The sequence below is a fragment of the Tahibacter soli genome (genome assembly GCF_025717065.2).
Taxonomy (GTDB): domain Bacteria; phylum Pseudomonadota; class Gammaproteobacteria; order Xanthomonadales; family Rhodanobacteraceae; genus Tahibacter; species Tahibacter soli.
Genome location: NZ_JAOVZO020000011.1, coordinates 1 through 56260, shown reverse-complemented (window position 1 = coordinate 56260; position 56260 = coordinate 1). Strand labels below are relative to the sequence as shown.

The following is a 56260-nucleotide window of genomic DNA, read 5'->3' as shown; positions in this document are numbered from 1 at the left end:
AAGAAAGTCGCACGGCGCCGCCGAGTCGATATGGCCATCGACCGTGTCTCTTTGCGTACGAAGATCGACGCGATGCGCCATCTGCACGTCGCACCGCTTCGCCGGTTCTTTCGACGCGCGCGAACCGGCCTCGACCGTTTCACGACGCGCACCTGACGCCGGCACGGCTCCTGCGTCACACCCGCGCCGAGCCTTTGCCCCCTCCCACTGCGAGTAGCACAGCGCTGTGGATATCGCCGCACTCTGTGCGTTATGGAAAACGGTAACATTTTGTCTTAGCCGCACTCCGCCTCGCGCCGGAACCCGGCCGCATCCACGGCACGCACGCGTTTCCACCCAGGAGAGAAAGATGACGAAGTACGTCGGAAAGTGGGTTCTGCTCGTTGCCGCCAGCCTCGCCGCGCCGCTCGCGGCCGCCTGCAGCATCGATATCGAGGAAGGCCCCGGTTCGTGCAACTACCAGCCGCCCGGCGGCGGAGGCGGCACGCCGCCGACCTACACGCTGCAAGGCGTGATACAGCACGAAGGCAACGAGAGCGACAGCGGCGGCGGCGTGCATGCGCGCATCCGCGGCTACTCGCGCCTCGCCAACCAGAACAACGACCGCGTCGACGCCGACTACATCGAAGTGCGCTGCTACGCCTACGGCCCCACCGCCACGACGATGGACTACGACTCGGAAACCAACGGCGCGCTCGTCGATGTGCACTTCTATTCAAGTGCGCATCCGCCGATCGGCGGATCGGGCATCGTCAACGTACAGTGCACGCATCACGCCGAAAAGAACGGCGTCACCTACGACGCCACCAGCGCCACGCAGATCGCCATTTCGAACTATCCGTAAGACCTCGCCTTCCGAGCCACGGACGGCTCTCCGCGCATCACCGATCGCCGCCCCGCACGCCGACGGCTGGCATCTCGAACCCGTCGCGCATCAACACCAGCACCGCGGTGTCGCTGGCATTCGCCACTACCGCGCCGGCACTCGCGCTCACCGTCGTCACGACATCGCCGCCCGTCGCGTTCGCCCGCACCGGCGCCGTCACCGTCCACGTCAACATGCGACCAGCCGGCAGCACCACCGCACTGTCCTGCAACGCCCCGCTGCCCGATGCCGCGCACACCGCACCGTTGCCGCCGTTGGTACATGTCCACGTTGCGGCGTTCGCGTCGATCTGCGGCGGCAGCGTCAGCGCGATGGCCGCCGGGTTCGCCGCGCCCGTGCCGGTGTTCGACAAGGTCACCGTGTAGGTCAACACCTGGCCGTAGCCGACGTAGTCGCGGTTCGCGTCGATCGTCAGCGACAGGGTCGGCACCAGCGCGACGAAGCTCGCCGTGACCGCGCATGCCGCCGTGATCGCGCCGGTGGTGTACGTCGTGCCGGCGAGGTTGCCGCCGCAGCCGCTCACGTTCGCCTGGTAGCCGTTCGCCGGATTCACCGTGAACGTCGCGGTCTCGCCGTGATTCACGGTGCGCGATGCCGGCGCGATCGTGCCGTTGCCGCCGACCGCCGTCGCGGTGACCTGATACGCGATCGGCGTGAAGGTCGCCGTGATCGCGCAGTTCGCCGTAATCGCGCCGGTGGTGTACGTGTTTCCGGCGAGACTGCCGCCGCAGCCGGTGACGCTGGCCTGATGGCCGGCCGCCGGGTTTACCGCGAACGTCGTCGTCTCGCCGTAGTTCACCGTGCGCGACGGCGGCGTGATCGTGCCGTTGCCGCTCGTCACGGTCACGGTAGCGGTAACGGTGTCGATCGCGAATGTCACATTGCAATTTTTGTCACCGGCCAGGTTCAGCTGCGCCTGCTGCGGATTCGCGCCGTTCGCCGTGCAGTCGCCGCTCCATCCGGTCACGTGCCAGTGTGCCGCCGGTGTCGCGGCCAACGTCACGGCCGTCGCGTCGCCGGCAACGTAGGCGGCCGTGCACGGCGCGTTCGCCGCGGTGCACGCGACGATGCCGTTGCCGGCCGCCGGTGCCGGCGTCGCCGCCACGCTGCCCTGGCCCGCAACGTTCACGATCAGCCGGTCTTCGCGCACGACGCGCACGATGCGCAGCTGCTGCGGCGCGGCAGCCACGCTGCCCGACCCCGCCTGCGATGCCCGCACGCCGCACAGCATGCCGTCGACCGCGCCGACGGCCGGGCTCAACGTGTTGCCGCTGACGACGCACGCGTTCGCGCTCCAGGTGTCGAACGACACCGTGCCGCCGCTCGTGGCGCCCGCGGCGAGCGTCGCGGTGGTGGAGAGGCGCAGCTTCTGCGGCGCGTTGAAGGCGATCGACTGGCCCTGCGCCGGCATGTCGAAGCCTTGCACGGCGAGCGGGCCGACGTTGTAGGAACCGAGGTTCGCCGCGTTGCCGAGCTGGCCGCTGGAGTTCCACCCCCAGCATCGCGCACTGCCCGTCGTGGTCAGCACGCACGTGTGGCGTTCGCCGGCATCCAGGCTGCCGACGGAAACGCCGGCGACGACCGGGTTCCAGACCATGGCCGGCTGCCAGGTCGCGTTGCCGGTGCCCGCGTTCGCGGCGACACCGAGCTGGCCGACGTCGTTCCTGCCCCAGCAATACGGAACGCCCGCGTCGGTGACCGCGCAGGTGTGGTCGAGGCCCGCGGTGATGCGCGTGACGTTGGCAAGCCACACGTCGAGCGGACCGGGGTTGAGCGTGCCGGTCCCCGAGTTGGTCGGTGCGCCGAGCTGGCCGGCGCTGTTCGATCCCCAGCATTTGATCGCACCGCCGTCGAGCAGCGCGCAGGCGTGCGAGGCGCCGGTGGCGATGGCTGCCGCGCCGCCGGTGAGGGTCTGCACGGCCAGCGGACTGTCGTTCGCGTTCTCGGTGCCGATGTTGGCGGTGTTGCCGAGCTGGCCGCTGTCGTTGATGCCCCAGCACTTCACCGCGCCGACGCTCGTCAACGCGCAGGTGAACAACTGGCCGGCGGCGATCGCGACGACGCCGCTACCGAGGGTCTGCACGTCGAGCGGGCTGGCGTTGGCTGCGTCGTTGCCGCTGTTCGTGGCGTTGCCGAGCTGACCGTAGCGGTTCCATCCCCAGCACTTCACCGCGCCGCGATCGGTCAGCGCACACGTGTGGTAGTCGCTCGCCGCAAGGGCGATCACGCCCTGGCCGAGCGTGAGCACGTTCACCGGCACGGCGGACGACGACGACGCCCCGTTGCCGAGCTTGCCGGCGGTGCCGCTACCCCAGCACTTCACGGCGCCCTGTTGCGTGAGCGCGCAGTTGTGGTGGGAACCCGCGGCAACGGCGACCGCGCCGCTGCCGAGGGTCTGCACGTCGACCGGCGCGGTCGAGTTGGTACCTCCGCCGCTGGCGCCGTTGCCGAGCTGGCCGAACGCGTTGTAGCCCCAGCACTTCACCGCACCGGCGGTCGTCACGGCGCAGCCATGTTCGCTGCCGCCGGCCACCTGGCTGACCGTGGGCGTTCCCGACTGCGCGTGCGCGACGCCCGCCAGCCACAGCAAAGCCCACCCGGCACGCAGGCACGGCGCGAAGAGCGCGAGTTTCATGTTGGAACTTCCCCTGTAGAGTCGCGTGCGCGGCGCGCCGCCGGCCGGACCGCGGCAGCGTACGAAGCGGGCGAGTGTCGCGGTATAACCTGAAAAGGTTAGATCGTCCGAAGCGGGTATGCTGACGCGCGCCGTATCGTCGGCCGCGTCGAACGCCGGGCGCGCAGTGCCGCCGAAGAAGAATGAACGCAGCAATGAGCGAAGCGACGACCGACGACATCTATCGACTCTGGGACGAACTCGCCGATTTCCCCGTCGACCGCCCCGACGACGCAATCGATCACCTGCTCGCGCGGCTGTGCCGCATCTTCGACTGCGGCAACGCGCTGTTCGCGGTCGTCGTGCGACTGCCCGTACCGCCCGAGGGCGACCTGCTCGACGGCTGGCGTCCGCGCGTGGCCCGCCCGCTCCATCCGACGCCGGCGGTCGCGGCATCGGTGAAGACGCGCGTCGACAAGCTGATGAAATCGGAAGCCGACGCGGCGTCGATCGTCGCCGTCGCCGGCAACGAACCGTTTCTTGCGCGGCTGTTGTTCGAGGTGATGCCGCCGGAATGGTTCGACGGCCCGTTCTACCGGCGCCACTATCTCGAGGTGGGGCACGCCGACCAGCTGTCGGCCCGCTGCGCGATCAGCGACGACGTGCGCACGCATTTGTTTCTCTACCGCGGACCCGATAGCCCGCGCTTCACGGCCGACATCAAGGCGCCGTTCACGCTCGCGATCCGCGGGCTGCGCTGGCTGCAGTACCGGTTCGTGCTCAGTCACGGCATTCACGCGGCCAGCGCGCCGCTGACGCCGGCCGAGCGCGCCGTGCTGCTGGCGCTGCTCGGCGGCAAGACCGAAAAGCAGATCGCGCAGGCGACGGGCAAGAGCCGGAACACCGTGCACATCCACGTCAAATCCATTTATTACAAATTCGGCGTTCGCAACCGCCCGGCGCTGACCGCGCTGTGGCTGGGCCAGGGCGCCTCCGGCGGCAAATCGAAACCCGCGCAATGACGTTCGGCACCCGCGCGCCGATCACCGCGCCTTCGGCTTGCTGTACCACAACGCATTCACGATCAGCCAACGATCGCCGAAATTTCCCATGTGGAAATAGTCGACGAACCACGGCGTTTCCAGGCGAACCGACGCCGCGTTGCCGGTGATGTCGAGCACCGTGCAGGTGCGGTTCCATTCGCCGGCCGGCGTCTTCAGCACGCCTTGCTTGGTCAGGTCGACCAGTTCTTCCTTGCTCATGCGGCGCAGGCCGTACCGCTCGTACGGCGTGTCGCCGATCACCGCCCGCTTGGCGAGATCCGGATGCAGCGAGCGGGCGACGCGATCCGGGTTGCCTTCCAGCTGGCCGTCGACGTAGTCGAAACACGTAGCCTTGACCGCCTCGACGACCTTGGGGTCGGCCTTGATGTCGGCGCTCTGCGCCGGGCTGCCCGCGGCCAGTGCGACGGCGGTGATCGTGATTGCGGCGATGGATGTCATCTCTGTCCTCGAAAGGGGTGAGAGGAATCGGCGGTTGCAAGCCGTCAATGACCGGCAAACCGGCAGCGGGATTTCACTCGCATCATGCCGCTCGCGACCGTCGGCCACTCCGCGATACCGGCCCGCCTCGCGCAAAGGCCGTAGACGCGTCGCCGTTCTCGCACGCCGGCCGCGACATTGCCGCGCATCGACCGCCCGGCAAATCCGCCATGGATGCGACATCGGTCGACGGCGAGGTGCGCCGCTTCGAGCGCACCGACGGCCCGTCGCCGGGCCCAGCGACGATCGTTCTCGCGGCCGCCTTTTGCGACGCGGCACACCGGCGCGCGCTCGTTTTTTATACGTGTGAACCGCGATACTATCGGATTTGGGGAATTCGCGAGGACTGCGCCCATCATCCATGAGGATCGCATCCATGAAGACCTTGATCTCCGCACTCGCGCTCGCCTGCGTCTCGAACGTCGCGTTCGCGCAGTACCCGTCCGCCGACATCGGCAAGCGCTATGACGCGGAAGACACGCTGACGCAGGTCAGCGACGGTTTGTATGCGCGCGTCGGCGACGACGGAGCATCGTACGTCGCAACGACGCCGGCCGGGCAGCGCGCGCTGCTCGAAAAGCTCGTCGCCATTCGCGACGCGACGCCCGCAAGCCACGGGCCCATGCGCCCCGGCTACGCGCGCGAGGGCTTCTTCGACGACATCATCGCGACGCTGTCGGCGGACCGGCCCAAGAACCAGGACGTGTTCGGCGACTGCACCGGTCCGCACGACACCGGCCCGCTGCGCGTGCAGGCGCTGGCCGGCGGCGGTTTCGCCGGATCGACGTACGGCGCGAGCGCAATGACGACGAACGCGACGAGCCCCATCGTCAATACGACGAACTTCGCGTCGGCGGCCGTGTATGACGTCGACCACGTCGTGCTCTCGCAGCAGACGTCGACGCAGTACGGCGCGACGTCGGCGGTGGCGACGGCCTACAATGCCGCCAGGGGCTGCTTCGCCGACTCGAAGGCGACGATCACCTGCCCCGGCCACACGACGCCGTCGGTCGTCGCGATCGCGACGAACCGGCGCCAGTTCCCGACGCAGTGCGTCGTACCGTAGCCTCCCCGCCCGACGACCGGATACTGACCGCGACGTCACAGCCCCGGCGCACGGCCTGCGCCGGGGCTTCATGCGTCGCCGCGTCGATCGCCGCCGGTGGCCGTGAAACATCGTTTGCGGTCGTGCGCGATCCGCGAACGCGCATCGGGATTTCGGCGCGGCTCACAAGCCGCAGCTGCCGGACAGCGCGACGTCGATCTCGTCGCCGTGCATCTTCAGCCGCAGCTTCGTCGAATAGCTGTACCACTCGCAGTTCTCGTCCGTGGTGGGCACCGCAGACCGTTGCACGTCTGCAGGATTCCCTCGATCTGCGGCCTGGCGACGGCGAACGTCGACTGGTCTCCCGATCGCCGCGGTTCGTAGTTCGGGCGCGTGGTCCGCTCGAGTTTCGGCGTGCCGGGCGGCAGAAGCTTCGGCGACGGTCGGCGCCATAGCGAAATCCGACGACGTGGACCATGGCGTCGCACGCTTCGATCTGTTTCGTGAGTTTCTCGATCCGATTGCCGTGGTCGGGACCGAACCGCTGCCTGTCGACGACGTCGTAACCGATGCGCCGCAGATTCCATCTGTCGCACCGACGCCCGCGTCGCGCAACGGGCCGCTTTCGCCGCTTCGCGCGCGTGTGGGATGCCTGAGAGGTTTGCTTCGCGCGCGATACTTGCGTCGTCACGAGACGCCGTTCGCGGGGCATGGCGCGGTGCGCGGCCGAAAGGTATTGCGTGCCGTTCTTGCGGCGGTTCGCATCACGCCGACGAAGGCGACCGCCCGGAGCGTCGAGCAAGGCCCGCACCGGGAGCCTTGCTCGGGCAGACGGAATCGCCGCGCCGCGTGGCGTCGCGCTATCGGAACGCCATCAGCGCGAGCCCGGTGACGGCGAGCGCGCCGGTCCACGCATGCCGCAACGTCGCGTCGCCCCGCGACGTCGACATCCGCACCGCCGCGCGGCACACGCCGCTCGCCACCGCGCCCGTCGTCGCGAGCATCGCCGCGAGATGCACCGCGACCGCGATCAGCGCCAGCATCATCGATCCCGACGCGGTGATTTCCTTCGCCGGCGAATCGGACATGCAGATCGCCCCCATCGCCGGCACGAGCATCAGTCCCGCGCCGTGCGCGGTCGCCATCAGGCACGACCACGCCGCGATGCCGGCCTGGCTCGCGGGTTCCCCAACGCCGATGCGCGCGGCCGGCACGCGCGGCCATGCGCCACGCAGCAGCCGATACGCCGCCACGCCGATCAGCAACGCGCCGGCCAGCCACTGCGCGAGCGCGCGATCCATCAGCACGCCCTGCGTCACCGCGAACGCGACGATCGCGATCGACACGCCGTGTCCGAGCGCGATCGGCAGCAACGCGCGGCGTGCCGCGGCGCCGTCGCGTGCGCTCACGCCGCACGCGGCGGCGAACATCCACCCGTTCGCCGGGGAGAGGCCATGCAGGGCGCCGAGCCCGGCGACGGCGAGCCAAGGCCACCATGTCGTCATGACGTTCTCCCCGGCCGTCGCCGATCAGACCTGCGAGCCGCAACAGCCCGCTGCTTTCGGCGCGGCGTTCGCGGATGTCTGAGCCTCGTATCGGTCGTTGTGGCGCACCCACGCCATCGGGTATTCGAGCGCGTCTTCGTCGCGGCCGGCAGGCGTCAGATCGAGCAGCGCGTACGTGTGCATCATCACTTCCACGCCGCGGCCGAAGCGCGAGTAAGTGTGGAAAACGCTGCCTTCGTCGTCGCGCACGAACACGCTGATGCCCGGCGCTTCCTCGTGCGGAAACGGCTGCCTGACGTAGTTGTAGTCCACCTTGCCGCTCGTCATTTCGTCCTGCGTGAAGTTCACGCCGAAGTCGTGGTTGAAGTCGCTGCGATGCGACGACACCCAGCGGAACTGCCAGCCCATGCGCCGGCGGAAGCGCTCGAGGTCGGCGAGCGGCGCGCGCGACACGGCGATCAGCGTCACGTCGCGCTGCGCGAGATGGATGTTCGCGCCGTCGTTGTGGTCGGCCATGTACGAGCAGCTCTTGCAGCCCTGCTCCCAGCCCGGCGCGAACATGAAGTGCTGCACGAACAGCTGGCTGCGGCCGTCGAACAGATCGGCGAGGCGGCGCGGGCCTTCGGGCGTGTCGAAGACGTAGTCCTTCTCGACGCGCACCCACGGCAGCGCGCGGCGTTCGCGCGCGATCGCATCGTGCAGCTGCGTCAGTTCCTTCTCGCGCGCCAGCAGCGTCTTGCGCGCGGCAAGCCAGCGCTCGCGGGTGACGACGGGGTGTTGCTCGGTGTTCGATACGGCGATTGCGGCGTTCATGGTGTGCTCCTCGGCCCGATGGGCCTTTGGTGGATGAATGCGCGGGCAAGGCGCGTCCGTCTCCGGCCGACCGGCCGGAGTGAAAGGGTTTACAAAGAAACTTGAGACGAGCGGCGCGCGGCGGCGCGTATCGCTACGCGGTCTTCGGCCGCCGCACGGCGCGGACTTTTCCGGTCGGGCCGCCGCCGCAGTAGAAGAGATCGGCGCCGTCGGATTCGAGACCGCTCACGTTCGTGCCGGGCGGCATTTCGAGCCGTTCGAGCACGGCGCCGGTGTCGGGGTCGATGTGGCGCAGCTCGCTCTCGTCGCCGTCCCACGTGCCGTGCCACAGCTCGCCGTCGACCCACGTCACGCCGGTGACGAAGCGGTTCGATTCGATCGTGCGCTTCACCGCGCCGGTGGCGGGGTCGATCTGATGGATCTTACGGTCGCGGTACTGCCCCACCCACAGGCTGCCTTCGGCCCACGCGAGGCCCGAGTCGCCGCCGTTGCCGGGCGCGGGAATCGACGAGACGATGCCGCCGGTCGCGGGGTCGATCTTGTGGATGCGCGCTTCGGCGATCTGGTAGAGGTAGGTGCCGTCGAACGCGGTGCCGGCGTGCGCGGGGCAGTCGATCGTCCGCGCGACGCCGCCGCTCGCGGGATCGAACGCGACGAGTTTCGCACCCGTCGCCGCCCAGACGTGGCGACCGTCGTGCGTGATGCCGCCGACGTCATGGGCGCCGTCGAACGGGCCGTATTCGCGCACGATGTCGGCGATGCGCGCCGGCACCGGCTCGGCGGCGTCGCGGGGGCTCTTTTGTATACCTGGCATGATCCGTCTCCTGGTGGCGCGCGGTTCGGCGCCGTGGGAACACTCTACTCACGCCGGCAGCGCGGCCGGGAGTAACAAGATCGTCGTGAATCCCGCGAGCGGCGGCGCCAGCCAGCGCTGGGCGCGCGCGCGGCCGATCGAGCGGACGCGGCCGGCCGCTTCGAGGTCGACCAGCGCGCGCTGCACGGTGCGCTGGCTGTCGCCGAGCGCCAGCGCGAGCGCCGAGGTGGACCACGCCGCGCCGTCGGCGAGCAGCGCGAGCAGCGACGCTTCTTCGCCGTCGATCGGCGGCACGAGCACGGCGACGGCACGCGCATCGCGCGGCGACAGGGCAAAGCCGTGCGGCGTGGCTTCGATGTCGGCGAACGGCGCGACGAGCGCGCGCAGGCGGCCGATCTCGACGCGCAGGCGCGCGCGCAGCGTGTCGTCGGGATGGCGCGTGCGAAACACCTGCGCGATGAGCGCGTTGCGGTCGACATCGCCCGGGCAGCCCTGCGCGAGCGCGCGCAGCAGCGCGAACAGCACGGGCCGCCGCGCGAGCGGCAGCCACGCGTCGCCCGCGCGCAGGCCGCGGCGGCACGCGTCGACCACGAGCGCGCCGGACGCGAGCAGCGCTTCCACTTCGTGCAGGCGCAGCGGCGTTTCGTGGCCCGCGTGGATGCGCCGCGCGGCGGCGCGATCGAGCGCGGCGCGGGCGTCGATCACTTCGGCGACGAGCGCCGGTACGCGGGCGCGTTCGGCGGCGGCGGCGGCACGATCGAACGCCGCGCCCGCGACGGCGGTACGCAGCGAGCGCAACGCGACTTCGGCCGTGGCGAGTTCGGCGACGGCTTCGAGCGACGGCGAAAGGCCCGATGCGTCGAGTCCGGCGAGCGACGCCGCCGCTACGTCGAGCCGCCCGAGCAGCAGCGACCGGCGCGCGGCGATCAGGCGCGCCTGCAAGGCGTTGGCGCGATCGGCGCGCGCGTCGAGCACGGCCGCGGCGTCGGCGAGTGCACGCGGCGAACCGGCGAAGTCGCGCATGGCGAGCGCGACTTCGGCTTCGGCGACGACGCAGCGTGCGCGCGCCAGCGCCTCGCGTGCGCCGAAGCGGCGCGCGGCGAGGCGCAGCAGTTCGCGGGCGCGCGGATATTCGCCGAGCTGCGCCATGGCGATGCCGCGCAACGCGAGCGCGGGCGGGTCGTCGCGCAGCGCGACGCGATTGAGCGCGCCGAGCGCATCGCCCGCGGACAGCGCGCGCGCGGCGGCGGCGATCAGGGAGTCCATCGGGCGAGGCTAGCGCGCGGCGGCGGGTTTCGCACGGTGTTGCGGCGCGTGCGCCGCGAAAACCGGAAACCGACGCGATCGTGCGCGTCGCCCCCTCACCCAACCCTCTCCCCCAAGCAAGCTTGAGGGAGAGGGCTCAAGCGGCGCGACGCCTGATTCTTCGGCTCCTTCTCCCCCAAGCGCGTTGGGGGAGAAGGTTGGCCGCTCGTGCGCATCCTGCGCCCGCGGCATTAGTACATCCATGTACGTCAGGTGAGGGGGGCGACGCCAAGGTGTTCGCTGCGGCAAAGGACACGCCGATCTTTAGTTACTTTATGGATTTTCCACTGAAGCAAAGCTACTGAAATCCGTCCGCAAAAATCTGATCGCTCGCAAAAAACGGCCGCAGCCACGCCATCTGCGGCCGGTCGACCGTGTAATTGTTCGTCGGTTCGAGCGTAAAGATGTACTCGCCCCACTGCGGCCCGGCCGCCCACCACGTCCAGCCGAGCCACACGTCGGTATTGCCCGCGAGATGGCCGAGCGCGCTCGTCACGGCCGCGCGGCAGTCGTCGTTCGCGCCGCCCGCGAACTCGCCGAGAAAGCCGCGCTTGCCGCGTTCGCGCAGCCACTGCGTGACCGCCGCGAGCTGCGCGGCGCCGTTGACCGCGTTGCACCACGACGACTGCCCGGAATAGTCGCCGTCGAAGTACTGGTGCAGCTCGTAGGCGTAGTGGTTGAGCGGATCGACCACCCCGCTCATGACCGTGCCGTTCGGCGTGCCGTACCAGTTCTGCAGCCAGCTGTGCGCGCCGGTCCACGCGTTGCCGGGAACGAGTATCCACTGCTGCGCGCCCGCGTTGCGGATGCCCGAGATACCGGCGTTCGCGGCCGACAGCCAATCCTCGGTCGGCATGTTGTTCGGCTCGTTCATCAGGCCGAACATCACGTTGGCATCGTCGCGAAACGCCGTCGCGAGCCGGTTCCAGAAATCGGTGAACGCGGCGCGCGGCACGGCGGCGCTGCCGATGACGTTGCCGTTGTAGCGCGCGTAGTTGTGCGGATCGAGAATCACCGAGATGCCCGCGGCGCGCGCGTCGTCGACGATGCGCCGCAACGCCGCGAGCTGCGTCGCGTCGAGCGCGCCGGACAGCGCCGGCTGCAGCCGCTCCCACAGAAACGGCACGCGCACGACGTTCATGCCCGCGTTGCGGAAGTAGCGGATTTCGTCGCCGTTCGGCCAGAAACTGGTGCCGTTGAACTCCGCGCCGGCGAGGTTTACGCCTGCCCATTCCACGGCGGCACCCGCCGATGACGCGGCGCAGGCGAGTACCGCCGCGCCGAGTACCCTGAGTCGCTTGTCGTTTCGTCGCATGCCGGCTCCCGTTCGTCGCAGGGATGATGCAAATTTGCGTCCGGCTGCGCTGCGACCCGCGCCTCACTGCGCCCGAGGCGCGACCGGTCGCGCCGCTACGCTGCACCGCCGCTTGTCTTCGGCACCCGCCTCGCCGACTCTTCGATGCTCACTCCCGCCGAGAACTTCCGATGCTCCGCCTTACCGCGCTCGCCCTCGCCCTGTGCCTTCCGCTGTCCGCGCTCGCGGCCGAACAGGTCGCCTACACCGCCGTCTTCGGCGGCCGCAACGTCGGCCACGTCAAGATCGACATCGACGGCCGCAAGGCCAAGGTCGACTTCAACATCAAGAACAACGGCCGCGGCCCGACCATCGCCGAAGCCATCACGTTCGACGACGCCGGCCTGCCGGTCGACTGGAAGATCACCGGCACCACCACGTTCGGCAGCAAGGTCGACGAAACCTTCGCGCGCGCCGGCGCGCGCGCGACGTGGAAGGATTCCACCGGCCCCGGCAAGGCGTCGCCGAAGGATCCGACGGTCTACGTCGCGCAGAGCGGCAGCCCGTGGTCGAACCAGATCTACCTGCGCGCGCTGCTCAAGCGCGCCGACCTGTCGATGCCGGCGCTGCCCGGCGGCACGCTGCGCCTGGAGAAGGGCGCGACGCTCACCGTGCAGGGCAAGGGCGGTCCGCGCGAGGTGACGCGCTACGACCTGTCGGGCATCGACACCACGCCCGAAACGCTGCTCGTCGAGGCCGACGGCACGCTGTTCGCCACGGTGTCGCCGAACGCGATCGTCGTGCGCGAAGGCTACGAGGGCGAGGAAGTGCGCCTGCGCAAGCTCGCCGCCGACTGGGTGACCGAGCGCTACGTCGGCATCCAGCGCGACGTGGCGCACCAGTACGGCGGTCCGGTGCGCATCCGCAACGTGCGCGTATTCGACGCGCAGACCGGCACGCTGACCGCGCCGGTCGCCGTGCTCGTCAACGGCCGCGAGATCGCCGCGATCGAACCGCTTGACAGCCCTGCCACGCCGGGCGAAACGACGATCGACGGCGCCGGCGGCACGCTCGTGCCGGGCATGCACGAGATGCACGCGCACGTCGGCCAGGACAGCGCGCTGCTGAACCTTCTCGCCGGCGTGACGACGATGCGCGACATGGGCAACGACAACGCCGTGCTCGACACGCTCGTGCGCCGCATCGACGCGGGCGAGATCGCGGGGCCGCACGTCGTGCGCTCGGGCTTCATCGAGGGCCGCAGCCCGTTCAGCGCGAACAACGGCTTCGTCGTCGACAGCGAGGAAAAAGCGATCGACGCCGTGCGCTGGTACGCCGCGCGGGGCTTCTGGCAGGTAAAGGTATACAACAGCATGGACCCGAAGTGGGTTCCGGCCGTCGTCGCCGAGGCGCACAAGCTCGGCATGCGCGTGGCCGGCCACGTGCCGGCGTTCGCCACGGCCGACCAGATGATCGAGGCGGGCTACGACGAACTCACGCACATCAACCAGTTCGTGCTCGGCTGGGTGATCAAGCCCGACGAGGATACGCGCACGCTGTTCCGTCTGACGGCGCTGAAGCGCCTGCCGGCGCTCGATCTCGCCAGCCCGAAGGTGCAGCGCACGATCGACGCGATGGCGCAGGGCAAGAAGGCGATCGACCCGACGCTCGGCATCCACGAGCAGCTCACGCAGAACCGCGACGGCAAGATTCCGCCGGGCGCCGTGGACTACTTCGACCATCTGCCGATCGGCACGCGGCGCGACATGATGAAGGCGTGGGTCGACACTTCCGCGCCCGGCGACGACAAGGCGTATCGCGACGCGTTCGACAAGCTGATCGGCGTGGTCAAGCAGCTGCACGATCGCGGCGTGTTCATCGTGTTCGGCACCGACACGGGCGGCTCGTTCACGTATCACCGCGAGTTGGAGCTTTACCAGAAGGCCGGCATGACCGCACCGGAAATCCTGAAGCGCGCGACGCTCGACAGCGCGCGCTATCTCGGCGAGGACCAGCGCCTGGGTTCGATCGCGAAGGGCAAGCTCGCGAGCTTCTTCCTCGTGCCGGGCGATCCGACGCAGGATCTGAAAGCCATCAAGAAAATCGCGATGGTCGTGAAGGACGGCGTGTTCTACTACCCGAGCGAGGTGTATCCGAAGTTCGGCATCACGCCGTTCGCCGACAAGCCGGCGGTGACCGAGGCGCCGAAGACCGCGAGCGTGCCGCCGGCGGCATCGGCCGAGCACGCGCACTTCTGATCGACGCGATATCGCGAACGCGGCGGTGCCGCGTTCGCGATGCCGTGGCGCCGGCGTTCGCGGCCGTGATGGCGACGTCGCCCTCTTTGCGCTTTGGATTGCGTACCATCGCCGGTCGTCACGTCTTTCCGAGGCCGATCATGACGAGCGCCATCCGCGCCGGGCTCGCTGTACTCTTCCTTCTCACCGCCGCGCGCTCGTTCGCCGCGACCGGCGTCGACGCGGCGACGTTCCTGCGCCAGACCGAGCGCTACGCCGAGGTGCGCGTCACCGGCGTGCGGGCCGGCGACGCCGCGGTCGCGCTCGAGCTGCGCCGCTTCGAGGTGTTCGCGCGCAACGTGCAGCTCGTCGCCGACGACGGCCACGACAACGTCAAGCCTCTGCCGCGTCCGCTCACGCGCTACTACACCGGCCGCGTCGCCGGCGACGGCGGCGGCAGCGTGTTTCTCGCGGTGGAACCCGACGGCCGCGCGCGCGGCATCGTCGATCGCGACGGCGCCGCCGCGTCGATCGACGGCGACGCGACGCGCGCACTGCGCCTCGTGCCGATCGATACGAGTACACCGCGCACCGACGGCGGCTTTCGCTGCGACAGCGACGATCTCGCGCAGGCGCGCGGGATCGTCGAGAAGGCACGGGCCGGGCAGGCGCAGGCCGCAACGCCGGCCGGCGTCACGCGTCCCTATCGCGCACGCGTCGCGATCGAAACGGATTACGAATTCTTCCAGAAATTCAACGATGCGCCGCGTGCTATCGCCTATGTCGGCGACGTGATCGGCTACGCGTCGACGAAATACACCGCGGAAATCGATACGCGCCTCGAAGTCGTCTACGTGCGCCTGTGGACGAGCGCCGACGATCCGTGGTCGAACGAAACCTCGTCGAACTGCGCGCTGTACGGATTCGGCACGTACTGGAACGCGAACATGACCGGCGTGTCGCGCACCTTCGCGCACATGCTGAGCGCGCGGCAGACGAGCGGCGGCAGTGCGTGGATCGGCGCGCTGTGCGCGGCGCCGTTCTCCGTGCAAATTTCCGCCGGCAGCTGCAACTTCGGCAGCGGCACGCTGAGCGCCGGCGGCGACTACGGCTACACCGGCCGACTGAACGGCGCGTTCGACCCCGGCAATCCGCAGGTGATCTGGGACGTCGAAGCGCCGGCGCACGAAATCGGCCACAATTTCAATTCGCCGCACACGCATTGCTACAACGGCATCGGCGGCAATCCCGATCCGATCGACCGGTGCTACAACGGACAGATCGGCTGCTACTCGGGCGTCACGTCGCTGCCTGGCCCGGCCGGCCAGGGCTCAGGGACGATCATGAGCTACTGTCATCTTCTCTCGCCCGGCATGGCGAACATCAGCATGAACTTCGGCACCGGACATGCCTACGGCACCGCGCCGGAGCGCGTCGCGACGCGCATGAAGAACTACGTCGCGGATCTCGCGCAGACGAATCCCGGATGCGTGGTCGACGATACGCTGTTCGCCGACGGGTTCGAATAGCGGCGCCGCGCGCAAGCCGGCGCGCGAACGCCGGCTTGCCGAATTCGTCCGACTACCAGTTGTAGTTGAGCGACACGCCGACGATGCGCGGCTCGTTGTACACCGCGGCCATGTAGTTCTCGATCACGCCCTTCAGATTCTTCTCGTTCGTGATGTTGCGGCCGAACAGCGCCACTTCGTACGCGCCGTAGCCGCCGGAATAGCCGAGCTTCACGCCGCCTTCGAAGTTGCCGTTCGAGTTGAATTCCACCGAGTCGTACAGCACGAAGCTCGTGCGGCCCTGCTTGTTCCAGTCGGTCGCGACGAAGAACGTGCCGCTGTCGCTGACCGGAATGTCGTAGCGCGCCGCGAGGCTCACGTTGTACTTCGGCGCGTTCGGCAGCGGGTTGCCGTCGATCTGCGCGAAGGTGTTGTTGCCGATGCGGATCGTCGGGTCGTTGACCGTGCACACCACCACGCCGTTGAGCGCACAGACCTGCGCGTAGACGCGCTTGTCCTTTATTTCGCTCTTGAGCAGGCTCAGGCCCGCGGTGATCGACAGGTTCGGGATCGGGCGCCAGTCGAGATCGGCTTCGAGGCCGTGGGCCTTCGCCTTGTCGGCGTTGAACAGCACGCCGTTGCCGTTGGCGTCGTTGCCGTTGAGCTGGATGTCGTCGACCGTGTAGGCGAATCCGGCGACGTTCAGGCGCAGGCGATTGTCGTCGAGGCTCGTCTTGATGCCCGCCTCCCACGACAGGATGGTTTCGGAGTCGGCCGTGGTGAAATCGGCATTGAACACCGCGGAGCGGCCCTGGATGGTCGGCCCGCGAAAGCCGCTGGCCACGCGCGCATACAGGCCCACTTCGGGGCTGACCGTATACATTGCGCTCAAATCCCAGCTCGGCGTGCGGTCGGACATCGTCACGTCGCGACGGCCGGTGTAGGTCACGACGCCGGCCGCCGTATCGGCGGTCTTGATGAGGCGCGTGCGCTTGCTGTCGTCGGTCTCGCGCACGCCGGCCGTCAGCGTCAGCGCGTCGGTCGCCTGGTAGCTCAGTTGTCCGAACACGGCCCACGACGTGTTGCTGTTGCGCAGGCGCACCCAGTTGTTCGGATTGTTCGCCGGCAGCGTGAGGAACCACGCGCGCTGGTAGAAGTCGGTGGTGTCGCGACCGCTGAACCAGAACGCGCCGGTCTGCCATTGCAGCGCGTCGTCGTTTTCGCTGGCGAGACGGAACTCCTGCGTGTACTGGTCGAGATCGCGCACGCGCCCCATCGACTGGCCGTAGCCGTTCGGCGCGCCGTTGAACGGATAGTTCACGGCGGCGCCGCCGTCGGTGTCGCCGCGGCTGTAGCCCGACGTGGTTTCGTACGCGCTGATCGACGTGAGCGACATGCCGTCGAAGCGATACGTCGCCTTCACCGAACCGCCGTAGGTCTTGTAGGCCTGCGGGTTGTCGTTCGCTTCGTCGTAGGCCACCTCGTCGCGCGGCACGTCGACCTTGTTCGAGCCTTTCACGATGGCGTTGCGCAGGAACAGCGTTGAAGTGCCGTCGTAGTCGCGCGCGTGCGCCGAGGCGAGCAGCGAGAAATCGTCCGACGGTTCGAGCAGCAGCTGCACGCGCACGTTGCGGTCGTCGTAGCCGCCCATCGCGTCTTTCTTCGGCGCGACGGTGCCGTCGGCGCTGGGGCCCGCGTAGACGTTGCTGACCCAGTCGTCGCGGTGCTGGTACAGCGTGGACACGCGGAACGACGCGGTGTCGTTGATCGGCCCGCCGAAGCCGCCGTCGAACGAGAACGTGCCGTAGCTGCCGTAGCTCGCCTGCGCGCGGCCGGCGTATTCGCGACTCGGCTTGATGCTGTCGAACTTGACGATGCCGGCCGTGGTGTTGCGCCCGAACAGCGAACCTTGCGGACCGCGCAGCACTTCCACCTGGTCGAGGTCGTACACCGGATTGGATTTGAGTACGACGTGCTCGAGCACGACGTCGTCCTGGATGATCGACACCGGCTGCGAGGCGCCGAGATAGAAGTCGATGTTGCCGAGGCCGCGAATGTAGAAGCGCGGGAAGATGCGCCCGGTGGTCGTTTCCGCGTACAGCGACGGCACGCGGCCGGACAGCGCGAGCAGCGTATCGTCGCCGCCGGCGGTGTAGTCGCGCATGGCGTCGCCCTGCACGACGCCGACCGATACCGGTACTTCCTGCAGATTCTCCTCGCGCCGCTCGGCGGTCACCGTGACGGCTTCGAGCGCCGTGGTCGCGGTGCCCGACGAATCGCGCTGCGTCTGCGCGTCGGCGATATCGGGTTGCGTGCTGTCGGCGGCCGATGCGGCGAACGCGACCGACGCGAGCAACAGGCTGGCGCAGGCGCGGGCGAGCGCGTGTTTGCACGGCAGAGCGATCGCGCGAACGGCATGGCCGACGCGGCTGCGCGTCGCAAGGTGAAATTCAGGGGAGGCAGACATCGAGGACGTTCCTTTCGTGACGCGTGTGGCGCGATTGCGTCCGGCTTGCTGCGCCGTCGGCACCGTGGCGGACAGTTCCGCAGGGCGGCACGCTAGGACAAACGTGTTGCAGGGCAGTTGCATGCGACGGCTTTCGGCGTCGCTGGCGCATCGTCGCGCGACGGGCAATACGGCGGCCGGATCGGCGCTCCGTCGCGCGTATGACAAGGCTTCGCCGCGAGGGAACCATCCGTGCCGATTTCGACGGAGCTACCGGTTTTCACCGAAAGGCAGCGCGCGCCGGCCCTTTCCCGATACGCACCGGGCCATGCCTCGCCTCGCAGGAATAGCCGATGTCTCCCGCACATTCATGCCGCGCCGCGTTCGCCATCGCCGCCGCCGCGCTCGCGCTGTCCGCCGTTGCCGCGGAAGCGTCGAAAAACAGTACGAACGCTGGACGTAACCGCGAACTCGGCCGCCGCTACTTCGAAGAAGTGTGGAATCGCGGAAAAGTGGACTCGCTCGACGAACTGCTGGCGCCCGACGACGTCAACTACACGCCGAATCCGCCGCCCGGCCCCGGCGGACTCAAGCCGATCGTGCCCGGCATGCGCACACTGGCGCGTGACCGACGAGCTGTCGCTGATGAAACAGCTCGGCGTCGTCAAGTAGCGCCGCCGGCCGTACGATCGGCGTCCGCGTCGACCCACTCGCCGAGGTCGATGCGCGGCGCCGCGCGATACGCGCGCAGAAAGCGCAGCGCCCAGCCGGAGAAGTAGCCGGCGCTGACGCCCGACACGACGACGTCCCATGCGAGATACGCCGCGCGCGCCGCCGGATGCATCGCCGCGGCGACGTTCAGCGCGTAGTGCGCGCCGAAGATCGCGAGGATGCGCGCGAGCGGAATCGCGCTGCCGGCCTGCAATACGAGCTTGCGCCGCGCATCGACCTCGAGCGGCACCGGCAGCGCGACGCCGAGCACGCCGCCGGCGGCGGCGCCCGCGAGCCACGACAGCAGCGTCTGTCCGGGATCGTGGCCGAACAGGCCGATCACTCCCCAGGCCACGAACAGCGCCGGCATCACGAACACTTTCGCGACCGGCGCGACGCCGGTGCGCAGCCGTCGCGCGCCGCGGTAAGCGAGATACGCGAACAGCGCGAACACCCACGGCGGTGTGCCGGCCAGTATCTTCATCACGGGAATCGACATCGCAGGTCTCCTCGATCGACGGTACGCATCGTGCGCTGCCGGCGCGTCGCGCGGCAGATGCCGGAAAGCATCACTTCGAGGTGCCACAAGTCATCCGCGCTTGCACGCGTCACCGACCCGGTGATGTACTCGCGCCGCGACCGCCCGCTTCCAGTCTTCGTTCGCTACGCGCAGGCGCATCGAACGCTGCGGGGTTACCCCGCGGTAGCACGCTTCTTCGGCATTGCACGGCATCGACGCATGTGCGCTGCGCGCACGGCGGTCGACGCATCGCCAGCAGGTGGAAGCGGTGCGGTCGCCCCGAATTCGCAAGGCTCGTTCAATGCGTAGTCCGAACCCGCGCGTCGTCGCCCGCCACCTCGCCATCGCCGCGCTCGCCGGGCCCTGGAACGCCGTCGCGCTCGCGCGCCGCTTCGTCGCGAGTTTTCGGCCCGCGCCGCACTGGCTGGCCGATCTGGCGCGCGCACTCGTCGACCGCTACGACGCCGCGCAGGCCGCCGCGCTCGACGTCGACACGCTGACCGATCGCCTGCATCGCGACGCGCTCGTGCGCGACGGCATCGCGCGCGGCGAGATTCCGGTGCCGCGCACCGCCGTTGCCGATGTCGGACCGCCGAGCCTCGACGTACCCGGCCTGCCCGTCATCACGACCGACGCCGAACTCGCCGACCGGCTCGAACTCGACGCCGGCGAACTCGTCTGGCTCGCCGACGAATGGTCGCAGGAAGCGCGGCGCGCCGAAGGGCCGCAGCGCCACTACCGCTATCGCTGGCTCGCACGCGACTACGGCCCGGACCGGCTGATCGAAATGCCGAAGCCCCGCCTGCGCGACGCGCAGCGACTCATCCACCAGGCGCTGCTGCGGCACGTTCCCGTGCACGCCGCCGCGCAGGGCTTCGTGCGCGGACGCGGCGCGATCGGACACGCGCGCCTGCACACCGGCGCCGCGTGGGTGGTGCGGCTCGACCTGTCGCAGTTCTTCTGCCGCATCACGCGCCCGCGCGTGCGCGGCGTGTTCGCGCTGCTCGGCTACGACGCGCGCGTCGCGGCCCTGCTCGCCGCGTTGTGCACCAATCGCGTGCCGACGCCAGTGATCGCAGCCGCGCCGCACGGCGCACCGTCGTGGGAACAACGCCAGTTGTTGCGTATGCCGCATTTGCCGCAAGGCGCGCCGACGTCGCCCGCGCTCGCCAATCTCGTCGCCTATGCGCTCGACGTGCGGCTCGCCGCGCTCGCGACGACGTTCGGCGCGACGTATTCGCGCTATGCCGACGACCTGACGTTCTCGCATCCGCGCTGGTCGCGCGCCGCCGCGTCGCGCTGCGCGCGCACGGCCGCCGTCGTCGCGGCCGAGTGCGGCTTCACGATCAATCCGCGCAAGACGCTCGTGATGGGCGCGCAGCATGCACAGACGGTGACCGGCGTCGTGGTCAACCGCCATGCGAATCTCGCGCGGCGCGACTACGACCGGCTGAAGGCGATCCTCGCGAACTGCGTGCGGCACGGTCCCGCGTCGCAGAATCGCGACGGACGCGCCGATTTCCGCGCGTGGCTACGCGGCCATCTGGCGCATGCGCAGGCGATCAATCCGGCGCGCGCGGGCAAGCTCGTCGCGCTGTACGCGCGCATCGACTGGAACTGACAACCGGCGCGATCGAAAAACGTAAGCATCGGCAAGACCGTCACGGTCGCCGGGGGAACACCGATGCCATCGCTGCGCACGCCGCGCGGCTGCTTCGCCATGGGCGCGCACGGTCGTCGCGACATTTTCAGTCTGCGCGCAGCCGTTCTCCGTCGCATTCCTGCCCGACAGCACGCGCGCCTACGTCTCGATATCGCTGCGCTCATCAGTCATGACTGCCGCCCCCGTCCGTGACAAAGCCCCGCGCAATGCTTCTGCTCGGTTACCTGCTGCTCTGTCCGACCGCTTCCTCTCATCGTCACGACGCAACTGCACAAGACGGATTCGCGGCGCACACAACGACCCGGGCGCGTGACGCCGGGGGGCTGTCCGCCGACACGACTTCCGGTGCGTGAGGTTTCCCGAGGTTTTCGAATCGCGTTCCGCGCGTTCAGCGCGACGGTTCGGCGATCCGCCGCGGCGAGTACGCGGTCGGTCGCAGCGTGCGATCGGACAGCACCTGCACGAGCGGCTTGTCGCCGCGCGTGCGGCGCTTGATGTCCTTCCATTCCTCGTCGGCCATGAAACCGTCCCACGCGGCTTTCATGGTCGCCTCGTCGGGCCAGTCGAGCAGATACGCGAACTCGATGCGGCCGTCGTTTTGCGTTTCCCACGTCGCGACGATGCGAAAGCCGTAGCGCGCCATGATGCGCATCGCGTGGTCGCGAAAGCGGTCGTGGAACGCCGGCTTCGTATCGTCGTAGATCTGGTAGATGCGCAGTTGTTGCACTGTTTCTTTGTGCGTCTGCGCGTCGACGGCGAGCGCCGTGCCTGCGGCGAGCGCGAACGTCAGCGCCAGAATCCGGATCGTCCTGTTCATCGCGCGAGTATTGCCGCGAGCGTGCCTTGCGGTTCGGCGCATACGCCGAACCGTGGCGCCGATACGCCGTCCCGTCGCGCATTGCTTGGGGAGCACGGCGTCGTCCGCGTCGACGGCAGAGCGAATCGTGAGGCCGGCAGCTTTCCGAAAGCGCCGCTTCGGGTAGCCTACGGACAATCTTGAACGCCGACGCCGACGTGACCGAAACGACCACGAAAACCGAACGCACTTCGTCCCGCTACGCGTGGATCGCCACGGCCCTCTTCGTCATCGCGTTCTCTTGGGTGGCGTTCCGCTACGGCTGGGCCACCGCGTCGCCGACCGTCGACGAATCGTGGGGCGCCGTCGTCGGCTGGGCATGGCTCAAGGGCCTGCGCTGGGGCGTCGATCTCGTGTTCACCTACGGGCCGCTCGGTTTCCTGCAGCCGAACGCGCCGTATACCCCGGAGTTGTTCGGCACGTTTCTCGCGGGCCAGGTGGCGCTCACGCTCGGCTATGCGTTCGTCTTCGGCTACTGCTTCCACTGCCTCGGGGCTTTCGCGCGCGTCGCGTTCGCGATCGTCGTGCTCGCCGGCGCCGTGTTGTCGGCCGATACGCTGCTGCTCGGCGCCGCCATCGTCGCCGCCGTCGCGCTCGACCGTTTCATCGCGCGCTCGCAGGACGACCGCCGCGTCTGGGTCGCGCTCGCGATCGTGGCGCTCGTCGTCTGCGCCGCGGGCCTGATCAAGTTCTCGGCGTTTCCGCCCGCGGTCGCGCTCGCCGGCGTCGGCGCGTGGCTGTTCGCGCGTCAACGCCGTTACGCCGCAGCCGCGACCTGGCTGCTCGTCTGGCTCGCCGCCCTGCTCGTGTTGTGGACGTTCGCGGGCGGGCAACGCATCGGCGACCTGCCGGCGTACCTGCGCACGAGCCTGGCAAGCGCCTCGGGCTACGGCGCGGCGATGGGTCTGGAAGCGCCGGCCGCGGCGCTCGCGCTCGGCGTCACGGCGCTCGTCGCCACGTTCGCCGCGATCGCCGCAGCGCTCCTCGCTTCGTGGCGCGAACACGGCAGCCGCGCGCTCGTCGTCGGCGCGCATCTGGCGCTGTGCCTGTGGATCGCGTGGCGCGCGAGCTTCACGCGCGCCGACGTGTGGCACATGTACTTCTTCTTTTCGCTGGCGTGCTGCGTCGTGTTCGCGCTGCTCGCGCTGCGCACGCGCCGGCGCGCGACCGCGCTCGTCGCCTGCGCGACGCTGTGCGTCGCGGCGTCGGTCGCCGCAACGGTGCAGTGGGTGCGCGAACAGCCGGACATCATCGAGATCTCGCGCGCACGCCTGACCACGTCGCTGCCGTCGACGACGCGCGAGAAGTTCGATCGCCACCGCACGATGCTGCAGCGCCAGTTCGGCCTGCCGACGATACGCGGCATCGTCGGCGACGCGCGCGTGGACCTCTTCGGCTGCGGCCAGGCGTCGGTGCTGCTCAACGGGTTCACCTACGCGCCGCGGCCGGTGATGCAGAGCTACGCGGCGTACACCGAATCGCTGCGGCGCATGAACGAGGCGTACCTGCTAGGGCCGCAGGCGCCGCCGTTCGTGCTGATCGATTCGTGCGCGATCGACAAGCACGTGCCGACCGGCGACGACGGCCTCGCGCTGCTGGCGATCCTGCGCGCGTACCAGCCGGCGGCGGTCGAGAAGAACCTCCTGCTGATGCGCCGGGTGCCGACGGCGAATCCGGCGCCCGTGCCGGCGCCGGCGTGCCCGTGCACGCCGCTCGCGCGCGGCGACTGGCTCGACGTGCCCGAAGGCGGCGCGACGCTGATGCACGTGCGCTACGACCTGACGTTCGCCGGAAAACTGCGCGCGTGGCTGCTGAGCGAACCGATGCTGATGCTCGAAACGCAGTCGGCGAACGGCGTGACGGCCTCGTATCGGTTGCCGCGCCATGTCGCGCGCGGCGGCTTTCTGCTGTCGCCGATGCTCGGCGACGCGCAGTCGTACCTCGCGTGGTACTTCAACGACGAGCGCGTTACGGTCGCGCGCGTGCGCGTCGTCGTCGATTCGCCCTCGCACGAATCGCTGTTCGCGCCGGCCATGGAAGCCGGCTTCACGCCGATCGAGATACCCGACGCGACCGAGCGCGGCCAGAAGGCGCCGGGGCGGTAGTCGCGAGCCTCGCTACTCGTCGAGCACGGCGCGCATCCACGCGAACTTCTGCGGTCCCCAGACGTTGCCGGGCCGCGAGCGGCAGCTCGCGCCGACAATGAGTTGAGCGCCCTGCTTCGCGATGCTCTGGCCGAAGCAGCTCGCCGGCGGTCCGAACAGCGAGAAGTGATTCGACGTGAAGCGGCTTTTTCCACCATTGCCGAATGCTGCATCGAGCGAACCGTCGAAGTTCGCGCGCGCGAGCGCGATCTCGAAATGCGACCCGCCGGAAGCGCTGGCGACGTAGCCGCCCGCGACGATCTGCCGGTACTGCACGAGCAGCGAGCCGACGCGCCGCCAGCCGGCCTGGATCGCGACCGAGGTCGCGATCGACGCCGATTCCGACGGTCCGTCGAACGGTATCAAGAGCTTGCCGTCGCCGGAGAAACCCGCATCGAGCGTGCCGTCGTCCTTGAGCACCGCGAGCGCGAAGGCGTCGACGGTACTCGTTTGCGAATGGCCCGCGACGACGATGCGGCGGCTCGTGTGGTTCGGATCGAGCGCCAGCTCGCTGATCGCGACGTCGCGCGCACCGCTCATGCGGCCGGCGAGGTAAGTCAGCCGCGTGCGGCCGGTCAGATAATTGCCGAACGTCGCGTCGAGCGCGCCGTTCGGCATCAGGCGCGCGACGACCGTGTCGTAGCCGTTCGCGCTGCTCGCCTCGCCGGCGACGATAATCTTGCCGTCGGGCTGCAGCGCGAGTGCGCCGGCGTTGTCGTAGCTGCTGCCGTCGGAGCCCGTCAGACCGAACGTGACGAGGCGCCTGCCGTCGCCGTCGAACGACACGTCGAACGCGCCGTCGGGCATGAGCCGTACGAGCGCCATGTCGGACGCGACGGCGCCGGTGCGCACGCTGCCGAGCACGACGATCCGGCCGTCGGGCTGCACGGCGACACGCGTCGCGACGTCGATGTTCCCGCCGCCGAGATCGAACGGAATCACGCGCACGCCGTTCGTCGCGAACGTGGGGTCGAGTCCGCTGCCGTCGGCGCGCACGCGTACGACGAGGAAGTCGTTCGCGTTCGAATCGGGCCCGAGATACGTGCCGGCGACGACGATCTTGCCGTCGGTCTGCAGCGCGAGCGCGTACGGATGGAAGCTGCCGCCGTCGTGCTGCACGGTGCCGGGCACGACGAGCCGGCCGAAGCCGTCGCCGAAGCCCGGATCGGGCGTGCCGTCGGCCAGGAGGCGCGCGACGGCGAGCCGGTTCTGGCTCGGCGTCACGTCGAACGGCGTGACGCCCGCGATGCCGGCGGCGACGATGCGTCCGTCGGGCATCACCGCGGTTTCGTACAGGTTGTCGTCGACGAACGCCTGCTGGAAATCGACGATGCGCGCGCCGTTCGTGCCGAACGCGATATCGGGATACCCTTCGGCGGCGACCGCGGCGGAGGTCGCGGCGATGCCGAACATCGCTGCCAGCGCGTTGCGTGCGAGCGGATTCATCACGGATCTCCGAAAAGCAGTCGCCGTAGACAACGCCGGACGACGCGAAAACCGTACGCGATGCCGGCGCTTTACCGATGCCGCGACGGTTGATAGCTTGCGCGGGCGAGCGCCGCGGCGCCGCACGACCCACGGCGCAGGAACGAAAGGCGATGGCAGCGAAGACACCCGACACGAAAAAACTCGACGCGATCGTCGCGCAGGCGCGCCGCGACAGCGAAGCGCGCCAGAGCGGCTACCGCGAGCAGGCGCTCAAGCTGTATCCGTGGGTATGCGGCCGGTGCGGTCGCGAATTCGACCGCAGCAACCTGAGCCAGCTGACGGTGCACCATCGCAACCACAACCACGGCGACAATCCGGCCGACGGTTCCAACTGGGAACTGCTCTGCCTGTACTGCCACGACAACGAGCACCAGCGGCAGCTCGAAGCCGGCAATTCGATGGGGCTCGACGACGAGGTGAAGCCGGCGACGTCGAATCCGTTTGCGGGGTTGGCGGATATGCTCAAGAAGCGGGGGTAGCGGGTTTTGCGGTACGGATGTTGCGGGTGCGGGCGCACCCGCATCGGCGAAAACCGTGCCTCGACGAGATCGTCGGCGTCGCCCCCTCACCCCACCCTCTCCCCCAAGCGAGCTTGGGGGAGAGGGCCAAAGCGGCGCAGCGCCGGAATCCTCGGTTCCTTCTCCCCCAACCGCGTTGGGGGAGAAGGCTGGGATGAGCGCGGCTAGCGGGTTTTGCGGTACGGATATTGCGGATGCAGGCACACCCGCATCGGCGAAAACCGATCCTCGACGAGCGCGTCGACGTCGCCCCCTCACCCCACCCTCTCCCCCAAGCAAGCTTGGAGGAGAGGGCCAAAGCGGCGCAACGCCGGAATCCTCGGCTCCTTCTCCCCCAACCGCGTTGGGGGAGAAGGCTGGGATGAGGGGGCGACGTTCGATGGTCCGGCGAGGCCAGGAAAGTATCGAAACGCTTTACTTTGAAAAGTTAATTTTTTAATAGGTATCAACCACCGCCGCGATTTCTTCGCCGCCGTCTTGCCCACATTCCCCGGCAACACCCGCCGCAACAACCACACCATCGCCTCGCGCACCTGCCGCGCATTGACGCCGGCTTCGATCGCCAGCGCCGCGCGATCGAACGCGGCCGACAGCAGTTGCGCCAGTGCGTGCTGATCGACGTGATCACGCCGATACCGCCGAGCGGCAGTACGACGCGAACGCGCTGCCGGCGTGACGCGCGAGGGCGCCGCAAGCCATACCTCGGTTTTCGCCAGGCCATGTCGCGTGGCGCAGTCAAGTCACATGGCCGGCAACGCCCGCGCGGGCTGGCACACAAGTCGGGAACCGGCTAGAAACGTTTGCTGGTTCCAAGATCCGGGTCGCTGTTGCGCAATATCTCGACGCCGGGATCCTTGAACACGGGCGTTGGCACCGCGGGCTTGTCCGGTGTCTTGCCTTGATTGCCCGACTGGGGCTTCGGATCCGAGGGCTTGCGATCGTCGGACGACTGGCTCATGACATCCTCCTTACCGTTATGGAAGCAATGCGAATATCCACGCGACGACTTGCACAAAGAGCAGGAAAATCAGCGCATAAATCTTGGGGTACTGACGTGTCAGGGACCGTCTGTTGCTTTCGAAGTGACCTTCTTTGAACTTCGCCAACTCCTCGTAGACCACATCGAGGTCGACCGGATTCGATCGATCCGCGAACTGGCCGAGAATGATCCGCGCCGACGAATGCAGCTTCCAACCGGCCTTGGGGCGCAACAGGTCTGCCACTACCAGCAGCGAGACGAACAGCGCAGTCAACGCAACCGCCGCGGACACTTGAGTCAAGCAATCTGCGCCGGCTTGCGGCTTGCTCAACATCGTCAAGACTTCGCGCCCGAGAAAAGTCGCAACAAGCCCGCACAACGTGCCGATTGCCACCGCGCTTTGCCGAACGGAAGCCAAAGTCGCATCCTGAAGATCGAGGCCTTTCTTGCTTTCGTCGTACGCGATCTTGCAAATCTCGGCGCGAATTTCTTCCGGCATTTTCGTCGCCATGAATATCGACACCCAACCAGACGTGCTTCGACTACTGTCGTTCGGGCTCCCGACCTCTCACCGCTGCGAACCGATCGGGGACCGACGGGCTCCGCACTGCGCAAAACGCTGCGCGCTGCCGCCCGCAACGTGATACTGCGCGACATCCAGCACGGTCGGAGAGGAGGCATCGATGACATCGTCCGAGAATGCGACATCGCCGCGGATCGCCGGATTCGTGCTGCCGGAACAACTGCAACGGCTGATCGACATCGGCATGTGGCCGGCGCGCGTGGATCCCGGCTGCGTCAAGGCGTTCGCGCCGAACGAATCCACGCTCGATCTGTGCCATCCGAAAAGTTTCGCGACGATCGCATCGCACCTGCGCCCGCCCGGCGGAATGACGCCCGAACAATGGGCCGTCCAGGACATCGATCCCGACCGCACGCTCATCATTGCCGACTTCGGGCTCGGCTCCGATGCGCCGATCGCGCTCGACTATCGCCATGACGCGAGCGAACCGTCGGTTATCCGCCTCGTCTGGGGCGAGGGAGAAAGACCCAGGCCGCCGAACCGCTGGCAGCAGGTGGCGCCGACGTTCGACGGCTTCTGGGCCATGATCCGGCTGCGCCGCGACGCGGACGATCGGTAAGAATGGGCGCCTTTCGACAGGAGCCGCCATGATCACCTGCTACATCCGCTACATCGTCGATCCGTACAAGCTCTCCGAATTCGAGCACTACGGCAAACTGTGGATACCGCTCGTCGAGAAGTTCGGCGGTACGCATCACGGGTATTTTCTGCCGTCCGAAGGCGCCAGCGACGTGGCGTTGGCGATGTTCAGTTTTCCGAGCCTCGCCGCGTACGAGGACTATCGCTCGCGCTCGTTCGGCGATGCCGACTGTCAGGCCGCCGTGCGCTACGCGCAGGAGACGCGCTGTTTCCTCAGCTACGAGCGCAGTTTCTTCCGGCCGGTGTTTCGATGACCCAAGCCGGACGATAGGCGAGGCAACACAATTGCGCATTGTGGAAGAGCCGCGTCCGCTCGCGCGGGCGCCGGCCTTCCACGCCCCCGCAACGGAGTTCCGCCATGCCGTTCACGAAGCTGCTGTCCGCCGCGCTGTTCGCCGTCGCCCTCGCCGCTCCGCCGATCTGCGCCGCGCAGACGACGGGCACGATCGCAGGCACCGTGCTCGACAAGACGACGAAGAAGCCGGTTGCGGACATCATCATCGTCCTCACCGGCACGAGCCTTGAGAGCGAAGAGATCGCGCACAGCGGCAACGACGGCGGCTACCGTTTCGCGAATCTGCAGCCCGGACTCTTTACGGTCAGCGTCGTCAACGACGGCTACAACCCCTACGAACGCCGCGATCTCGCGGTCAACGCGGGCCAGACGTACCGGCTCAGGATCGAACTCGTGCCGAATCCGTCGGCCGACAAATGATCGCGTCGGGGCACCGGCCGCCCTCGGCGACCGGTGCCTGGTACAGCTACGCCCGCCACAACGCCCGCAGCTCCTCCACGATCACCTCCGGAAATTCTTCCGGGAAGAACAGTTTCGCGCCTTCGATGCGCCGCACGCCGCGCGCGTTCGGAAACGTGTTCGCGAGGTAGTCGGCGCTCTCCTGCTTGAAGATCGGATCGCCGGTGCCCCACACGATGCGCACCGGCAATGTGCACTTTTTCAGTTTCGCCTCGATGCCGGCGAGCGGGTTCGGGTCGAGTCCGATCGCGTAGGCGTTGGTCAGCTTCGTGCGCTCCGGCGTCGCCACGAGCGGCTTGAAGTAGTAGTCGATCGTCTCGTCGGCGAGCTTGTCGGGATACGTGAAGCAGAACGGACCGATGCCGTTCTTGTCGGTGCGCGCGTAGTGCTTGTCGTTGATCTGCGGCACGAACGTGTCGGTCGCGAACGTACCCTTGCGCGCCGCTTCGATCACCGGAATCACGAGCGGCGGCGGACTGTCGAACTCGGCGTCGCACGTCGTCAGCAGCAGGGTGCGCACGCGTTCGGGATCCCGCGCGACGAAGAGCTGCGCCACCGCGCCGCCGCTGTCGTTGGCCACGAGATCGACCTTCCCGACCGACAGATGATCGAGCAGCGCGACGAGCATTTCGACCTGCGCGTCGGGCGCGACGCTCTGCCCCGGCGCGACTTCGGTATAGCCAAGGCCCATGAAGTCGGCCGCGATGCAGCGTCGCTCGCCCTGCAGGCGGTCGATCGCACCGCGCCACTGGTAGCTGTTGAGCGGAAAGCCGTGCAGGAACAGCACCACGTCGCCGCGACCGCGATCGACGTAGGCAATGCGGCCGAAGCGCGTCTTCGCATAGCGCCGCGCCGCCGTGAACGACGCCACAGTGAACGGCGCGTCGCCGCTCGCCGCGCCGAATGCCGGTGCGCCGAATGCGCCCGCTGCGAAGGCGCCGGCCGCGATCTGGAGGAAGTGTCTGCGTTGCATGTCGTGCTCCATCGAGTGATTGGATGGCGCACATCATTGGCATCGCAGGGCATGCGCTCAATGTCGTGCGAGGTCATCGCCGCATGACGTCGCAGGTCATGGTTTCCGTGTGGGCCGCGCCGTAACATGTCGGGCCATCGCAGCAGCCGGTTCGTCGCGTGGAACGCATCAACTCGTCGTCATCGTCCGCACCGGCCACGCCCGTGGGCGCGCTACTGCGCGAATGGCGCGCCGCCCGGCGCATGAGCCAGCTCGATCTCGCGCTCGAAGCCGGCGTCTCGGCGCGGCACATGAGCTGCGTCGAGACCGGCAAGTCGCAGCCGAGCCGCGAGATGGTGATGCGCCTGGCCGACACGCTCGACATGCCGCTGCGCGAGCGCAACGCGCTGCTCGTCGCAGCCGGTTACGCGCCGAAATATCCCGAGTCGGCGCTGGCGACGCCGGAGCTCGCGCAGGTGCGCCGCGCGATCGAATTCATCCTCGCGCAGCAGGAGCCGTATCCCGCTTTCCTGCTCAATCGCCACTGGGACGTGCTGATGGCCAACCGCGCCGCGCAGCGCGTCAACGCGTACGTCATGCGCGGCCGGCAAAGCCCGCATACGAACATGATCCGGCAGATTTTCGACCCGGACGATCTGCGCGCCGCGGTGGCTAACTGGGAAGAAGTGGCAGGCGATCTGATCCGCCACCTGCACGGCGAAGTGGCGGCGTCGCCGACCGACGAGAAAGCGCGCGCGCTGCTCGACGAAGCGCTCGCCTACCCCGGCGTGCCGGCGCGCTGGCGCCGCCGCGAACTCGACCACGCGCCGCGCCCGCTGATCACGACGGTGCTGCGCCGCGACGACGACGAATTCCACTTTTTCTCGACGATCACGAAGTTCGGCACCGCGCGCGACGTGACGATCGACGAGCTGCACATCGAATGCTGCTTCCCGGTCGACGAGGCGACGATCGCGCATTGCCGGCGGCTCGCGCGCGACGACACCGGGGAAGGCTGACGCCATGGCAACCGCCGCGCAGTCGACCAGCTTGCCGATCGGGCTTGCGCTTCACCCGTTCGCGATCGGCAGCGCCGTGCTGTTCGGCCTCCTCGCATCGCATCCGATGCTCGCGCTGCTGATGGTGCTCGTCGTGCCGTTCGTCGCGATCTGGGCGCTCGTCACGTTCGTGTTGCTCGTACGGCGAGCGCACGAGCGCCGCGTGCGCGTCTGGTTGCTCGCGATCTGGGCGCTTGCGGTGGCCGTGCCCGTGATGTTGCACAGTTATCGCGCACACGCCGTTCGGGCGCAGGCCGACGCTCTGGCTACCGCCGTCGAATCGCATCGCGCGCAGCACGGGCAGTGGCCGGCGAAACTGGCCGACGTCGGCTTCGACGACGAGGCGATCGCGCAACGGTGGCGCCTGTGGTATCGCGCCGACGAGGGCAACCCGGCGCTGTACTATCGCGCGACGCTGATGCTGTTCGATCTATACGACTACGACTTCGAGCGCCGCGAGTGGCGGCTGCTTCCCGACTGAAGGAACGCCCATGCTCGCGCAATCGTTGCTGGCGGCCAGTGCCGCGATCTTCCTCGTGCTCGGCACTATCCACCTCGTCTACACGTTCGCGTCGAACAAGTTCTCGCCGCGCGACGCCGCGCTCGAAGCGCGCCTGCGCGAAGTGTCGCCGGTGATCTCGCGCGAGACGTCGATGTGGAACGCCTGGATCGGTTTCAACGCGAGCCACAGCTACGGCGCGACGCTGTACGGCCTCGTCTACGGCTATCTCGCGATCTTTCGCTTCGACGTACTGCGCGCGATGCCGTTCGTACTCGCGGTCGGCTTCGCGTTTCTGGCGGGCTTCGCGATCGTCGCGGTGCGTTACTGGTTCAGCATTCCGCGGAACGGGATTCTGCTGTCGCTGGCGTTGTACGTCGCGGCGTGCATCGCCGCCTATGCGTAAATTCACGGCGTTGCCGTTCTTCGACGAGCGGGTCTACGCGGCCGGGCGCTGAGCGGCATCAAGACGAGACGTACAAGAAGCTGCGGCCACGCTCATAGTTGTCGATGAAGTTCGCGCGCAAGTTCGGCAGCAGTTCGTCCCGCATCTCCTCGCAGAGGAATCCCTCAAGACTCTTGAACTCTTCTTCGCACACGAAGATGGCTCGCCCCTTTCCGTCGAAGTATTCGTAGAACGCGTGGGTCATCCCCTTGCGCTGATAGCCGACCTCGACCGCAAAGATGCCGCGCTCGACGACCATGCCGTGATATCTGAGCACCGTCCTGCGATACCGGCGCGCTCCGCTTTGCATCAACGACAGAGGCATCGATGCAAGCGACTGTCCTCGCTCCAGTCGACGATCCAGATCGGCATGCTTGACCATGGTCTCCGAAAGCGTCGACCAGGAACGATCCAGGCCCAGCCGATTCTCGAGCTCACGAAGCGCGTCGTCGTTTGTTTCGGGCGTGCCCAGCCAGTAGCTGTCTCGCTCGGAATCCGACATCCGTGAATGACGTTTGCGATCGTATGCCCGAGCCTCGTCGTTTTCGTAGAAATTGGCAAAATGTATGTTCTGCGGGACCGCCAGGCTCTGCAAGTGCCGCTCGAATCCATACTCCGAAAACGCTTCCGCCGGAAAATCTTCGATCCCGTACTGCTGGAAAAGCCCGTCCGGCGTCGACCATGGCTGGTACTCCTCCGGCGTCATCACCGTTTTGTAGTGCATCAAATCCAGTCCCACGCGAGCGCTCCTGCGTCCACCGTCGACCAAGCATGTCGCACGCCCCGGCCGTCGTCGAGCGCCGGTTCGCGCATGCTTCTGCGTCGCCGCCTCATGCCCGATCGTCCAATCGCCTGGACGATCGGCGATGCCCCGCGCAGACTCGCCGCCATGAACGCCACCGCGAACTGGACGCCGGTCGACCCGCTCGGCGAAGCGCTGCACTTCCTGCGACTGTCGGGCACTTTCTATACGCGCTCGGAGTTCTCGGCACCGTGGGGCCTCGCGCTGCCGCCGCTCGCGGACTGCCTGATGTTTCACGTCGTCAACGCGGGCCGCGCATGGCTCGATGTCGACGGCCACGAACGCGTGCTGCTGCGACCGGGAGATCTCGCGCTCGTGCCGCACGGCCTCGGCCACACGCTCGCGAGCGAACCCGACGGCGCGGCCGACGCGCTGTTCGACCTGCCGCGCGAAGCCGTCAGCGAGCGCTACGACATCCTGCGCCACGGCGGAGGCGGCGCGCCGACGCACATGGTGTGCGGCGCGGTGCGCTTCGATCATCCGGCGGCGCGGCAACTCGTCGCGCTGCTGCCGAAGGCGATCGTGATCGAAGCGGCGCACACGCTGCACGACGACTGGATCGGCCACACGCTGCGCCTCATGGCCGCCGAAGCGCGCGAGCTGCGGCCCGGCGGCGAGACGATCATCACGCGGCTGTCCGACATTCTCGTGATCCAGGCGATCCGCGCATGGATCGAACGCGATCCGGCCGCGCGCACCGGCTGGCTCGGCGCACTGAAGGACCGGCAGATCGGCCGCGCGCTCACGCTGATCCACCGCGATCCGGCGCACGCGTGGACGCTCGCGTCGCTGGCATCGCAGGTGGCGATGTCGCGCTCGGCGTTCGCCGCGCGATTCGCCGAACTCGTCGGCGTGCCGGCGATGCAGTACGTCGCGCGCTGGCGCATGCAGCTCGCGGCGACGACGCTCAAAGAAAGCGGCGCGGCGCTGGCCGACGTCGCGGCGCGGCTGGGCTACCAGTCGGAAGCGGCATTCAGCCGCGCGTTCAAGCGCTGCGTCGGCGTTTCGCCGGGCGCGGTGCGGCGCGGCACCGTGCCGTAAGGCCGATTGCCGCGGCGATGCGCGCGCGGCAACATCGCGCGATGACTCTCCTCGCCGCCGCCCTCCTCGCCGTCGCGACGCTCGCGCCGGCCGACGCCGCCGACGCGCCCGAGTGCGCGTCGCTCGATACGTGCATCGCCTGGTTCGACGCGAACGCGCAGCGCCTCGCCGGCGACGGCGAGCGGCTGTGCGAACTGGCGCAGGCGCAGTTGCCGCGTTTCGGACAAAGCGCGCGACGCGCGCTGTTCGAACGGCTCGACGCGGCGGAACCCGCGCGCCGCTATGCGGCCTGCGCGCTGGCCGGCATCGGCAGCCCGATGCTGCGCGCGGTGTTCGACTACATGGTCGAGCACGAAGCACGCGAAGAACGCTGGAGCGCGGCGCAGGACGTGATCCGCCGCATGGGCGCGGCGGCGGCCGGCATGGCGGCGACGTGGCAGCACATCGCGACGGACGTGCAGGAGTCGCCCGCGCCGCGCATCGCGGCGTTGCGCGCGATCGAAGCGCTCGGCGCGCAGGCGGCGACGACGCGCACTGCGATCGATCCGCTGGCGCGCGACGAAGATCCGGAGATACGCGAGGCGGCGAGGCGGGCGATCGGCGCGATCGACGGCGTCGCAGCGGCGACGCCATCCTGAAGTTTCCCGTTCGCTACTTTGCGGAAAAATCCATTACCGTCGCGTACACGCCGGCGACCACCTTCCCCATGCGGGCGTAGTCGAGCCGATCGGCCGTATCGCCGGCCGTGTGATAGGCCGTATTCCGGAAGAACGCGGTGTCGGTGACCATCACCGCGTCGTAGCCGTGCGCCCAGTAGCTGCGGTGGTCCGACCAGTCGACGCCGACGAGCGCGCTCGGCGCGTTCATCGAATACACCGGCAGGTCGCTCGCGCCGAGCATCGCGCGCTTGACCCGCGCGACGAGCCTGCCGGCGCCGACGCCGCCGACCACGGCGACGAAGTTGCCCGTCGACGGATACACCGCGCTCATTGCCGGCACGGGAAAACGCTGGCTGTCGGGCGCATCGGTGAAGTAGCCGATCATTTCGAGCGCGATCATCAGGCGTACCGGCGTCTTCGCCTGCGCGAGACTCGCCGCGTGCACGGCGCTGCCCATGTGTTCGGTGCGGAAGTACGGCGGTTCTTCGAGCGTGTAGGCGACGAGGTCGACGCGCGTGGCGGGCTTGGCCTTGCCGAGCGCCTGCGCGAGTTCGATGAGGCCGGCGACGCCGCTCGCGTTGTCGTCGGCGCCGGGCAATGCCTCGCAAGCATCGTAGTGCGCGCCGACGACGATGACGTCGCCGTCGGCCGGACCGAAGCTCGCGACGACGTTGCGATACGTCGCGCCTTCGACCGCGAAGGGCTGCTCGGAGACGCGCGCGCCGCTGCGCTCGAATTCCTTGCGGATGTAGGCCGCGACCGCGTCGAGCCGTTCGGGGCGGCCCGCGTCGCGCGGTGCGAGGGCTTCGGACAGCATGCGCACGTGCGCTTCGAGGCGTTGCGCGTCGGCGGGCGGGAGCGGCGATGCCTGCACGGTGCCGACGGGCTGGACGACGTAGATCACGAGGGCGGCGAAGATCGCGAGCGTCACCGCGATGACGCGGACGACGTGGCGCAGGAGTTTCGGGATGATGCGCGGCATGCCGGTCGTTCCGTGTCGGGTGGGCGGTAGGACCGCGTTCGCGGGCGCGAGTTCGCGACGAAGCCGCAGGCGGAAGCCTCGACGAGCGAGGCTTCCGCGACGATAGCGCTAAGCGCGGGTGATGACGAGGCGGCCGCGGGCGACGCGGATGAGAACGAGATCGTTCGGGGCGAAGCCGGCTTTGGCGAGCCAGTCGCCGCGGAGGCGGATGTAGGGGACAGGACGCGCGGCATGGTAGATGCCTTGGGAATAGTGTGCCGTACCGATGCGGATTTGCTTTGTGGAAGGTTTGCGTGAGGTAGGATTGCGGTTGATCATGATCCACTCCGTTGTAGTGGGTTGTGGTCAGCGAACGGCGTGGTGGAGCACGCCGTTCGCGCTCTGCCCTTGAGCGATTGGTCGCTGTGGGCGACCTTTCAGAGCACCGAGCGGAAGGCCGTCAAGGATTCGGTTTTATCGAACTTGCGCAGTCCTTGACGGCCTGAGCACGGTGCTAGGCTGCGACGACCGCAGCGAGCAGTTGTATTGCGCTACACGATGCGAGCTTTGGCTTCTCGCCGGCGCGGAATCCGCAACGGAGACCTGGGCGTCGCCCCCTCACCCAACCCTCTCCCCCAAAAGCGTTTGGGGGAGAGGGCTACGCCCAGCGTAGCTTGACGTCCACGTGTTTACTTTGCGTAAAAAGCGGGATACCAGCCTTCGCCGGCATGACAGGCTAATATGCGGCGACGCTGTTGCTTCTGGCGGCAGGAAGCCGCCCGCTCTACCTGGGGCCCCGTCGGTCGCGGCGAGATTGCGGAGGATCGGCCCGCGTAGCGGGTGCGCGCAGGGATGCGCGCAGTTCGTTGACGGGCCATGGATGGCCCTTCAACGAACCCCGGAGCAAGCTCGCGAAGTTTGCGGGCATGGATGCCCGCAAACCGCGGCCGTCGGGGTGTCCTTGGAGAGTGCAGAGAGGGATTGGACAAGCAATCCCTCTCTGCTCGCTCGCGGCAGCGAGCGAAACGCTTTGTTTAAAGCCGAGCGTTAGCTACAAAGAAAAAAGCTGTGCCCCAGCGTCCGCTGGGGTGACGAGCTAAGAACCAGCAACGAGCCACTGGTGCTGCACCGCCCGAATCCGAGCAAACGGCAACACCAGCTGAGCCCAAGCCTCGCGATCGAGCGACTCCGGCCGCTCGATAACACCGATCCGCCGCGCCAGCGGCGCCCCCGCGAACACGATGCGATTGCCGCCGACGGCATCGTCGACGACGAGCACGCGATCGCCGAACGCCGCGCGCACCGTCGCGATGAGGCGCATGGCGTTCGCATCGTCGCTGTTGAGATTGACCACGAAGAGGCCGTCCGGCCTCAACGCCGCGCGGCAATCGGCCACGAACGAAGGCGCGCGCAGCTTCGCGGGCATGCCGTTCGCGTCGTACCCGTCCACGAGCAGCGCGTCGTAGCGCCGCTGCGCCGCGCGTACGAAGCGCACGCCGTCGTCGGCGTGGATCGCGAAGCGGCGGTCGTCCGGCGGCACGCGAAACGTGTCGCGCAGCGCGATCACGTGCGGGTTGATCTCGACGACGTCAATGCGCGCGCGCGGCAGGTAGCGATGGCAGAATTTCGCCAGCGAGCCGCCGCCGAGGCCGATCATCGCGATGTCGCGCACGGCCGGCGCGAACAGCGCGAAACCCATCATCAGGCGCGTGTAGTCGAACACGAGCGCATCGGGCTCGCGCTTCCACATGCGGCTCTGCGTTTCGCCGTCGGTGAAGTGCAGCGAGATCGCCGCGTCGGTCTCGACGAGATATGGTTTCGGGTGCGCCATCGCGCGATTGTAACGGCCCGCGACGGCACTACATCGATGCGACCGAACGGAGACCCGCCATGCCCGACTACGCCATCGAACCCGCACGCGCCGACGACGCGGCCGCCCTGCTCTCGCTGTACCGCGCCGTCGCCGCGATCGAAGGCGGCCTCGCGCGCGGCGTCGACGAAATTACGCCGGACTACGTCGGCGGTTTCTTGAGCGAGGCGCTCGCGCACGGCTACAGCCTCGTGGCGCGTCTGGCCGACGGCTCGCTCGCCGGCGAAATCCACACGTATCCGATGGGGCCGAAGAAGTTCGCGCACGTGCTCGGCGAACTGACGATCGCGGTGCATCCGGCGCACCAGGGCGCGGGCGTCGGACGCGCGCTGTTCCGCCGGCTCATGGACATCGTCGAGCACGAACGCCCCGACATTCTGCGTGTCGAACTCGGCGCTCAGGAAAGCAACGCGCGCGCGATCGCGTTCTACGAAAGCCTCGGCTTCGTCGTCGAAGGCCGCATGACCGGCCGCGTCGCGAGCGTCGGCGGCGGCTACGAGGCCGACATCCCGATGGCGTGGCTGCGGCCGGCGCGTTGACGCCGGCCGCAGCGCGCGATCACTTCATGCGCATTTCCGGCGGCGCCTTGACCGGCGGCGACTGCACCGGCGGCAGCGAAACCGGCTTCGCGGCGATCGCCGCTTTCAGTTCCGCGATGCCGCGGTCGAGCTGCGGATCGCGTCCGGCCAGCTGCGCGGCCACGTCCTGCTCGACGACGATGTCGGGTTCGACGCCGGTGCCTTCGACGACGTAGTTGCCCTTCGTGTCCGCCGTCGCGAACTGCGGCACGAAGATTTCGCCGCCGTCGATCGCCGGGCCGAAATTGCTGATGCCGACGACGCCGCCCCACGTGCGCACACCGATCAGCGGTCCGAGCTTCGCCTGCTTGAACATGTACGAGAAGATGTCGCCGTCCGACGCCGTCGTGCCGTTGCACAGCGCGACGAGGTGGCCGATGAACGTCTGGTTCGGATACGTGCCGACGATCTCGCTGCCGCGGCCGTAGTCGAGCGCGAGCGGCTTGCGCGACAGGCGCTCGATGACCATCTGCGAGACGTTGCCGCCGCCGTTGTCGCGCGCGTCGATCACGAGGCCCTGCTTGCGCAGCTGCGGGTAGAACCACTTGACGAATTCGCGGATGCCGTCGCCGCCCATGTCGGGAATGTGCAGATATCCCAGCGTACCGTTGCTGGCCTTGGCGACGTATTCGCGGTTGTGCTCGACCCAGCCGTAGTAGATCAGCGATTCTTCGTTGTCGATCGGTTTCACCAGCACTTCGCGCGCGCCCTGCGTGCTCGGCTTGCCGTTGACCGTGAGCTGGATCAGCTGGCCCTGCGTCGTGCGCAACAGGCGATACGGGTCGTCGTCGCGCTCGAGCGGCTGGCCGCCGATCGCGAGCACGTAGTCGCCTTCCTTGACGTCGACGCCGAGTTCGGTCAGCGGCGAGCGATAGCGCGGCTCGTCGTTCTGACCCTTGAAGATCTTCGCGATGCGATAGCGGCCGCTGGCCTCGTCGAGCGCGAAGCGCGCGCCGATGAGGCCCACGTACGGCTTGGACGGCAGGCCGATGTCGCCGCCGCTGACGTACGCGTGGCCGGCCGACAGTTCGGCGACCATCTGGCCCAGCAGGTAATTGAGATCGCTGCGGTCGCCGACGTGCGCGAGCAGCGGCTCGTACTTGGCGCGGATCGCCTTCCAGTCGTAGCCGTGCATGTTCGTGACGTAGAACTGGTCGCGGTAGCGGCGCCACACGTCGCCGAAGATCGCGGCGTACTCGGCCTTCGGATCGACCAGTGCGAACAGGCCGTCGATGCTGACGTCCTTGGCTTCGGGCTTGTCGGCCGTGAGATCGAGCGACTTGAAGTCCTTGCCGTTGCGCACGAGCGCGGTGGTGCCGTCGCCGGAAATCTCCAGGCCGTCGACGCCTTCGTAGATCTGCGACTCCTTGCGGTCCTTGAACGACCAGGCTTTCAGGCGCGTCTTGAACTGGCCGTCGCGGCCGTAGTACGGCGCGTCGCCGACGACGTAGTAGATCGCCTTCTCGCTGATCGAGATGCCGTAGACGTTGTCGGCGTCGATCGGCGCGCGCACGAGGCGGTCGTCGAGGCCGTCGAAGTCGATGCGGTCGTCGACCTTCTTTTCTCCTTTGTCTTTTTTGTCCTTTTTATCTTTGTCTCCGGCCGCCGCCGCTTCATCGACGGCTTTCTGTTCGTCGGCCTGTGCGCTGTCGTTGCGCGGCGAGAACGGGTTCGGCACGTCCTTGCGCAGCGCCAGCGCCATGATGCTGCCGTTGCGGTTCGCGGCGAAGTTCCATTCGATCTGCGACAGCTGCACGCCCCATTCGCGGTCGCCGACGAAGTACAGATACTTGCCGTCCGGCGAGAACGTCGCCGCGTACGCGTTGAACAGCGTGTGGCCGAGCTGCACGCTGCGTTTGGCGGCCACGTCGTAGATGCTCAGGCGCGGCTGCACGCTCTCGGGGTCGGTCAGCCCATAGGCGAGATAGTGCCCGGCCGGCGACCACGCGTAGTCGCGGCGCGATTCGCCCTTGTCGTCGGCGACGAGCGTGACCGCGCCGGAGGCCGTCGCGACGATGCGCAGGCGGCTTTCGCTGTCGACGAACGCGATGTGCGCGCCGTCCGGCGACCAGCGCGGGGCGTACAGGCGGCCGTAGACTTCTTTCGTCAGCGCGCGCGCGTTCGTGCCGTCGGCGTCGCGCACCCATACGGCTTCTTCGCCGCCGGCGTCCGACACGTACGTCACGCGCTTGCCGTCGGCCGACCAGTTCACTTCGCGCTCGTGCACGCCCGGCGTGTGTGTGAGATTCGTCGTGACGCCGTCTTTGAGCGGCACGCTGAACACTTCGCCGCGCGCGGCGATCAGCGCGCGCTTGCCGTTCGTCGAGAGCTCGAAGTCCTCGACGTAGTCCTTGACGCTGCGCTCCATCGCGCGCGTGCGCACGAGGTCGGACGGCACGGTGATGTCGAGCGCGCGGTCCTGGCCGCTCGCGGTGTCGTAGACGTGCAGCACGCCGTCGACTTCGAACGCGATGCTGCCTTTGTTGTCGCCGCTCGCCCAGCGCGCGTCGGCACCCTTGTAGTCGGTCAGCTGCTTCGTCTGGCCGCTGGCGGTGTCGTAGCCGTACAGGTTCAGGTGCGAGCCGCGGTCGGCGATGAAATACACGGTATTGCCGATCCACACCGGATCGCGATCGGTGTTCGGATCGTTGGTGATGTTGCGCGCGGACTTCGACGCGAAATCGTAGATGTACAGATCTTGCGCCCAGCCGCCGGTGTAGCGGTTCCACGTGCGGAAGTCGCGGAACTTCGGCGAGTAGACGATCTGCTTGCCGTCCGGCGAGTAGCGGCCGATGCCGGCGTTGGGCATCGGCAGCGCGACCGAGGCGCCGCCCTTGGCCGGCGCGGTGAACAGCTTCGGCTGCGAGTCGTTGATCGAATCGCGCCACGAACGGAACAGCACCGACGTGCCGTCGGGCGTCCAGCCGTACACCTGGTTGTCGAAGCCCCAGCGCTGCGGCAGCGGACCGCGGCCCGGGTAGTACGTGAGCTGGCGCGGCTCGCCGCCGCCGGCCGCGATCACATACACCTGATCGTCGCCGCCGTATTCGCCGGTGAAGGCCACTTCGCGGCAGTCGGGCGAGAAGCGCGCCGACTGTTCGAGGCCGGGGCCGGCGGTCAGGCGGACCGCGGTACCGCCCTGGGCGGAGACGGTCCACAGGTCGCCGGCATAGGTGAAGACGACGCGATCGCCGCAGACGTCGGGAAAGCGCAGGAGCTTGGTCGCCGCGAACGACGACGGCGCCGCGGCGAGGCCCGCCGCGAGCGCGAGGAGGAGTGAACGAGGTTTCATGGGTACTCCGGGTTGACGAGCTGTGATCCGATCGGTGATCGGATGTGCCGGCACGCCCAACGGTTGCGTCCACTTTGCACGCTAGCAAAAATTATCCCGGGCGAATGCGTGACCAAGGCCCCTTGACAGGTTGCGAGAGCCGTTCGCTTCTTGCACGATCGCGCGTTCAACCGACACGGAGCGTCCCATGACCCAGATCATCCATTTCTATCGCGTCAGCGACGAATACGGCGAGTTCTCGAACTTCGCGCCGTACCGCATTCACCTCGACGGTGCGTACTGGAAGACGAGCGAGCACTATTTCCAGGCGATGAAATTCGAGAACCCGGCCGACCGCGACGCCGTGCGTTTCGCGCACGGTCCGATGGAGGCGGCGAACATCGGCCGCGACCGCAAGCGCAAGCTGCGCCGCGACTGGGAATCGGCGAAGGACGACGTGATGCGCAAGGCCGTACGCGCGAAGTTCACGCAGCACGCGCAACTGCGCGCGCTACTGGTCGCCACCGGCGACGCGACGCTCGTCGAGCACACGAGCAACGACGCCTACTGGGGCGACGGCGGCGACGGGCGCGGACGCAACCGGCTCGGGCAGATCCTGATGGACGTTCGCGCCGAGCTGCGCGGGGACGGCGACGCGTGATGCGCCGCCTCGCCGTCGCGCTGCTCGCGCTCGCAAGCGCCGTTGCGCACGCGGCGGAAAGCGCCGCGCCGGCGCGATCCGATCCGTTCACGGTGCCGGGCCAGCGCGAGCGCGAGGAAGTGCGCGCGATCGTCGCCGAAACGGGCGACGACACGCCCAGGGCGGTCGATCTCGCGCTGCGCCGGTCGCTGTATTTCCGCGCGCTCGGCGCGTACGACGCCGGCGCGAAGCTCGCCGCCTACGCAGCGTCGCGCAGCGACGGCGCGGCACGCGCGAACGCGCTGCTGGAGGCGGCATATCTGTACACGATGAACGGCATGGGCGCGCAGAGCGCCGCGGCAACCGACAAGGCGGCGACACTGATCGCGCCGGAGCACGCGCTCGCCGGCGCAAGGCTCGCGATACAGCGCGCGCGCGTCGCCAACGACGATGCCGCGATCGAGACGCTGCGCAAGCTTGCGCGCGACGACGCACCGGCCGACGTGCGGTTCGCCGCCGCGTCGCAGCTGTCGGTCGCGCTGTCGGACCGCCGGCGATTCGCCGACGCGCGCGCGGCGTCCGACCTGTGCTGGTCGCTGCGCGAGCATGTCGACGAGGCGATGCCCGAACACCTGTCGTGCCTGCAGCAGCGCGTGTTCGTGCTGCACACGCTCGACGTCAACGGCCGCGACACCGAACACGTTGCCGCATCGCTCGCGGCGTGGATCGACGCGCGCGTCGGCCCCGACACGCCGGCGCTCGTGCTGACGCTGATGAACTACTGCAATCTGTCGTTTCCCGAGGACGCCGACTACGCGCGCAGCGAAGCCGCGTGCGAGAAGGCGACGCGGCTCGTCGAACATCGCGACATCTCGGGCCGGCGCAGCCTTTATCTCTATCCGCTCACGCTCGGCCACGGCATGGCGATCCAGAACCAGGGCGCCGCGCGCGCGAAGGACGCGCTGCCGTATCTGTCGCAGGCGCTGACGCTCGCCACGCTCGCGAAGAAAGACGACGACGTGCGCAACGCGCTGATCAATCTCGGCTGGGCGCAGTTTCAGGCCGGCGACGCGCAAGCCGCGAAGCGCCTGCTCGAACGCCTGCCGCGCGAGGCGCCGGACAGCGTCTACACGCTGCACGCGCTGCTGAGTCTCGGCGACATCGCGTGCAACGCCGGCACGTTCGACGAGGCGCGCCGGCATTTCGAACAAGGCAAGGCGCTTGCGGTGAAGATCGAAGGGCCGCAGTCGCCACGGCAGCGTCATTTCGTGCAGCGGCTGGAAATGCTCGACGGCGGCGGCGAGCGGTGTAACAAGCCCTGATTGCCGTTTGCGCCGCGTCGCTCGCATAGACTCGCCGCATGATCGATCTCGAACACCTGCGCGAACTGACGTTCCCCGCGTCGCAAACCGCCGCCGCAGACCACCTCGGCGCCGCCAGCGGCATCGTAGTCGCCGGCCGGTTCCTGTACGTGATCGCCGACGACGAACGATATCTCGGCGTGTTCGATCCGGCCGGACAGCGCGACGGTATGAAGGTGCGGCTCTTTCCGGGCGATCTGCCGGACGATGCGGCCGCTCGCAAGGCGCGCAAGCCCGACCTCGAAGCGCTGGTTCGCCTGCCGCCTTTCGCCGGCTATCCGGCGGGCGCGTTGTTCGCGTTCGCGTCCGGGTCGAAACCCAACCGGCAGACCGGCGTGCTGCTGGGCCTGGACGACGCCGGCGCCCTGATCGGCGCACCTCGCGCCGTCGATCTGTCCGCGCTGTACGCCCCTTTGCAGCGCCGTTTTCCGGCGCTGAACCTCGAAGGCGCGGCCGTGTGTGGTGCGCATCTCGTGCTGCTGCAGCGCGCGAGCGGCGGACATCCCGAGAACGCGACGATCCGCTTCGCGCTGAGCGAGGTGCTGCACGCATTGGACACGACGAACGAACTGCGCCTGCCCGCGCTGCCGTTCGAAACGCGGACGATCGATCTCGGCCGCGTCGACGGCGTGCCGCTCGGCTTCACCGATGCGGCGGCGCTGCCCGACGGAAGGCTGGTCTTCAGCGCGGTGGCGGAAGGTACCGACGACACGTACAACGACGGCGCATGCGTCGACGCGGCGATCGGTGTTCTCGGCGCGGACGGATGCGTGCAGACGCTCGAATTCGTGCGGCCGATGCGCAAGATCGAAGGCGTCGATGCGCGCCTGGACGGCGATGTCATCCGCTTGCTGCTCGTGAGCGACGCGGACGATCGAAGCCGGCCTGGGGCGTTGTACGCGGCTGTACTGGCGCCCGCGGGCGGTTGAAGCTGAGCGGTCATTCGGCCGGTGCGGGCGAGCGCAGGCGTTTGCCGGGAGTCACCGCGCAACGCAATCCGCCATCGCCTGCGTCGTCGCAGCGCCACTGCGGCGGCTCATCGCGCTGCGGGACGTAGTATTCGGCAAGGAGTCGCTCGAATCCGCGCCACGACGACGACGCACGGCCAGAAAACGTATACGGCCCCTCGTCGCGCATCTGCTCGAGCGACGCAGGGATGCGGTGGCCATCGATGTCGCGGGCACTATTGTCAACGTACCGATAGTCGACGTCATCGATGCTGAGCGCGAACAGCGCCTCGCCGTCCTTGAACACGACGCGCAGCATGCGGCGGTCGAGTGTGCTGCCGTAGCGCACGCCGCGCTGCACCGATTGCAGCGCGGCGAGTTCGGGTGGCGACGGCACGGCGACCGGCAGGCCGGCCTCCTTGAGATATTTGCCGAGCCAGATGCCGAACGTATTCGATGCCGTCCGTATCGGCACGAACAAGTCGAACGCGCTCATGTCACTATGCGTGCCGGCATCGGTGCGCGCCGGCAACGCGAGCTGCGCCACCATGAACGCGCCGCCGCTCGATCTGAACAGGTCGTCGTCGACGGGCACCGGTGTTGCAGCGATTTCGGCGATGTCGTAGCGCGCGCCGCCACCGTCGCGCGCGCTGCGCGTGACGACGAAAGTGCGGACCGATGCCGATGTCTCGTCGTAATAGCTGTGCGTGCCGGGGCCTTGCGTGATCGCACGCTGCTGGAAATGCTGCGAGCGGCAGGCCGAGCCGCAGTCTGCAGCGCGCGTCGCAGACGAGACCGGCACCAGGATCGCCGACAACAGAAACGGGAGAAGAAACCCGGGCAAGATCGTGTCGAGTCGCATGGCTCAGCGGCCCAAACGACAACCGCGTTCGACGCTGCCGCCGCCGGTAACTTCAGTACAAATCCAGCCGCCGTTGCCGATCGGTACGCCCCAGTATCGGATCAACGACAGATAGTTCTGATAGTCCTGCGACTGCTCGCCGTGCGGAAACCGGTATTCGCCCTGCCCGATCTGGGACGGCGACTCGGGAATCTTTCGGCCATCGGAATCCCACGCACTTCCCGGTTTGAACCTGTACGCGGCTTCGTCGTCCTCCAGTTCGAATTGCGCTTGACCGTCCTTGAATATGACGCGAACACCGACGCGTTTGTAGTCGCCGGCAAATTTGATTGTCGGGTTCGAGACGATCAGCGTCTGAATCTCGGACGCATCCGGCGACACGGGAATACCCTGCTGTGCCATGTATTGCGCCAGCCACGTATTGAAGCGACCCATACCGACATCGGAGTTGAAAAGCGTGAACACGCTGTCATCGGAATGGCCGCCGGTCGCGGGCGCACCCGCCAGCGTCAGAACGACCGACTTCGACAACGACCCGTTGCCGCGATACACCGCCCACGCCCGATCGAACAGCGTCTGATACACCGCCTCGACCGGCAGCGGCACGGCTTCGTAGAAGAAACCGCCCGTACCGTTCGGTTCGCGCCCCACCAGATACGCGCGCAGTTCGCCGCCCGCGAAGTCGTACAGCCAGCGCTTGCCGAGGCCCGCCCCGATCGCCGCCTGTTCGAACTGCGGATCGCTGCAGCCGTGACAGCGCAGCGCGTGGATGTCGCCCGATTGAGCGAACGCCGGCGCGGCCGATGCCGCCGCCAGCAGCAACGCGAGGAACGTCGTCTTCGTGACCATGCGCGTACAAGTTCCCAATGGAAGAAACTTGACGCTAAGAGACGACGCTTGCGTATGGCAAGCGTCGTTTGGCAATCGCAAATTGCGGTTGGCGAACTACGCGACCGGCGCGAGTGCGCCGAGTTTGCGGTCCATCTCGCGCCGCACGAGCCACAATATCAGCAGCGTCTGCAGGCAGACCGTCGCGACCGACACGTACCACAGGTGGTGCAGCTGGAAACCCGGCTGCTTAGACAGCCAGATCGCCGGCACCGCGTACGTGACGAGGCGCGTACCGGTCGCGATCAGTCCCGGCACGGTGTTGCCGAGCGCCTGGAACATGCCCGAGCTCGTGAACACGATGCCGGAAAGGATAAAGTTCCACGAAATGACGGCCAGGAAGCCGGCACCGACCTCGATCACCGCGGCCTCGTCGCTGAACAGCGAGATCAGCCACGCCGGCTTCCACTGGCACAGCAGCATCGGAAACAGCATGACGACGGTGCCGAACAGGAGCGCCGTGCGAAACGTTTCGCGCACGCGCTCGGGGTGGCGCGCGCCGACGTTCTGGCCGGCGACGGCCGGCACCGCGAACGCGACCGCCATCGCCGGCAGGAACACGGCCTGCATCACGCGCGAGCCGATGCCGAATCCCGCCTGCGCCGCGGCGCCGAAGGTGCTGATGACCGCGTACGTCACGGCCATGAACACGAACATCAGTGCGAACTCGCCGCCGGCCGGCAGGCCGATCGCGAGCATGCGCCGCCACGTTTCCAGCCGCGGTCGCCACAGGTCGGCATGGAAGCCGACGTATTTTTCCAGCCGCACGAAGTACAGCGACAGCACGATGACACCCACGGCGATCGAGACCGAACTCGCGAGGCCCGCACCGGCGACGCCGAGCGGCCGTCCGGTGCCCCAGCCGGCGATCAGGATCGGCGCGAGCACGATGTTGAGCACCACCGTGATCAGCTGCACCACCATCGTCGGCGCGACGATGCCGGTGCCGCGCAGCGCCGAACCCATGGCGACCAGCGCGAACTGCAGCGCGAGGCCCGGCGTATACCAGTACAGGTACGTGATGCCGGCCTGCGTCGTCGCGGCATCGGCGCCGACCGAGCGCATGTACGCGCCGGCGAGACCGTAGCCGGCCGCGAGCGTCAGCGCCGCGCAGATCGCCGACAGCACGAGCGACTGGTTGAAGATGAGGTTCGCGTCGGGCTGGTCCTTGCGTCCGACCGCGTGGGCGATCAGCGCGACCGTGCCGACGCCGAGCATCTGCGTCAGGCCCATGATCACGAACATGATCGTGCCGGCCGAACTGACGCCGGCGATCGCCGCGTCGCCGAGCTTGGCGACGAAATACAGGTCGACCATGAAGTACAGCGTCTGCACGAGCATGCTGACGGCGATCGGCACCGCCATTTCGACCAGATGGCGGCGGATCGAGCCTTGGGTGAGATCTTTCATGGCGCGCGGAACCTCCGGGGCGATCTTTCATTGTCTCGCACGCGCCCGCGTCGCGCTACGGCCCCAGGGCCGAGCGCCCGCTACGACCGTTTCGCATCCGGAGCCGCCGGCCAGCCGCCGCTTAACCTACGAATAACAGTGTACGAAAAGCATCGTGTAAAGTTGGAGCCTCCTCAACGCAGGGGAACGCCATGTACGCAAAAAGACCTTTGCAGCGCATTAGCACCGTAGCACTGTGGACACTGCTGGCAAATACCGGCGCCGCGACCGCGGCCGGCCGCGCCGAACTCGCCGCGCAACCGGGCTGGCTCGGCGCGGCCGAAGCGCGAACCGTCGCCAAGACCGCACCGACGCACGCGGCGATCGTCGCCGCGGCGCGCGCCGCCGTCGCCGCGCACGGCGGCCACGGCGGCGATTCGGCCGACGTGCGCGTGCTGACGACGAAAGCCGGCACGCACGCGGTGACGTTCGTACCGCGCGTCGACGGCGAGGAAGTCGTCGGCGCGCGCACGAACGTGCTGCTCGACCGCGGCCTCGCCGTGCGCGCGATCACCGGCAACGTGCCGGCCGGCCCGGTCGTCAAGCGCGCCGGCAATCTCGACGCCGGCGCGGCGCTGAAATTCGCCGCCGGCGCGATCGACGGGCTCGCGGCCGCGAGCGGCGCGCGCGAGCTGTCGGCAGGCGGCGACGCGACGCGCCAGTTCGCGCTCGACGCGTCGGTCGGCTTCGTGCCGTCGGCGCCGTCGCGCGTCGAGCGCGTGCGCTTTCCGGCCGCGCAAGGCCTCGACGCCGCATGGCGCGTGACGCTCGTCGGCCGCCGGCCCGGCGACGAACGCCCGATCGCGCGACAGGTGCTCGTCGCGGCCGACGACGGCCGCGTGCTCGGCGACGTCGACTTGATTCGCGAACACCAGCCGTTCTCGTACCGCGTCTTCGCGAGCGCCGGCGGCACGCCGTACGCCGACAACTACGGCTACACCGCGCCGCATCCGACCGGCGTCGCCGACGGCTGGCGCCCGGCGGTGCCCGCCCCGATGAACCTCGTGTCGCGCGTGCACGGCGGCATCGCGACCGGCGATCCGTGGCTCGCCGACGACGCGACCGAAACCGCCGGCAACAACACCGACGCGTTCTTCAATGCGGTCTCGCTCGACGCCGATGGCTACTGCTACGACGACTTCGTGCTCGACTACCGGCCGGCCGAAGGCGACCTGCGCGCGCGCACGACCGGCGCACGCACGTTCGACTACGCGTTCGACACCAACGACACGGCGAACGACTTCGTGCAGTGCGACCCGGAGACGTATCTCGGCCTGCCGATCCCGGCGACGTCGGCGCAGCTCAACGCGAAGGTCGTGCAGATGTTCTACGCGACGAACGTGCTGCACGACTGGTACTACGACCTCGGCTTCACCGAGACCGCCGGCAACATGCAGCGCGACAACTACGGCCGCGGCGGCGTCGGCGGCGATCCGCTGATCGCCAACGCCGGCAACTACGGCGCGTACACGATGGTGACGCCCGAAGGCATCAGCCCGGTCATCAACCTCGGCATCAACAACGTCTCGCTGACGCAGCGCGACTCGAGCGCGTTCGACTACGGCGTGCTCGGCCACGAATGGCTGCACGCGGTGATGGGTCGCCTCGTGCCGCTGCCGTACGACGCCAGCGTGCAGCTCTACGCGCTCGGCGAGGGCACGGCCGATTTCGCGGCGCTGATGGCAATCGCGCGCGCCGACGACCGCAACGTCTATCCGGGCAAGCCGGCGTTCTCGGGCGCGTATCCCGGCGCCGGCGCGTACAGCAACCTCGAGTACGACCACCCGCGCGACACGCTGCCGCCCGCGGGCGCGCCGGGCAATCCCGACAACAGCTACTACCACGGCGTGCGGCGCTTTCCGTATTCGGCCGACATGACGGTCAATCCGCTGAGCCTGCGTCACATCAGCGACGAGCATCCGACGCCCGCGAACCTGCCGAAGTTCGACTGGAAGCTGCGCTCGCTGACGAACGCGTACATCCACACCGCCGGCGAAGTGTGGGCGAGCGCGCTGTGGCAGTGCGCGCGCAACGTCATCGCCGCGCAGCCGGCGCACGCGTTCGCCGCGACGCGCGATCGCGTGATGTCGAACGTGCTCGCGGGCCTCGCGCTGTTTCCGTCCGATCCGACGTACACGCAGGCGCGCGACGCCGTGCTGTTCGCGCTGCGCGCGGACGACGAGGGCGACTATCGCCGTTGCCGCGCCGGTTTCGCCGCGCGCGGCTTCGGCGCCGGCGCCATCGCGCCGGACGCGCGTTCCGTCGACCTCGCCGGCGTCGTCGAAAGCCGCACCGACGCCGAGCACGCGCTCGACATCGTCGGCGTCGCGCTCGTCGAAACGGCCGGCGACGGCGACGGCATCCTCGATCGCGGCGAAACCGGCCGCCTCGACGTGACGCTGCAGAACACCGGCTTCTCGAACGCGACCGCACAGTTCGCCGCCGCACCGTATCTGGGCGGTTACTCGCTGTCCGGCAACGGCCTCGCCGATCCGGTTGCGATACCGCCCGGCGCGCGTCGCACCGTGGCGTTCTCGGCGAGCGTCACGAGCCGCACGGGCCGCGCGAACCTGCCGTTCGCGATCGTCGCGCTCGATACGGCGCGGCCGTGGGTCGGCGCGCTGAAGAACGCATCGTTCCTCGTCAACGCCGATCGCGTACGCGACGTCGCCGTCGACGCGGCGGCATCGGACGCGACTTTCGCCGTCGACTGGACGCCGGGCTTCGGACCCCGCACGAATCCGACGCTCTGCTCGCTGACCTGCCTCCTGACGTGGCAGCGCGCGCGCCACGACGGCGTGGACGCGTATCGCGTCGCGGACGGCGCGCACATGGGCGTCGACGCGACGCTCGACAGCGCGCCGTTCGTCGTCGATGCGTCCACCCCGTTCGTCGTGACGCTGCGCCACGCGCACGACTTCCGCACGACCGGCGATCCGCTCGCGACGTACAACGGCCGCGGGCAGATGTTCGTCAACCTCGGCGGCAGCGAGTGGTACGGCATCGGCGGATTCACGGGCAGTTCGAACGGCTGGACGACCTCGACGCTCGGTCTCGGCACGAGCCTCGCCGGCATGACGGTGCGGCTGCGCCTGCAGGCGACGGTGCCGCCGTCGTTCTCCGCGGACCCGACGTTCTGGGCCGTTTCGCGCGTCGAGGTGCAGGGCGCGACGCCGTTTACGCGGCTCGTCGACGACGTGAACTGACGGGCGATCGACGCGCGAAAAACGGTCGCCGTCGCGATCGTCCGCGTCGCCCCCCACCCAACCCTCTCCTCCGAGCTAGCTCGGGGGAGAGGGCTCGAGCGGCGCAACCCTTGGTTTCTCGGCTCCTTCTCCCTCAACCGCGTTGGGCGAGAAGGCTGGGTTGTGGGGCGACGCCAAAATCCGCGTTGTTGCAAAAGATAATTAGTAGCTCACCCCACCGCCCGCAGCACCGGCTGCGCCACGAAATCGGACATCGCGTCGAGCGACTTCGCATCGCGCAGCACGCCGCGGTGGCCGAGCCCCTGCGTCTTGATCAGCCGGCTGTGCGGCCAGCTCGCGGCGACCGCCGTGCCGTCGCTAGAGAACGTCTCAATGTCGTCGCGATCGTGCACGACGAGCGCCGGCGGCGTGCGCGCGTGGCGCGGCAGCGCAACCATGTCGAGATCGCTCCACGGAAAGCCGAGCCGGCGCGTCGAGCGCGCCTGGAAGCGCAGCATCACTTCGTCGGAGAGCGCCAGCGCGCGCTGGAAACGCGCCGCGTAGACCGTGGGGTTGGCCATCGGCGCGAACCACACCGCGCGTTCGGCGACGAGGCCGCGCCGCAGCGCGAGCGCGCTCGCCGTGCAGCCGCCCGAATGCGCGACGATCGCGCGCGCCGGCCCGTGCTCGCGGCCGAGCGCGACGAGGATCGCCGCCATCTCGCGGAAATTCGCCTGGCGCGGTCCCCATTCGCTATCGCCGGAGCGGCCGTGACCCGGCGCGTCGAACGCGATGACGCGTAGGCCCGCGCCCGTCAGCGCTTCGATGACGGAGCGCAGGCGGCCCGCGTTGCTGCCCCATCCGTGCATGACGAGCGCGAGCGGGCCGTCGCCCCAGGCGTAGGCGGCGACGCGCGTATCGCCGTGCGTCAGCGACAACGGTTCCGCCGTATCGAGAAACGCCGCGATCTCGGGCGATATCCGCGCCCTCGGCGGCGTGAACCACAGGCGCTCGACGAGGCGCGACGTGCGTTCGGGCGCGAGCGAACACGCGGCGCGCAAGGCCGCGCGGACGATGCGCACGCGCCAGTCGGCGCGCGCGGTGCCGGCGGCTTCGGCGGCAAGCAACTGGATGACGTTCATGGGCGGCGTCGCTGCGAGGAGTTGCGCACAGCCTCGCATCGCCGCGGTCGCGCGTACGGCGCGGCGTCGGCCGGTTTCGTGGCGAAATCCGTCAGCGGGCGTCCGGCTCCGCCGCGACGTAGCGCTCGATCAGTTCCTGCGCCATATCGGCCGCGAAGCCTTTCGGCACGAGATCGCGCGCCGCGCTCGCGAGCGAGAACACACCCTCGACGTACGCGAGCAGGGCCGCCGCGAGCCGCGCCGCGCCGCGCGTACGCTTGCCGGCGTGGGCGAGCCGCGCACGCAGCAGCGCGCGCACCTGGCGCAGTTCGGCGTCGACGGCCTGCCCGTATACCGCGCGCACGTCGGCATCGCGCACCGCTTCGGCGCCGATCATCACCCACGCGGCGACGGCGTCGGTCCGCGCGTCGTCGCCGTAGGCCAGGCGCGCGTCGATGTAGGCGCGCAGGCGCGCTCCCGGCGTTTTCGCCGCTTCGGCGCGGCGTTCGTAGCGCGCCTGCGCGTAGGCCGTGAGCGTGGCGACCGCCGCGACGAGGATTCCGCGCTTGTCCTTGAAGTGGTAATGGATCAGGCCGGGATTGATGCCGGCGGTCGCGGCGATCGACTGGATCGTCGCGCCGGCATAGCCGGCATGCGCGATCTGCTTGAGCAGCGCGTCGACGATCTGCTCGCGACGCGTTTCGGTGGTCGGGCGTGGCATGGTTTTGGTTATACAACCAAGAACGCTTGATCGCCAGCGCGCGCTGCGCTAGCCTGACCTTGGTTGGTTGACCAACCAAATATGGGAACACCCATGTCCGTCGCGATACGCTCCTTCGACGCCGTCGAGCATCCGCTGCCGCCGACGTTCGGCACGTGCTTCGTGATCCACGACTTTCTCGCGCCGCACGAATGCGCCGACCTGATCGCGCAGGCGGTGGAACGCGGCTTCGCGAGCGCCGCCGCCAACTACCCGCCGTCGTACCGCGACAACGAACGGCAGGTGGTCGACGATCCCGCGCTTGCGAAGCACCTGCTGCTGCGGCTGCGCGGCCGGATACCGGAGACGATCACGGATGCCGACGGCTCGACGTGGCGCCTCGCCGCGTTGAACGAGCGCCTGAGGCTATGCCGGTATCGCGAAGGCCAGCAGTTCCGCATCCACCAGGACGGCGTGCATCATCGCGGCGCCGACGAGCGGTCGCGCCTGACGTTCATGATCTATCTCGACGGCCCCGAGAGCTTCGACGGCGGCGACACGGTGTTCTACGCCGACGGCCCGCGCGCGGAGCCCGCCGTGATCGCGCGCGTGCGGCCCCGGCGCGGCAGCGTGATCGTGTTCGATCACGCGCTGTGGCACGCGGGCGAGCCGCTGACGCGCGGGCGCAAGCACATCCTGCGCAGCGATCTCGTATACCGGCGCGTCGGACCGCGCGTCGAAACGCCGCGAGCGTATGCCGGCCACGACGGCTACGTGTGGACATTGCAGCACCTGGCCGACGGCCGCGTCGCAAGCGGCGGGCGCGACGGCGCGATACGCGTCTGGTCGCCGGGCGGTATGCGCCACACCCGACTCGACGGACACGCGCAGTCGGTGCTCGGACTCGCGCAGACGGCGTCGGGGCGGCTGGTGTCGGTATCGCGCGACCGCAGCCTGCGCTGGTGGAATCTCGACTCGCAGCGCTGCGAAAGCGCCGTGATCGCACACGACGCGGCCGCGCTGTGCGTCGTGCGCGCGTCGCGCGGACGCCTCGCGACGGGCGGCGCCGACGGCACGATCGCGCTGTGGAGCGACGACGGCGACGAACTCGCACGATTGCGCGGCCATGCCGGGTGGGTGTGGGCGCTCGCGATCGTCGACGACAACACGCTCGCGAGCGCCAGCGAGGACGGCTCCGTGAAGCTGTGGGATCTGCGCGAGGCGCGATGCCGCATGACGGTCGCGGGCGACCGGCCGCTGCGCGCGATAGCGGCGAAACACCGCGCCGACGGTTCGATCGAACTTGCGGCCGGCGACGATCGCGGACGCGTGCGCGCGTGCTCGATCGCCGGCGCGGCGATCGAGCCGGTCGCCGCGTTCGCCGCGCACGACGCGGCGGTCCGGCGGTTGCGCTATTTCGACGACGGAAGTCTCACGAGTTGCGGCGAGGACTATCGCGTACGGGTGTGGCGCGACGCGCGCTGCATATACGAAACCGCGCATGCGAACTTCGCGACGGACGCGGCGCGGATCGGCGGCGGGCGGATGCTCAGTTGCGGATACGACGGCGTATTGAAGGAGTCGCACATTTTGCAATAGATCACAACAACAAAGTGCGCATTCGCTGATCCGAGCGGACGCGGCGTTGCGAGTTTTTCAGGCGACCGGGGACAACCATTCATCGTCGTGGCCACTATGGAGAAGGCTGCCATGTCCCTACGCATCGCCTTGAAGTTCGTCGCATTGTCGTTGCTGTCTTGCGGTGCCGCGCAAGCGGCCGAAATCGGCGCTTTCGCCTGCGACGGTTGCAGCCCGTTGCAGGAAGAGCAGAAAGCGCTGTCCCAGCGAAGTCGCGGTTATCTGTTCGTATACAACGTGGCCGGCAACCGCATCCGCAAGTTCGAGATCCTCGTGTACGCCGTCGACGGCGCACGCGTTTCCGATCCCGCCGCAGAGAAACTGCGTGCCGCCGTCGGCGCCAGACGCATCGACGCGACCGACGACGTGATCGACGCGCCCGCCGCGGGCGACGACACGGCGCGCGTCGGCGTCACGCGCGAACTGTGGGAATACGCGGTCGATCGCGAGGTCCGGCAGGTGTTCGATACCATCGTCGGCATCGAGGCGCGCCTGCCCGGCGTGCTCGCGGGCCAGCGGTCGATCGAGGTGCCGATCCGCAACATCGGGCTGACGCCCGGCGACATCGGGCCGCGCGCGCACGACCCGCGCGAGATCGCGTGGTTCTCGGGGTCGCCGCAGGGCTCGCGCTACAACGACTTCATGGACCGGCTGGCGGACCAGTTGGACGACGCGACATCGACCGAGCGCATCAGCCGCGAGCTCGCCGACGTCGTGCACGGCATCCAGGGGCGCTCGAGCGGCCTGTCGGTATCGGTCGGACTCACGTCGGCGAGCGTCGGCATCAGCTGGGAGCGCATCAAACCGACCGTCGAGCTGAGGCTGTGCGACGACGACGGAAACTGCGTGACGGTCGTCGTCAAGAAGGAGGGGCGTTATGTACAGGTCACCTACAAGGATACGCGCGACCGGCACGGCGTCACTTTGCCCAATGAACATCAGCCCGTGCGATTGAGCTGGCGCCAGAACGGTCGCGACGGTGCGAACGCCTATGCGAACTGGATGCGCGCGCAGCGGCTTGGCACGGTCGACTACATCGGCGGCAGCCAGGGCGGATGCCAGCTTGGCTACATCCTGGCCTGCGTGCGCATTGAAGGCAGCGCGATGCTCGCGTGCCAACTGCATTGCCGGTGACGAACGCGCGCCCCGCCGCAGCCGCGCGGCGCGATCGTTCGAAGGCGCCGTCGACGGCCGTCAGAGCGTCTTGCCCATGCGCACGAGCGGCACTGTGACGCCGTCGATGACGGCGCTGTCGAAGCGTTCGATCTGCGTATAGCCGCAAGCGCGGTACAAGGGTTCGCCGGCGAGCGTCGCGACGAGTTCGGTGCGGCGAAAACCTTCGGCGCGCGCGGCCGATTCGCACAGACCGATCACGCGCTTGCCGACGCCCAGGCGCGCGAACGCGGGATGCGTATACATCGCGCGGATGCGCGCGGCGTCGCGAGCGGGGTCGAGCAGCGCGTCGTCGCGTCCGGCGGTGTGGTTGCCGCCGTACAGCGTCGCGCGACGGCTCCAGCCGCCGCAACCGGCGAGCGCGCCGTCGCATTCGATGACGTAGTACGTGCCGTCGGCGACGAGCGTGGTGTCGAGGCCCATGATCGCGTGGCTCGCCGCCACTTGTGCAGGCGTGAGAAACGACGACTGCAACGCGTCGATCGCGGCATGCATGAGGTTGCGCAGGGCGGCGAGGTCGGATTCGAGCGCGAGGCGGTGCGTGAGGTTCGGCATCGGCGAAGGATAGCGGCTATGTCGCGGAGAAGGTCGGAGGCACGACAGCGAAGGCCCCGGATACGGGGCCTTCGTTGGTGATGGCGGCTACTCGCGAACGATGACGAGACGGCCTGAGGTGGCGCGGATGGTGACGATGTCGCCGGGCAGGAAGCCGGCGTTGATGAGCCAGATGCCGCAGAGGCGGAGGTGGGGGACCTCGCGGGGAAGATGCGCGGCGTCGACGGCCGGGTAGTAGGCCGTACCGACGCGGATTTGCTTTGTGGAAGAATGGGATGACGTATGCTTGCGCTTATCCATGAGCCACTCCAAACAGTGGTTTGTGGTTGGCGAACGGCGTGGACGCTAACCGCGCCGTTCGCGCTTTCGCCCTTCCGGCGATTGGTCGCTGTGGGCGGCCTTTGAGAGCGCCGCGCGCAAGGCGGACAAGGATTCGGTTTTATCGAACTTGCGCAGTCCTTGACCGCCTTGTGCGCGGTGCAAGGCTGAGACGACCGCAGCGAGCAGTTGTATTGCGCCAAACGCTGCGAGCTCTGGCGTCTCTTTGCTCGTCATATCGGCGAAGGCCGGTATCCAGCTTTTCGGTGTCGGCGAAAACCGAGCATAGAAGCTGGATACCGGCCTTCGCCGGTATGACGGCTTTGTAGATGGGCCGTGCAAATGGTTTGTCATTCCAGCGGAAGCTGGAATCCAGCCGTTGCTGTTGCTCTTGGCGCCCAAAAGCTGGATTCCAGCTTCCGCT

Annotated in this window: 51 protein-coding genes; 23 read left to right on the top strand and 28 right to left on the bottom strand. The window is 68.4% G+C overall.

What is annotated here, in order from left to right; translation table 11 throughout:
* Positions 1-349 precede the first annotated feature (349 nt).
* On the top strand, positions 350-844 hold the full coding sequence (locus OD750_RS08385; protein WP_263541136.1) for a hypothetical protein: 495 nt from the start codon (positions 350-352) through the stop codon (positions 842-844).
* 37 nt (positions 845-881) lie between these two features.
* Here OD750_RS08385 and OD750_RS08380 read toward each other — a convergent pair whose 3' ends face one another.
* A complete protein-coding gene (locus tag OD750_RS08380; protein WP_263541135.1) occupies positions 882-3521 on the bottom strand; it encodes an RCC1 domain-containing protein in 2640 nt (879 codons plus the stop codon).
* Positions 3522-3715: 194 nt separating this feature from the next.
* Here OD750_RS08380 and OD750_RS08375 point away from each other — a divergent pair, with 194 nt between their 5' ends.
* The gene (locus OD750_RS08375) at positions 3716-4522 is read left to right on the top strand and encodes a helix-turn-helix transcriptional regulator (protein WP_263541134.1); all 807 of its coding nucleotides are present in this window, start codon (positions 3716-3718) and stop codon (positions 4520-4522) included.
* Between the two features lie 21 nt (positions 4523-4543).
* Here the strand turns inward: OD750_RS08375 and OD750_RS08370 are convergent, their stop codons facing one another.
* Positions 4544-5002, bottom strand: coding sequence for a nuclear transport factor 2 family protein (locus OD750_RS08370; protein ID WP_263541133.1), 459 nt, complete (start codon positions 5000-5002; stop codon positions 4544-4546).
* Positions 5003-5417: 415 nt separating this feature from the next.
* Between OD750_RS08370 and OD750_RS08365 the strand changes: the two genes are divergently transcribed.
* Entirely contained in the window at positions 5418-6107 is a 690-nt protein-coding gene (locus OD750_RS08365; protein ID WP_263541132.1) for a hypothetical protein, read from the top strand.
* An 839-nt stretch (positions 6108-6946) separates the two neighbouring features.
* On the opposite strand, the gene OD750_RS08360 is transcribed toward OD750_RS08365, so the two are convergent.
* From OD750_RS08360 to OD750_RS08340, 5 genes are all read right to left on the bottom strand, one after another.
* The gene (locus OD750_RS08360; RefSeq protein ID WP_263541131.1) at positions 6947-7591 is read right to left on the bottom strand and encodes a hypothetical protein; all 645 of its coding nucleotides are present in this window, start codon (positions 7589-7591) and stop codon (positions 6947-6949) included.
* Positions 7592-7615: 24 nt separating this feature from the next.
* Positions 7616-8404, bottom strand: a complete 789-nt coding sequence (locus tag OD750_RS08355; RefSeq protein WP_263541130.1) for a DUF899 domain-containing protein — start codon at positions 8402-8404, stop codon at positions 7616-7618.
* 133 nt (positions 8405-8537) lie between these two features.
* On the bottom strand, positions 8538-9218 hold the full coding sequence (locus OD750_RS08350; RefSeq protein ID WP_263541129.1) for an outer membrane protein assembly factor BamB family protein: 681 nt from the start codon (positions 9216-9218) through the stop codon (positions 8538-8540).
* A 48-nt stretch (positions 9219-9266) separates the two neighbouring features.
* Positions 9267-10484, bottom strand: a complete 1218-nt coding sequence (locus OD750_RS08345) for a helix-turn-helix domain-containing protein (protein WP_263541128.1) — start codon at positions 10482-10484, stop codon at positions 9267-9269.
* Positions 10485-10821: 337 nt separating this feature from the next.
* Positions 10822-11838, bottom strand: coding sequence for a glycoside hydrolase family 5 protein (locus OD750_RS08340; protein WP_263541127.1), 1017 nt, complete (start codon positions 11836-11838; stop codon positions 10822-10824).
* A gap of 170 nt (positions 11839-12008) precedes the next feature.
* On the opposite strand from OD750_RS08340, the gene OD750_RS08335 reads away from it, so the two are divergent.
* Both OD750_RS08335 and OD750_RS08330 read left to right on the top strand, forming a co-directional pair.
* Entirely contained in the window at positions 12009-14075 is a 2067-nt protein-coding gene (locus OD750_RS08335) for an amidohydrolase family protein (protein WP_263541126.1), read from the top strand.
* A gap of 140 nt (positions 14076-14215) precedes the next feature.
* Positions 14216-15583 carry a zinc-dependent metalloprotease gene (locus OD750_RS08330; protein ID WP_263541125.1) on the top strand — a complete coding sequence of 456 codons (1368 nt, stop codon included), beginning with the start codon at positions 14216-14218 and terminating at the stop codon, positions 15581-15583.
* A gap of 52 nt (positions 15584-15635) precedes the next feature.
* Here the strand turns inward: OD750_RS08330 and OD750_RS08325 are convergent, their stop codons facing one another.
* The 3 genes from OD750_RS08325 to OD750_RS08315 form a co-directional block, all read right to left on the bottom strand.
* Complete coding sequence (locus OD750_RS08325; RefSeq protein ID WP_263541155.1) at positions 15636-17966, bottom strand: TonB-dependent receptor; 2331 nt, start codon at positions 17964-17966, stop codon at positions 15636-15638.
* Positions 17967-18376: 410 nt separating this feature from the next.
* Positions 18377-18676: a hypothetical protein gene (locus OD750_RS08320; RefSeq protein ID WP_263541124.1), complete on the bottom strand. Its 300-nt coding sequence runs from the start codon at positions 18674-18676 to the stop codon at positions 18377-18379.
* A complete protein-coding gene (locus OD750_RS08315; protein WP_263541123.1) occupies positions 18673-19218 on the bottom strand; it encodes a DUF6622 family protein in 546 nt (181 codons plus the stop codon). The genes OD750_RS08320 and OD750_RS08315 overlap by 4 nt, the downstream gene beginning before the upstream one ends.
* 322 nt (positions 19219-19540) lie before the next feature.
* On the opposite strand from OD750_RS08315, the gene OD750_RS08310 reads away from it, so the two are divergent.
* Positions 19541-20860, top strand: coding sequence for a reverse transcriptase family protein (locus OD750_RS08310; protein ID WP_263541122.1), 1320 nt, complete (start codon positions 19541-19543; stop codon positions 20858-20860).
* Positions 20861-21290: 430 nt separating this feature from the next.
* Here OD750_RS08310 and OD750_RS08305 read toward each other — a convergent pair whose 3' ends face one another.
* Positions 21291-21719 (bottom strand): NIPSNAP family protein, encoded by a 429-nt coding sequence (locus tag OD750_RS08305; protein ID WP_263541121.1) that lies wholly within the window; start codon positions 21717-21719, stop codon positions 21291-21293.
* A 179-nt stretch (positions 21720-21898) separates the two neighbouring features.
* Here OD750_RS08305 and OD750_RS08300 point away from each other — a divergent pair, with 179 nt between their 5' ends.
* Positions 21899-23863, top strand: coding sequence for a hypothetical protein (locus tag OD750_RS08300; protein WP_263541120.1), 1965 nt, complete (start codon positions 21899-21901; stop codon positions 23861-23863).
* A gap of 12 nt (positions 23864-23875) precedes the next feature.
* Here OD750_RS08300 and OD750_RS08295 read toward each other — a convergent pair whose 3' ends face one another.
* The gene (locus tag OD750_RS08295) at positions 23876-25348 is read right to left on the bottom strand and encodes a hypothetical protein (RefSeq protein WP_263541119.1); all 1473 of its coding nucleotides are present in this window, start codon (positions 25346-25348) and stop codon (positions 23876-23878) included.
* Between the two features lie 152 nt (positions 25349-25500).
* Here OD750_RS08295 and OD750_RS08290 point away from each other — a divergent pair, with 152 nt between their 5' ends.
* Positions 25501-25869, top strand: coding sequence for a YajD family HNH nuclease (locus tag OD750_RS08290; RefSeq protein ID WP_263541118.1), 369 nt, complete (start codon positions 25501-25503; stop codon positions 25867-25869).
* A gap of 829 nt (positions 25870-26698) precedes the next feature.
* On the opposite strand, the gene OD750_RS08285 is transcribed toward OD750_RS08290, so the two are convergent.
* Together OD750_RS08285 and OD750_RS08280 are read right to left on the bottom strand one after the other, a co-directional pair.
* On the bottom strand, positions 26699-26866 hold the full coding sequence (locus OD750_RS08285) for a hypothetical protein (RefSeq protein WP_263541117.1): 168 nt from the start codon (positions 26864-26866) through the stop codon (positions 26699-26701).
* 16 nt (positions 26867-26882) lie between these two features.
* Entirely contained in the window at positions 26883-27398 is a 516-nt protein-coding gene (locus OD750_RS08280) for a hypothetical protein (protein WP_263541116.1), read from the bottom strand.
* Between the two features lie 172 nt (positions 27399-27570).
* Between OD750_RS08280 and OD750_RS08275 the strand changes: the two genes are divergently transcribed.
* The 3 genes from OD750_RS08275 (at position 27571) to OD750_RS08265 (ending at position 28824) form a co-directional block, all read left to right on the top strand.
* Positions 27571-28029, top strand: coding sequence for a hypothetical protein (locus OD750_RS08275; protein ID WP_263541115.1), 459 nt, complete (start codon positions 27571-27573; stop codon positions 28027-28029).
* Between the two features lie 28 nt (positions 28030-28057).
* On the top strand, positions 28058-28363 hold the full coding sequence (locus tag OD750_RS08270; RefSeq protein WP_263541114.1) for an NIPSNAP family protein: 306 nt from the start codon (positions 28058-28060) through the stop codon (positions 28361-28363).
* A gap of 104 nt (positions 28364-28467) precedes the next feature.
* Positions 28468-28824: a carboxypeptidase-like regulatory domain-containing protein gene (locus OD750_RS08265; protein ID WP_263541113.1), complete on the top strand. Its 357-nt coding sequence runs from the start codon at positions 28468-28470 to the stop codon at positions 28822-28824.
* 46 nt (positions 28825-28870) lie between these two features.
* Here OD750_RS08265 and OD750_RS08260 read toward each other — a convergent pair whose 3' ends face one another.
* Positions 28871-29836, bottom strand: a complete 966-nt coding sequence (locus OD750_RS08260; protein ID WP_263541112.1) for an alpha/beta fold hydrolase — start codon at positions 29834-29836, stop codon at positions 28871-28873.
* Positions 29837-29994: 158 nt separating this feature from the next.
* Between OD750_RS08260 and OD750_RS08255 the strand changes: the two genes are divergently transcribed.
* Genes OD750_RS08255 through OD750_RS08245 form a run of 3 tightly spaced genes read left to right on the top strand, consistent with a single transcriptional unit; the run spans position 29995 to position 31778 of the window.
* On the top strand, positions 29995-30834 hold the full coding sequence (locus OD750_RS08255) for a helix-turn-helix domain-containing protein (RefSeq protein WP_263541111.1): 840 nt from the start codon (positions 29995-29997) through the stop codon (positions 30832-30834).
* A 4-nt stretch (positions 30835-30838) separates the two neighbouring features.
* Complete coding sequence (locus OD750_RS08250; protein WP_263541110.1) at positions 30839-31354, top strand: hypothetical protein; 516 nt, start codon at positions 30839-30841, stop codon at positions 31352-31354.
* A 10-nt stretch (positions 31355-31364) separates the two neighbouring features.
* The gene (locus tag OD750_RS08245) at positions 31365-31778 is read left to right on the top strand and encodes an LIC_13387 family protein (RefSeq protein ID WP_263541109.1); all 414 of its coding nucleotides are present in this window, start codon (positions 31365-31367) and stop codon (positions 31776-31778) included.
* 58 nt (positions 31779-31836) lie between these two features.
* Here the strand turns inward: OD750_RS08245 and OD750_RS08240 are convergent, their stop codons facing one another.
* Positions 31837-32556: a hypothetical protein gene (locus tag OD750_RS08240; RefSeq protein ID WP_263541108.1), complete on the bottom strand. Its 720-nt coding sequence runs from the start codon at positions 32554-32556 to the stop codon at positions 31837-31839.
* A 150-nt stretch (positions 32557-32706) separates the two neighbouring features.
* On the opposite strand from OD750_RS08240, the gene OD750_RS08235 reads away from it, so the two are divergent.
* Both OD750_RS08235 and OD750_RS08230 read left to right on the top strand, forming a co-directional pair.
* On the top strand, positions 32707-33660 hold the full coding sequence (locus OD750_RS08235; protein ID WP_263541107.1) for an AraC family transcriptional regulator: 954 nt from the start codon (positions 32707-32709) through the stop codon (positions 33658-33660).
* A 41-nt stretch (positions 33661-33701) separates the two neighbouring features.
* A complete protein-coding gene (locus OD750_RS08230; protein ID WP_263541106.1) occupies positions 33702-34298 on the top strand; it encodes a hypothetical protein in 597 nt (198 codons plus the stop codon).
* 13 nt (positions 34299-34311) lie between these two features.
* Here OD750_RS08230 and OD750_RS08225 read toward each other — a convergent pair whose 3' ends face one another.
* The 3 genes from OD750_RS08225 to OD750_RS08215 all read right to left on the bottom strand — a co-directional run bounded on the left by OD750_RS08225 (position 34312) and on the right by OD750_RS08215 (position 37111).
* Positions 34312-35301: a M28 family peptidase gene (locus OD750_RS08225; RefSeq protein ID WP_263541105.1), complete on the bottom strand. Its 990-nt coding sequence runs from the start codon at positions 35299-35301 to the stop codon at positions 34312-34314.
* A 108-nt stretch (positions 35302-35409) separates the two neighbouring features.
* Positions 35410-35619 (bottom strand): type I toxin-antitoxin system SymE family toxin, encoded by a 210-nt coding sequence (locus tag OD750_RS08220; RefSeq protein WP_263541104.1) that lies wholly within the window; start codon positions 35617-35619, stop codon positions 35410-35412.
* Positions 35620-36376: 757 nt separating this feature from the next.
* Positions 36377-37111, bottom strand: a complete 735-nt coding sequence (locus OD750_RS08215; RefSeq protein ID WP_263541103.1) for a fused MFS/spermidine synthase — start codon at positions 37109-37111, stop codon at positions 36377-36379.
* Positions 37112-37170: 59 nt separating this feature from the next.
* Here OD750_RS08215 and OD750_RS08210 point away from each other — a divergent pair, with 59 nt between their 5' ends.
* Positions 37171-37689: a GNAT family N-acetyltransferase gene (locus OD750_RS08210; RefSeq protein WP_263541102.1), complete on the top strand. Its 519-nt coding sequence runs from the start codon at positions 37171-37173 to the stop codon at positions 37687-37689.
* A 19-nt stretch (positions 37690-37708) separates the two neighbouring features.
* On the opposite strand, the gene OD750_RS08205 is transcribed toward OD750_RS08210, so the two are convergent.
* Positions 37709-41020 carry a S41 family peptidase gene (locus OD750_RS08205; RefSeq protein ID WP_263541101.1) on the bottom strand — a complete coding sequence of 1104 codons (3312 nt, stop codon included), beginning with the start codon at positions 41018-41020 and terminating at the stop codon, positions 37709-37711.
* Between the two features lie 187 nt (positions 41021-41207).
* Here OD750_RS08205 and ybiA point away from each other — a divergent pair, with 187 nt between their 5' ends.
* Genes ybiA through OD750_RS08190 form a run of 3 tightly spaced genes read left to right on the top strand, consistent with a single transcriptional unit; the run spans position 41208 to position 43929 of the window.
* The gene (gene ybiA, locus OD750_RS08200; protein WP_263541100.1) at positions 41208-41660 is read left to right on the top strand and encodes a riboflavin biosynthesis intermediates N-glycosidase; all 453 of its coding nucleotides are present in this window, start codon (positions 41208-41210) and stop codon (positions 41658-41660) included.
* Positions 41660-42961, top strand: coding sequence for a tetratricopeptide repeat protein (locus OD750_RS08195; protein ID WP_263541099.1), 1302 nt, complete (start codon positions 41660-41662; stop codon positions 42959-42961). The genes ybiA and OD750_RS08195 overlap by 1 nt, the downstream gene beginning before the upstream one ends.
* 38 nt (positions 42962-42999) lie before the next feature.
* Positions 43000-43929: a DUF6929 family protein gene (locus tag OD750_RS08190; protein WP_263541098.1), complete on the top strand. Its 930-nt coding sequence runs from the start codon at positions 43000-43002 to the stop codon at positions 43927-43929.
* A 10-nt stretch (positions 43930-43939) separates the two neighbouring features.
* Here the strand turns inward: OD750_RS08190 and OD750_RS08185 are convergent, their stop codons facing one another.
* From OD750_RS08185 to OD750_RS08175, 3 genes are all read right to left on the bottom strand, one after another.
* Positions 43940-44749, bottom strand: coding sequence for a hypothetical protein (locus OD750_RS08185; protein WP_263541097.1), 810 nt, complete (start codon positions 44747-44749; stop codon positions 43940-43942).
* Between the two features lie 63 nt (positions 44750-44812).
* Positions 44813-45658 (bottom strand): hypothetical protein, encoded by an 846-nt coding sequence (locus OD750_RS08180; protein WP_263541096.1) that lies wholly within the window; start codon positions 45656-45658, stop codon positions 44813-44815.
* Between the two features lie 96 nt (positions 45659-45754).
* Positions 45755-47107: an MATE family efflux transporter gene (locus tag OD750_RS08175; protein ID WP_263541095.1), complete on the bottom strand. Its 1353-nt coding sequence runs from the start codon at positions 47105-47107 to the stop codon at positions 45755-45757.
* A gap of 191 nt (positions 47108-47298) precedes the next feature.
* Here OD750_RS08175 and OD750_RS08170 point away from each other — a divergent pair, with 191 nt between their 5' ends.
* Complete coding sequence (locus OD750_RS08170) at positions 47299-50352, top strand: M36 family metallopeptidase (protein WP_263541094.1); 3054 nt, start codon at positions 47299-47301, stop codon at positions 50350-50352.
* Positions 50353-50561: 209 nt separating this feature from the next.
* On the opposite strand, the gene OD750_RS08165 is transcribed toward OD750_RS08170, so the two are convergent.
* Together OD750_RS08165 and OD750_RS08160 are read right to left on the bottom strand one after the other, a co-directional pair.
* A complete protein-coding gene (locus OD750_RS08165) occupies positions 50562-51473 on the bottom strand; it encodes an alpha/beta fold hydrolase (RefSeq protein ID WP_263541093.1) in 912 nt (303 codons plus the stop codon).
* Between the two features lie 91 nt (positions 51474-51564).
* Positions 51565-52173, bottom strand: coding sequence for a TetR/AcrR family transcriptional regulator (locus OD750_RS08160; protein WP_263541092.1), 609 nt, complete (start codon positions 52171-52173; stop codon positions 51565-51567).
* A gap of 93 nt (positions 52174-52266) precedes the next feature.
* Here OD750_RS08160 and OD750_RS08155 point away from each other — a divergent pair, with 93 nt between their 5' ends.
* The gene (locus tag OD750_RS08155; RefSeq protein WP_263541091.1) at positions 52267-53751 is read left to right on the top strand and encodes a 2OG-Fe(II) oxygenase; all 1485 of its coding nucleotides are present in this window, start codon (positions 52267-52269) and stop codon (positions 53749-53751) included.
* A 111-nt stretch (positions 53752-53862) separates the two neighbouring features.
* Positions 53863-54924: a hypothetical protein gene (locus OD750_RS08150; protein ID WP_263541090.1), complete on the top strand. Its 1062-nt coding sequence runs from the start codon at positions 53863-53865 to the stop codon at positions 54922-54924.
* A 60-nt stretch (positions 54925-54984) separates the two neighbouring features.
* Here the strand turns inward: OD750_RS08150 and OD750_RS08145 are convergent, their stop codons facing one another.
* The 3 genes from OD750_RS08145 to OD750_RS08135 all read right to left on the bottom strand — a co-directional run.
* The gene (locus OD750_RS08145) at positions 54985-55518 is read right to left on the bottom strand and encodes a GNAT family N-acetyltransferase (RefSeq protein ID WP_263541089.1); all 534 of its coding nucleotides are present in this window, start codon (positions 55516-55518) and stop codon (positions 54985-54987) included.
* A gap of 87 nt (positions 55519-55605) precedes the next feature.
* On the bottom strand, positions 55606-55818 hold the full coding sequence (locus tag OD750_RS08140; RefSeq protein ID WP_263541088.1) for a type I toxin-antitoxin system SymE family toxin: 213 nt from the start codon (positions 55816-55818) through the stop codon (positions 55606-55608).
* A 45-nt stretch (positions 55819-55863) separates the two neighbouring features.
* Positions 55864-56260: hypothetical protein (locus tag OD750_RS08135; protein WP_272841880.1), on the bottom strand; the 397-nt coding region annotated here is incomplete at its 5' end.

Excerpts from the sequence above, each read along its gene's own strand:
- OD750_RS08385 (WP_263541136.1), top strand. The coding sequence starts at position 350 with ATGACGAAGTACGTCGGAAAGTGGGTTCTGCTCGTTGCCGCCAGCCTC.
- OD750_RS08380 (WP_263541135.1), bottom strand. The coding sequence starts at position 3,521 with ATGAAACTCGCGCTCTTCGCGCCGTGCCTGCGTGCCGGGTGGGCTTTG.
- OD750_RS08375 (WP_263541134.1), top strand. The coding sequence starts at position 3,716 with ATGAGCGAAGCGACGACCGACGACATCTATCGACTCTGGGACGAACTC.
- OD750_RS08370 (WP_263541133.1), bottom strand. The coding sequence starts at position 5,002 with ATGACATCCATCGCCGCAATCACGATCACCGCCGTCGCACTGGCCGCG.
- OD750_RS08365 (WP_263541132.1), top strand. The coding sequence starts at position 5,418 with ATGAAGACCTTGATCTCCGCACTCGCGCTCGCCTGCGTCTCGAACGTC.
- OD750_RS08360 (WP_263541131.1), bottom strand. The coding sequence starts at position 7,591 with ATGACGACATGGTGGCCTTGGCTCGCCGTCGCCGGGCTCGGCGCCCTG.
- OD750_RS08355 (WP_263541130.1), bottom strand. The coding sequence starts at position 8,404 with ATGAACGCCGCAATCGCCGTATCGAACACCGAGCAACACCCCGTCGTC.
- OD750_RS08350 (WP_263541129.1), bottom strand. The coding sequence starts at position 9,218 with ATGCCAGGTATACAAAAGAGCCCCCGCGACGCCGCCGAGCCGGTGCCG.
- OD750_RS08345 (WP_263541128.1), bottom strand. The coding sequence starts at position 10,484 with ATGGACTCCCTGATCGCCGCCGCCGCGCGCGCGCTGTCCGCGGGCGAT.
- OD750_RS08340 (WP_263541127.1), bottom strand. The coding sequence starts at position 11,838 with ATGCGACGAAACGACAAGCGACTCAGGGTACTCGGCGCGGCGGTACTC.
- OD750_RS08335 (WP_263541126.1), top strand. The coding sequence starts at position 12,009 with ATGCTCCGCCTTACCGCGCTCGCCCTCGCCCTGTGCCTTCCGCTGTCC.
- OD750_RS08330 (WP_263541125.1), top strand. The coding sequence starts at position 14,216 with ATGACGAGCGCCATCCGCGCCGGGCTCGCTGTACTCTTCCTTCTCACC.
- OD750_RS08315 (WP_263541123.1), bottom strand. The coding sequence starts at position 19,218 with ATGTCGATTCCCGTGATGAAGATACTGGCCGGCACACCGCCGTGGGTG.
- OD750_RS08310 (WP_263541122.1), top strand. The coding sequence starts at position 19,541 with ATGCGTAGTCCGAACCCGCGCGTCGTCGCCCGCCACCTCGCCATCGCC.
- OD750_RS08305 (WP_263541121.1), bottom strand. The coding sequence starts at position 21,719 with ATGAACAGGACGATCCGGATTCTGGCGCTGACGTTCGCGCTCGCCGCA.
- OD750_RS08295 (WP_263541119.1), bottom strand. The coding sequence starts at position 25,348 with ATGAATCCGCTCGCACGCAACGCGCTGGCAGCGATGTTCGGCATCGCC.
- OD750_RS08290 (WP_263541118.1), top strand. The coding sequence starts at position 25,501 with ATGGCAGCGAAGACACCCGACACGAAAAAACTCGACGCGATCGTCGCG.
- OD750_RS08285 (WP_263541117.1), bottom strand. The coding sequence starts at position 26,866 with ATGAGCCAGTCGTCCGACGATCGCAAGCCCTCGGATCCGAAGCCCCAG.
- OD750_RS08280 (WP_263541116.1), bottom strand. The coding sequence starts at position 27,398 with ATGGCGACGAAAATGCCGGAAGAAATTCGCGCCGAGATTTGCAAGATC.
- OD750_RS08275 (WP_263541115.1), top strand. The coding sequence starts at position 27,571 with ATGACATCGTCCGAGAATGCGACATCGCCGCGGATCGCCGGATTCGTG.
- OD750_RS08270 (WP_263541114.1), top strand. The coding sequence starts at position 28,058 with ATGATCACCTGCTACATCCGCTACATCGTCGATCCGTACAAGCTCTCC.
- OD750_RS08265 (WP_263541113.1), top strand. The coding sequence starts at position 28,468 with ATGCCGTTCACGAAGCTGCTGTCCGCCGCGCTGTTCGCCGTCGCCCTC.
- OD750_RS08260 (WP_263541112.1), bottom strand. The coding sequence starts at position 29,836 with ATGCAACGCAGACACTTCCTCCAGATCGCGGCCGGCGCCTTCGCAGCG.
- OD750_RS08250 (WP_263541110.1), top strand. The coding sequence starts at position 30,839 with ATGGCAACCGCCGCGCAGTCGACCAGCTTGCCGATCGGGCTTGCGCTT.
- OD750_RS08245 (WP_263541109.1), top strand. The coding sequence starts at position 31,365 with ATGCTCGCGCAATCGTTGCTGGCGGCCAGTGCCGCGATCTTCCTCGTG.
- OD750_RS08235 (WP_263541107.1), top strand. The coding sequence starts at position 32,707 with ATGAACGCCACCGCGAACTGGACGCCGGTCGACCCGCTCGGCGAAGCG.
- OD750_RS08230 (WP_263541106.1), top strand. The coding sequence starts at position 33,702 with ATGACTCTCCTCGCCGCCGCCCTCCTCGCCGTCGCGACGCTCGCGCCG.
- OD750_RS08225 (WP_263541105.1), bottom strand. The coding sequence starts at position 35,301 with ATGCCGCGCATCATCCCGAAACTCCTGCGCCACGTCGTCCGCGTCATC.
- OD750_RS08220 (WP_263541104.1), bottom strand. The coding sequence starts at position 35,619 with ATGATCAACCGCAATCCTACCTCACGCAAACCTTCCACAAAGCAAATC.
- OD750_RS08215 (WP_263541103.1), bottom strand. The coding sequence starts at position 37,111 with ATGGCGCACCCGAAACCATATCTCGTCGAGACCGACGCGGCGATCTCG.
- OD750_RS08210 (WP_263541102.1), top strand. The coding sequence starts at position 37,171 with ATGCCCGACTACGCCATCGAACCCGCACGCGCCGACGACGCGGCCGCC.
- OD750_RS08205 (WP_263541101.1), bottom strand. The coding sequence starts at position 41,020 with ATGAAACCTCGTTCACTCCTCCTCGCGCTCGCGGCGGGCCTCGCCGCG.
- ybiA (WP_263541100.1), top strand. The coding sequence starts at position 41,208 with ATGACCCAGATCATCCATTTCTATCGCGTCAGCGACGAATACGGCGAG.
- OD750_RS08195 (WP_263541099.1), top strand. The coding sequence starts at position 41,660 with ATGCGCCGCCTCGCCGTCGCGCTGCTCGCGCTCGCAAGCGCCGTTGCG.
- OD750_RS08190 (WP_263541098.1), top strand. The coding sequence starts at position 43,000 with ATGATCGATCTCGAACACCTGCGCGAACTGACGTTCCCCGCGTCGCAA.
- OD750_RS08180 (WP_263541096.1), bottom strand. The coding sequence starts at position 45,658 with ATGGTCACGAAGACGACGTTCCTCGCGTTGCTGCTGGCGGCGGCATCG.
- OD750_RS08175 (WP_263541095.1), bottom strand. The coding sequence starts at position 47,107 with ATGAAAGATCTCACCCAAGGCTCGATCCGCCGCCATCTGGTCGAAATG.
- OD750_RS08170 (WP_263541094.1), top strand. The coding sequence starts at position 47,299 with ATGTACGCAAAAAGACCTTTGCAGCGCATTAGCACCGTAGCACTGTGG.
- OD750_RS08165 (WP_263541093.1), bottom strand. The coding sequence starts at position 51,473 with ATGAACGTCATCCAGTTGCTTGCCGCCGAAGCCGCCGGCACCGCGCGC.
- OD750_RS08160 (WP_263541092.1), bottom strand. The coding sequence starts at position 52,173 with ATGCCACGCCCGACCACCGAAACGCGTCGCGAGCAGATCGTCGACGCG.
- OD750_RS08155 (WP_263541091.1), top strand. The coding sequence starts at position 52,267 with ATGTCCGTCGCGATACGCTCCTTCGACGCCGTCGAGCATCCGCTGCCG.
- OD750_RS08150 (WP_263541090.1), top strand. The coding sequence starts at position 53,863 with ATGTCCCTACGCATCGCCTTGAAGTTCGTCGCATTGTCGTTGCTGTCT.
- OD750_RS08145 (WP_263541089.1), bottom strand. The coding sequence starts at position 55,518 with ATGCCGAACCTCACGCACCGCCTCGCGCTCGAATCCGACCTCGCCGCC.
- OD750_RS08140 (WP_263541088.1), bottom strand. The coding sequence starts at position 55,818 with ATGGATAAGCGCAAGCATACGTCATCCCATTCTTCCACAAAGCAAATC.